Raw genomic sequence first — 57,671 nt, forward strand, 5'->3', positions numbered from 1 at the left:
TGTGAGGAAATATCACCATTGGTTCTAAATGACGTAGATGTAAGGGAACATAGAAGGAAATTGAACGAAAAAATGGATATTGAAGAGCGAGAAAAAGTTACAGATGCAGATTTAGAAGCAAGCGCTTCAACGCAGTATTCCGAAGAGGACGATGAGGCATCTATTGTTATGGAGCAAATCAATATTATAGATCAAGGTTTTAAAATGTTAGATATAATAGGACAAATATTAAAAAATTATTATGGTTCACTAAGCGGTGAAGATAAGTATAATTTGTGTGAAGAGTTGTTTAAATTGGGCTTAAGAATTAACTATAGTTTTATCAGAAGTCTAAGTGATAACAATCAGATACTAGTTGAGTATATCTCGGCAATCATAATTGAAAAAAATCTAGAGAATAACTATGAGCGAGCTGAGAAAATGTCAAAAAAAATCCTGTATTCAATGGGCGGATTTATAACATTTAATAGTATATCTAGGATAGTTTCATCAGTTGGAACTCCTGATTTAGATAGAACGTTTCATAGAGTCAGAGAGGCATTATCATGTAATGCCTCTGATATAACGTATTTGGCTATAAAACTTGAATACTATGATAAATTTCCTCATACGGAAGTGAAGAAGTTCTATCAAGACAACAAAAACAATAAATTTGTTACTCAGATATTACAGCAAATGGTGAGAAGATATCTATATATGTATGAAACAAATAGAGCAGAACGTCAGAAAATATGTGATCTTGTAGGAATGAGGATGAGTTTAAAACAAAAATACCAGCTTAATACAAAAAAATAAGTGACACAGCTTAAAAAAGAAATGAAACAAATTATCAAATAAGATCTTAACTCTAACAATCTTTTTGTGACAGAATATTGATTAGTGTGACGCGTATAGGGGATATGTAGATAATTGGCTCATGGCAGAATGTTTGTATGGTTATTACGATGACTATATTCTAAACTTGCTGTGAGTTTTTTTATTATCAGTTGGTTTTGCGCATTAAATTACCTCTCGTCATACCGATGGATAATAATATTCTTGATATGAATATATATTGTAATTGACCATTGTAAAAATAAGGATTAAAATTACATTTGTTATCAATTGCAAATGGTGAATTGGAGAGCGCTATGAGAATAACATATGAGTATCTCAGGCTTTTTGTAAAGATGATGTTAAGCAATAAAGTAGCCTTTGTATGGTATTTAATTTTTCCGCTCGTTGCTTTTCTTATCTATAATTATTCCTGGTTTGCCTCTAGACCCACCACAATTGATTTTTACATTCAAACGAGCTTTTTTATTTCATATATTACGTTGTTAATGTCCATTGAAGTGGCTACCCATTTAATTGCTTTGAGAGAGAACGGCTTCTATAAAATGTTCAAATTTATATCAGGAAGTAAATATCCTTTTATTTGGGGCAAGGCTCTGAATCAGGTTTTGTTCATAATCGCTACAATCTTTCTGGTGTCATTCGTAACAGGTGTGATGTTCTTAGAACCGGCACAACTCGTGACGTTTCTCATTACTGCCATTATGAGCTGTATACTGGGAGCTATTATTCTTATTTTGCTAACATTGGTTCTGATGCTTATCCCGATTAGACAAGAGTCGTTGAACGCAGTAATTAGTATGAGTTTGTTGGTGTTATTTTTTGTATCTGCCAAAGGATTTGCATATTCTACGGAGTATAGCTTCCTGTTCGTACTGTTCAATCCGCTTGAATATGTCAGAAATATTACGTTTATCTTTGCAGATTGGTTTACGGGTCATTCTTTTCCGCACGAGAGCATTGGGGTTGTTGGCATAATCTCGGCTTGTTATGTGATTTGTGGATTGATTGCCCTTAAACTTGTAAACGTCATATCAAGAACTCATCGGACATAGCAGGAGGATGCCATGATTACAATAGACAATGTAAGTTTTTCCTACCGCAAGTCGGCGCGTCAGAACTTAGATCGTTTGAGTGTAGAATTCCGGGCAGGAACCGTGAACATGATTGTTGGCAAGAATGGTTCAGGCAAAACAACACTATTCGATCTCATCACCAATGTCATTAAACGTCCTCCCGAAATTAGAGGTGTGCCTGAGGAGAAGGATATGATCTATCAGCTTCAAGGCTTAGTGTTCCCACCTACGTTGAAGTCGAAGGATGTATTTCGTTTCTTTCTATATTCCGATCATGCCAACCGTATTCGAGTTACGAATGAGCCTTATGTCGATGAAGATATGAGCAATTCTGAGATTGATATGGTGAGACGGATATGGAATATGGAGTTTGGGCAATTATCTGTTGGAGAACGAAGGTATCTCTGTATTATTGCCATTACCCTGATGGATAGGAAACTGTACATCTTTGATGAACCAATGGCTGGAATTGACCCCGAGATGAGGCAGTACATATTAAAAAGAATCGAAAAACTTGCACTACACAAGGAATGCACGGTGTTATTATCCAGTCATCATTTACATGATTTCCAAAGGGTTCAATGTACGCTCCATCTACTGCATCAGGGCAGAATATCCTTTAGTGGTTCATACGCTGAGTTTATTCAGAACGTAGAGGGAGAAAATCCGGACGATGCATTTCTACTGAAAGTTCAATGAGTGAATCGAAAACCTTTTCTTTATTATCCTCTTCATTAATCGGGTGGAATAAGTATAAGCGGTGACATCCAACTTATTAATCTTAGAGATGGAATGTTAGAACGACCTTGCGTGCAAACGGTCTATGGCAAATACGTCTCTACATGCTTGCCTGATGTAAGATATTCTTTCACTGATGCGATATATGGAAGGTAGAAGGATTCAAATATCTATATCTTGTAGGCTTATGCCAATACCGAAGTGTAGATGAAAAGGGCTTGATTGTGAAAGAATCGGGATGCAAATAAACATTTTGTTTTGCAAAGGATTTCATTGTAAATTTTTTAGCAATATATTCTATAATAGTACAAATAAAGGGGGTGCATGCTGTGAATGAGCGTAAGAATATCAGCGACCAAATTGAATGGAGCAGGCAAAAGTTATGTCGTATGGCGGAAAATCAGGGCATGCAAGACGGCCAAGTCCTGCAGCAGTCCATGATATTAGATGAACTAATTAATGAATATAATCGTTTTAAGTACAAGACACATATTCTAAACCGACAGCCAATTTCCTAGGTAATTGGCTGTTTTTTTATGCATACCTTTAATCCAACCATAACTACCTCTAAGCACATATTACCTTGCACGGCTATGGAGTGTTATTGGCTAGCTGCATATCGTTTATGATATCAATAGAGTTTATCTGCCAACGCAATAGATCGCGAGTTAACGAGAAGGATAACATGCCGGAGTGGATATTCTTGAGTTGACCATCTTCAGCATAGGTAAGCACCGCAAAGCTGGCTAGAACCTCTTTAGAGGAAAATGTTTTTTTGATTGTATTTAATGTCACGGTTGGTGTCGGTAGTTGATGATCTGTAACATACTGATTGAATTGAGCTACCGGATCAGTGGAAGAACCTGATGGATCAGTCGTTGCGAATTGTTCGGATATGTATGCCTGAATAACCCTATTCGGTGAATTCGCCATCGTGTAGATTGCGACGAATATGATTGCCACGACAAGCGCAAGTATAATCATAGCTGCTTTTCTAGTAAGCATAGTAGCCCCTCCATACGTAACTTGAGCAATAAAACAACATGAGCTGCCAAGGCAGTGTACTCAGCTCAAGCCATCTCAACTTCAATGTTAAACGATCTATACTAATAACAAACGTAACGGTGATAAAGTTGTTTCTTCAACTCAAATAAACATAACATGGATACCGTGAGGTACACATGTTATGTTTTTTTCTTAATTCATTCGAGCTTCAAGCCGCTTGGCCACAATGGACAAGGCATAATTGACGACAAAGTACAGCACGGCTGCCAGCAAGAGAGCCGGAATAATATAATCGAAGCTATGACCACCTAGAATCTGCACATGATGCATTAATTCAGGTAGAGAAATGATGATTGCCAGCGACGTGTCTTTGAGCAGCGAGATAAACTGGCTGACCATGGGTGGAGACATCCGTCGTAACGCCTGAGGCATAATAATTCCACCCAGTGTCTGCATGTAACTTAACCCTGAGGAACGAGCTGCTTCGATCTGTCCACGTTCAATGGATTTGAGACCGCTACGAACAATCTCCGCGATCATTGCTCCTTCAAACAAACTCAGACCCACAACAGTAGACCAGAACACGGACAGCTTGATCCCCATTTGAGGCAATACGATATGGATGAAGAAAATGATAAGTAATAACGGTAAATTACGAATGGTATCTACAATGACTGCGACAATCTGGGACAACACCGGGATGCGGGTGTACCGAATCGTCCCTAGAATCGTGCCCAGTGCGAAACTAAACACAATGGATAACCCCGCAACTTGCAGGGTAAGTAGAAATCCTTGTAATAGAAAACGAAGGTTGGGCCAGGCATAGGCCCCGCTGAAGTCCATAATTCATCGACCTCCTTTTCGAGATAAGACCTGATCACATGGTGACCTGACCTGTTGGCTTCGGCTTGTTCGATTTTCCCTTCGTGGGGGTTGATTCAGCGTCACTCTGTCCAAATCGCCGCTCCATATAGTGAACGAGCAAGCTGAGGGGTAACGTTAGAGCCAGATAGAAGAGAGCGACAATGGTATACACGCTTAGAGGTTGGAAGGTATCTGAGTTGATGAGATCGGCAAAATACATCAAATCCATACCTGCTACGACCGCAAGGATGGATGAATTTTTGACCAGATTAATGAATTGATTGCCAATGGACGGCAGTACAATTTTGATTGCTTGTGGCAGAATGACCAGATTCATCGCCTGTACGTAAGATAAACCGGAAGAGCGCGCTGCTTCTAGCTGACCACGTGGTACGGACTGAATTCCCGCTCGAATCGCCTCGGCGATAAATGCCGCAGTATAGATTGTTAGACCCAGCGTGCCGGAGATGAAACCATCGAGCGAGATGCCAATTGCAGGCAGTCCTAGATAGAAAAAAAATACGACAAGCAGCAAAGGAATGTTGCGAATAAACTCCACAAAAGCTGTGCCAATCCAGTTTAATGGCTTGATCGGAGAGATGCGGAAAATAGCAATAATCGCTCCAAGGATAAAGCTGCCGATCAACGCCATGATGCTTACTTGAATTGTGTTCCAGAATCCTTCCAGGAAACGATCCGAATGTCGGATCAGAACGTTAAAGTCCAAATTGCCCATTCAGGGAAAGCCTCCGTTCCTCAGATGTGAGCGGCGATGCTGATTCACCCTGACAGGGAGGATCACAACATACCATCGCCGCTGAACCATCAGTTAATCGAAGTTACTCAGGCTTGGCGCCCAGCCATTTCTCATGCAAAGTGTCGTACTCTCCACTATCCTGCATGCTCTTGAGTAAGCTGTTTACTTCAGAAACAAAGGCAGAGTCGCCTTTGCGAATCGCCATACCATAAGGCTCGCTGGTGAAATTGCCACCGACCAGCTTATAGTTATTATCTGTTTGCTGCATACCAATTAGGATGATGTTATCTGTCGTTAATGCCTCACCTTTTCCTGCTTTCAGCGCCTTAAAGGCATCCTGATAGTTATCGAATTCCAGCACTTCGGCATCTGGCGCCTTTTCACGAATGTTCTGAGCAGAAGTGGAGCCCTTCACGGCTAACACCTTTACCCCTCCAAGGCTCTCTAGTCCGGTGATATCACTGTCGTTTTTCACAAGCAAAGATTGCCCTGCCTCGAAATAAACATCACTGAAATCAACCTGCTCCTTACGTTCATCCGTAATTGTCATTGTGGCAATAATGATGTCAATGTCGCCGTTTTGCAGCAACGGAATACGAGTTTTAGATGTTACTTCCTTCAGCTCGACCTTGGTTTCATCTCCAAGAATTTGTTTGGCGAGTGCCTTCGCGATATCGATATCGAAGCCCTCGACCTCGCCGCTTGCAGGGTCTTTGAGTCCAAACAGCTTGGTATCGTATTTCACGCCAGCAATGAGTTTGCCCCGTTCTTTAATCTGTTCAATGGTACCTTTGGCTTCCGAGGTGTTGTCACCAGATCCACCGGATCCAGATGATGAATCCCCACCGGTATTACAACCAGAGATGACAAGCGCCAAAATCAATACGAGCATGAGTGCCGGCCACTTCAATATGTTCTTCATTTGTTAAAGACCCCTTTTCCAATGGAATGATATTAGTGGTGAATCAGACGACTCAGGAATTGTTGGGCACGTTCCTCTCTAGGGTTGTCAAAGAACGAGGCAGCAGAAGCTTCCTCCACAATGCGACCTTCATCCATAAAAATAACGCGATCAGCCACTTCACGGGCGAAGCCCATCTCGTGGGTAACAACAACCATTGTCATCCCGTTGTGTGCGAGGGAACGCATGACATCAAGCACTTCCCCGATCATTTCGGGGTCCAATGCAGAGGTTGGTTCATCGAACAGCATGATTTTGGGCTCCATCGCCAGACCGCGAGCGATCGCTACACGCTGTTGTTGTCCACCAGACAACTGTGAGGGATAACTGTCTGCTTTCTCGGCAATACCTACTCGGGTCAGATATTTCATAGCCGTAGCAGCTGCCTGTTCCTTGGGTTGTTTGCGCACCTTCATCGGTGCCAGGGTGATGTTATCAATGACTTTTTTGTGGGGATAGAGATTGAAGTGTTGAAATACCATGCCTATGTCGCGGCGGAAGAGGTTAATGTCTATCTTTTTCTGATGTAAAGGAATCCCGCTAACGACGAGTTCACCTCCAGAAATGGTTTCTAGACGATTAATACAACGGAGCAAAGTGCTTTTGCCTGAGCCGGAAGGCCCGATAATGACGACAACCTCACCTTCTTCAATCCGAAGATGGATATCCTTAAGAACGTGGAAGTGACCGAAGTGCTTCTGAACCCCTTTGAATTCAATCAACAGTGCATCCCATCCTTTCTGCAACGTTAGTTTGAAAAGGAAGATTAAGGAAAACATTGGAAGTGGTTATTTCATCATACATAGTCATCCTGTGTGTGGCAATTAATTTGTTATAAAATGTGACATAAGTAATGGGTTGAGTAGGGCTAACACCTATATTGTGTTATATCTTTGTTATGTTAAAAGATTTGCTGTGACGAATTCTGACAGAAAAATGATCCGATTTTCCTAGTGAATTTACAGACATTGGAATAGATGGTTGTAGTATGATGAAAGAGATATTCTGTTAGACCATCCAGAATCCGAACAAATAACATCAAGTTCCATTCTTAGTTGGCAAAAAAGATCAACCTTTGATCCCACTGCTACTGATATGATGGAGCGAGAATATTCCGCATAAGCCTAATCTATATAAATTGAACGAAACATTTACACGAGAACGGAGAGGACAGAAATAACATGGAGAAGCAGAGCGTTCGCCTTTATCACCGGATTTTCTCTATGGAAAAGGGAATCAAAAAAATCTGGGGATAACAGCGATCGTAAGGTTATTCTGTCATCGGAGTGGCAAGTGTAAATATCCTTCTGTTCAATTTATATAATCCAATAAGAAGCAGAAAGGATGATAACTACGCGATGAATACATATAATTCCGCAATACGTGCTGGTGAGGAATTTACGTCTGATAAAGTATCATACGACGTTTCCTTACCTAACATTCCTGCTCAGGATTTTCTGATTACTGAATTTGGGGCTGTAGGAGATGGTGTAACCGATAATACAGAGGTATTCCGGCTTGCGATCGCGGCTTGTTCGGAGGCGGGTGGGGGACGAATTGTTATTCCTGCTGGTGTCTGGCTCACGGGTCCGATTATTTTGCGCAGTCGGATTGAACTGCATGTCCAGGCTGGAGCGCTAGTCACCTTCAGTCGAGACTTTGATCAATATCCTTTGATTGCATCGACCTTTGAAGGGTGGCAGGCTGTGCGCTGTCAATCTCCGATTGATGGAGATCAGTTAGAGGATATTGCCATTACGGGTGAAGGTGTATGGGACGGCAATGGTGAGGCATGGCGACCTGTCAAACGTTCTAAACTGACGGCTTCGCAGTGGAAAGCATTAGTATCCTCCGGTGGTGTAATCGAACACACAAGCAATGAGGAAGAGATCTGGTGGCCATCCCAAGCCGCGCTTGAGGGAAATGCAGTTGCTAATCGTATGCATGTAGAACAAGTGCGTGACCTGTCAGCTTACGAGGGGATCAGGGATTTTCTTAGACCGAATATGGTGAGTTTGCGTAGATGTAAACGAGTATTGTTGGACGGACCAACTTTTCAGAATTCTCCAGCCTGGAACTTACACCCTTGGGCTTCAGAGCATGTGACGATTCGTAACGTCAGCGTTCGTAATCCGTGGTTTTCTCAGAATGGGGATGGACTTGACATCGAATCCTGCCGTTATGTTCTGGTAGAGAATAGTGTCTTCGACGTTGGAGATGATGCGATCTGTATGAAGTCAGGCAAGGATGCCGAAGGTCGCGAACTAGGCTTACCATCGGAGTACGTTACCATACGAGGATGTACCGTGTACCACGGTCATGGCGGCTTCGTCATTGGTAGTGAAATGTCTGGTGGTGTGAGGCATGTACGTGTGTCGGATTGCACGTTTATTGGAACGGACATTGGGCTTCGTTTCAAGAGTGCACGTGGTCGCGGCGGTGTAGTGGAGGACATTGAGATTGAACGAATCTATATGAAAGACATTATTATGGAAGCGATCTCATTCTCATTTTTCTATGCGAATCAGGAAGGTTCGGCACGAGGAAGTGACATTGCACACGAAGTCACTGAAGAGACGCCGGTGTTCCGGGATATTCGAATTAAGGATGTAGTCTGCTCTGGGGCAGACACGGCGTTATTGGTGAGTGGTTTACCGGAAATGCCTCTGGATGGATTGGTGATTGAGGGATACCGTGTGTCTGCGCAGAAAGGTGTGCAATGTTCACATGCGAAACATGTGCGAATTGCCGATCTGCAGCTCACCGTAGCTGAAGGCTCGTTGATTGAACTTCATCAGTGCAAAGGGGCGGAGCTTGAAGGCATCGAAGGAACAGGTGCGGATGGTCGACTTTTGCGGATTACAGGACATGATACGACAGGTATTGTGTGCCGGGGAGAAATAGCAGATACCGAGGGAAGACAGATTTCTATTGGGCCAAATGTTAGAAGTGGTGCATTGATTCGTCAATAAATGGCCATTCAAATGGGATTCGATGTAGCCGAAGTGGTGTAGCGATGATCTCCGATGAAGGACTGAATGGTACATTCCTGTATGGAAATGGAGAATGTAGTTAGATCAATAAGGCTACCCACTCGGCTATCCTGGATGCCATACTAGCCTCACTATAGGTAGATCGCATGTTAATTATGCGGTCTATTTCTAATTTATTTTGATGCGTTAGATGTGTACAGAGATGTCGTGCATGTTCGGGTACAGGTACAGGTATCCTACGCTAACATCACTAAGATCTCTTACCGATGCTCTTTGCGATAACGAAGAGGTGTGGTGCCTGTGACCTGTTTAAAGGTTTTGTTAAAATGAGCCGTATGCTCAAACCCCACCTTCTCCGCAATGAACTGCACACGCTCCTGGGTCGACAATAATCTACGCTGGGCTTCCCGAACACGGACAACGCGCAGATATTCACTAAATCGAAAACCAGTTAACCGGCTGAACATGCGACTCAGATAGGATGGGCTTATATAGAAACGAGCGGCTGCTTCCTCCAATGTAAGTGGTTCGTCATAATGAGTGTTCACGTAACGGGCAACTTCCGTAATTTTGTCATGCATGGGGTGGATTGGCTCCGGCATCATTTGCCGTGTCATCTCTAAAGCACGATGAATGCTGATTAATAGCTGGGAGAGCAGGCTGCGTACAACAATTTCATAATAAGGACGACGATCTTTACACTCGCGTAGCATTTGCTCCAACAAGCGTTGTATCTCAGGCTGTTCAGATTCGGGAACATGCAGTAATCGTGAACGTTCGAACGGAAGCAGACCACAAATGCCAAGCTCCATTCCCGTGGCGAACGAGGGAGAGAATCCGACGAGGATACGTTCAAAACTAGGAATGCTTCCTTTAGACGTAATGTGTACGTCGTGTGGATTAATTAAGATCAGATCACCTTTGCTCGCGTTGAGCAGCTGACCGTTCATGGAATATACACGTTCTCCTTCAAGCAGATAGTATAGCTCGTAAAAAGGGTGAGCGTGGGGCTGTGGCATGGCGTTCCCGTCATGTCTTCTCATATGCTCTATGGTGAAGGAGTTATCTCCAATTCGATATTTCGGTCCGATTCGATCTTCGATGACACTCATAACACGGCTCCTCTCTGCTTCGGTGGTTAACGATGATATTTATATCATAACGGAAAATCCAGTTTATTGTAAACGCTATCAACCAAGACAGCGGCATGTTGTGCAGATAGAGACATACGAGAAGGCAATCCAATTGGGCAGTTGTGATGCAGCCTAAAGGTGACAAAAAGCTAACGATGTTTTACAGTAGGGAGAGCGAGGCAAAACTCTAGATGAAGAGTACCTCCAATTAGATGTGGAAGGAAGGAAACAAGATATGACGACACATGAATTATCGCCTCTGGTTGCGGCACTGGACATGCAGCCTCACGTTGAAGGCGGTTGGTATAAGGAAGTATGGAAGGCTTCTTATCAGATCCCACAATCCGTATTGCCGGAAGCATACTCCGGACCTCGATTCTCAGCAAGCTCGACATACTTTTTGCTGCACAAGCATGAAATCTCAGAGTGGCACACGGTGTTATCTGATGAACTGTGGTTGTGGCATAGCGGTAGCCCGGTTGAGTTGAAGCTGGGTGGTAATGGAGAGAATCCAGAGAACGAAGAGGTTCTCGTGCTCGGTATGGATCTCGCTGCTGGACAATCACCACAAGTGCTTGTTCCTGCCGGCGTATGGCAGACAGCACGCCCGCTTGGCGATGAACCTGTACTCGTGACATGCGTTGTAGCACCAGGTTTTCACTTTGATGACTTCAAGCTGGTATCCAAAGGCTAAGTCAAAAAGGTTAAGCTGAATAGGGTCATACATTGACCCAAAGATAATAAATCCCGACTCCAATGCAGTCATGCATAAGGTCGGGATTTTAATTTTAATATCATGTGTTACTGTATCATTTCGCTCTAGAAATTGAAGTTATCTGGATCAGAACCGAAGCGTTTATTCTCGTTCAGACTGTTGATCTGCTCGATATCTTCTGCTGTTAATTCAAAATCGTATACATCGGCATTCTCGCGAATACGCTCTGGTGTAACGGATTTGGGTATAGTAACGATGCCGTTTTGCAAATCCCAACGTAGAATTACTTGTGCAGCTGTTTTGTTATATTTGGCTGCAATCGTTTGCAATAATGGGTGTTCTACCAAATGACCTTGTCCCAGTGGTGACCAAGCTTCGATCTGAATCTGATGTTTGGCGCAGTACTCTCTTAGTTCCGACTGGATCAGCAAGGGGTGCAGCTCGACTTGATTGACCGCAGGTTTGATCTTAGCATCCGTCATCAGGTCTTCAAGGTGGTGGATCTGGAAGTTACTCACCCCAATGGCGCGGATGCGCCCTTCTTGATGTAGTTTCTCCAGTGCTCTCCATGTATCCTTGTACTTTCCTTTTACAGGCCAGTGGATAAGATAGAGATCGAGAACTTCGAGTTCAAGTCGTTCCATACTTGCTTCAAATGCGGCCAATGTGGATTCATATCCTTGATCGCCGTTCCATACTTTGGTCGTAATAAACAGATCTTCCCGGGCGATTCCGGATTCACGAATACCTTGGGCAACACCAGATTCATTGTTATAACCTTTGGCAGTATCGATGCTGCGGTATCCTGCCTGAATGGCCGTTTTCACCGTTTCAACAACTTCTTCTCCATCCTTCACCTTGAATACACCCAAACCTAACCAAGGCATTTTGACGCCGTTATACAGTGTAGTTGAATCTTGCAGATGTTTCATGATCCGAATTCCTCCCTTAAGATAGATGGATTAACTAACTCGCTCTCTGTATGTATTACCCTATCAAGCAATAGAGTACCTCATAATTATAGTCTTGTATTTTGGTGCAGAACAAGATGTTAGCACATGTCGATCTACTTATACTCATCGTGAAAATTTACGCTTTTTGCCCGGTAGAGGTTTGGATTTGATGCGTTCGGGTGATAAGATGAAGTATACGAAACGGCGATGGTCTATTTCGATTAGAAGAACGTGTTCAAAAAGGACGGTTTTAAGTACCTTCGTAATCAAAAGTGGACTTTTGAACAACCTCTAGAAGTGCGTACATAATGTAGATGCTATACACGACTAGCCCATAGCGGCTGGAACGGTGTGATTAATCATAAAGGAGCAAGGGTAATGGCTAAACCTAAACAAACTAAAAAAGCAGCAGCATGGTCACTCGTCATCATGGGGGCGGGATTTGCCGCATCGTTGCCATTCCAGGGAAGTCTAGTCGGTAAAATGCTGGTTGGATCATTTGAGGCTGGACTGGTAGGTGGACTCGCAGATTGGTTCGCTGTAACGGCATTATTCCGCCATCCGCTAGGCATTCCGATTCCACATACGGCATTGCTGCCGAAGAATAGAGATAAGATGACCGAAGGGCTGGTCTCTGCAGTTGAGAATAATCTGCTCAACAAAGACAGTATTACGGAGAAGATCGCAGGCTACAAAGCAGCGGAGACGGTACTTGATACATTCGCAAAAGAGCTTCATACGGATGGCGCCAAAACGATGATTGATACACTCTGCAAACGAATTCTTGCTGGACTGCCGGTGGAGCAGATTGCTCCACTGGTGGCGCGTGAGATTAAGTCGCAAGCGGATGCTTTTGATCTTGGGCCGATTCTAGAGCGGGCATCCATTCAGATGCGTGAGCGGGGATACGACGTTAAAGCGCTGGATTATGGACTGAAGCAGGCGGAAGAATGGCTTGTGAAACCAGAAACCATCATGTTCTTGGGTGAAGCGGGCATGAAAGCGGTCAGCGGTATTCAGCTGAATGGATTAATGCAGTTTGCGATGAATGCGTTCATGGGTTATTTGAATGAAGAGCGTCTTGGTAGTATTTTGCAAGGATATCTGTTTGACCGGGTAGAGGACATGAAACGGGAAGGCAGTGCGCTTCGTTACAAAGTGCTTGATCTGGTGCGGACACAGACGGTTCGCATAGCGATGAGTGAGAGTGTGCAGCAAGGGCTAAATGATTGGAAGAATAGTATGTTGGACGGCTGGAATGCAGAGGAAACGGTGCTGAATAAGCTCACTGAACTAAGAGACAAAGCACTTGCTGGCATGGAAGACGGGCAATATGTGGATACGTATGCGCTGCCTGCAATTGAGCGGGTGTTGGCTGATCTGCGAGCAGATGAGGCGCTGCTGACGAGCCTGAATGCGAAGATCGTGGAAGGCATAACCACACTACTGGAGAAAAACCATTCTAAAATCGGGAACCTCGTACGCGAAAATGTTGATAAAATGGACAATGCATCCTTAGTCTCTTTAATTGAGGATAAGGTTGGTCAGGATCTGCAATGGATTCGAATCAACGGAGCGGTTACAGGTTTTATTATTGGTATCGCACTGACCGCACTACGGATCGTATTGGAATAAATGTGTCTAAACAACTGATTTTAATAAGTGATGTAAGTAAAGTGTCCCAGAGCCGCTCGTTCGAGAGCAGGCTCTTTTTGTCGTACATTGGAAAAATAATCAAATTACCTTACGCAAATATGATGCAGGTATAGGGAAAAAGGGTAATATACACCGGGATGCACCTTTGAATCATTTAGGAATAAAGTTACATAAAAACGATTCTGCTAGCCGATGTGGTTAATGTTGATTTTGTACTATGATGCAGATAACAGAAGAAGAGTCATTATTATAAACCAAGGATATGTTCCTTTTTCATAGGATGGATGTAGGATCTGAAAACAATGCGAAGAAGGTGACCCATGTGAAACCAATGCAAAAATATGTGTGTCTATTCTGTTTAATTATAATATCTGCATTTATTTTAGGAGGCTGTCAGAGCATGAATAAAAATGAAGACGAGGCTTTGTTACAGGAAGCAGAGAACATTGCTATCCAGCATATGAAGGAAAAATATGATCTTGATGTTATCGTCACTAGCGAGAAGAAACTTCCAAGCATAGCGGTTGCTGAAATATCACTCAAAGGTCATGTTGTTGATCATGAAGAGCAACGATTCAATCTGTATGTGAATTACGAGAGAAAAGAAGTAACGAGTATGGGAATGAGTGAAGAGTTTAAGAAGCTGTTGTTAGATAAAGGCTATGACCCGTTCAAAAAGTGACATGAAAACGGAGAGGACAGAAATAACATGGAGAAGCGGAGCGTTCGCCTTTATCCCCGGATTTTCCCTTTGGAAAAGGGAATCAGAAAAATCTGGGGTAACAGCGATCGGAAGGTTATTCTGTCATCGGAGTGCAAGTGTAAATACTTTTTAGTCAATTTATATATAACGACTTCTTAAATTAGGAGGAGAGCGTAGTTGAGTAAAATAGATGATGAAACGTACAAAGAGATGTCGAGGCTTGCTTATGAAGATCTAGAAGCCGGGGATGAATATGATACACTCCCTGGATGGAAGGTTCTTGAGGACACACATGGCAACGGTTATTCTGGCTTTGATGCGGTAACCTTCTATAATCCCGAGACAAGTGAGGCGGTCATTGCGTACCGCGGTACAGAGGGAAGTGCTGGATGGGGTCGCAAAGGGCCTGACTTATTTGCCGATGCACAGATCGGTCTGCCAGAGCTCGGGAGAAAATGGGAGCAGAAGACAGACTTTACACCGGATTGGGTAACGGGAACCGTGCAGAAAGTGAAGGATGTTACCGGAGTAACCTATTTAGAGAATGCCAAGGGCAATGTTGATAAATTTGTAGATAAACATTTGAGTGTTCAGCCCAATCAAATGTATGAAGCAGAAGATTATGCGAAGGATATGCAAAATAAGCATAAGGATCTGAATTTCTCATTAACAGGACACTCCCTCGGAGGCGGCAATGCCCAGTATGCGGCCGCCTACACGGGATTACCAGCTGTCACTTTTAGCGCACCGTCCGTCATCTCCAGCCTCACACCAGAGATGAAACGTAAAGCTGAAGAGGGTGGGTTTGATGGGCAGGTTACGAACTACGCTCATCCCGGTGATTTTGTGGCGAGTGGTTTCTTCGATGGATATGATCGCCATGTTGGTTCAACGTACTATATCGATTCCAACTATAAAGACATGAATAAGGGTAGTTTTTTTGGATTTGGAGACATAAAGGAGAAGATCGACAATACGTTTGGCGGAGAAAATTATCACGAGCTTGATCGATACAAATTCGATGGGAACGGATATATTGCTAACGATCTATATGATCCTGTTACTGGAGAAAAAATTAATTACTCCCCGCGCCAGCCTTCCAACGTGTTGACTGATCTCGCCGGATTTATGCGTAATTTAGGTGTTCAGGCAAGCGGTCTCGCCAAAGGTATGGCAGGAGCGGTAGCCGCTTCCGGGTTGATTCAGGTCACGCCGGAAGAACTAAAAAGCGTAGCAAGCCGTTGGAAGCAGAACGCGCAGCAGTGCAATTCGGAGCTGAATCAGATCAGACATCGCATGGCACAGTATCTGCATTCCAGCCGTAGTCGTAGGCTCGAACCGATTGTTACGCAGCTCGATGCTTCGATCAATGAGCTCAGCACATGGCATATGAAGCATACGAGCCAGTTCCTGAACTTTATTGATGAGAAGGCAGATGCCTTCAGGCAAGCGGATCAAACACAGGTAAGTTTTAATTAGGACAGGCGAATCCGCCAAACCTTGAAATTTACATAGGAGAGGTGAACATAAGTGAGCGGACAATTGCTGGTGGAATTGAATGACCTGCGGATTGCGGAAAAAGAACTGTCGCAGCTGCTTGTCCGTCTGCAAGCCGACGAGCAAGAGGCGAGAGCGCTGTACGCGCGTCTTAACGATTGGAAAGGGCAATCGGCAGACTATACACGAGAGCAGATTGAGGCGTTCTTTGCAGGTCTATCCTCACGGATTCATTCGATTGAGCAACAGAAGAGAACCCTGATTCAATACATCGAGATTATGATTCAGACGGATCAGGAACGCTAAGGTGTGTAAAAAAAAAGAAACCGTTGGCATGTGGAGAATATCCCCAAGTCAACGGTTCCTTTGCGTTTATCTTCGTATGCTCCGCTTAATTGTGCTACTCTCAGCGTGCATAGTACTATGTGAAGCGGACTGTTTGAACGATCTAAATTAGCGTTTTTTGCGGCGTGTTGCGAGAGCGATTCCCAGGAATGACATGATCAATGCCAGAATGGATACAATCAATGTCGCCTGTTGCAGCTTGAGTGTGCCTGGGTCTGAATCTGTATTGTTAGGTTCGCCTGTCACTGTGTCTGTCAGAGCATCTCCTAATGTTGTATCGTCGTCAGCTTGGGTATCACCAGTAGCGTTAGTGTCACCAGCACCCGCCTCAGTAGAAGTATCATCGTGTCCCTCGTTACCAGTCGCTGCGCTGCTATGGTGATCTCCACCCGCTGCGGCATTACCTGCTGCTGCCGGGTCTTCACTGATAGTTGTAATGCTGTGCGGCGTGCTGTCGCTCGGTTCACCTGTCCATTCTACGATGCTACCATCGCTATAGTACTGGAAAGCATCCCAAGCTACTTCAGTTTCGGCTTGCGGATTTTGAGCGACAAAGTTGAACTGTTGGAATTGTCCAGCCAGAATTCCTTCGTTATCTCCATCGACTTCCCATGTAATAGAAGTAACTTCATTGGAGTCGTTCTTCTCAGTGGAGATCTTCCAGCCTGCGAGTGGTTGGTATTGTTTGAAAGCCACGCCTTCCGGAACTTTAAGCGTGATTTTGGTTGTTGGCAGTTCTTTTTCAGATGGAATCTTAATCGTATACGTCTGCCATGCACTTGTCTGTGCTACCGTTGGATTCACAGTAACGTGTGCGCTAGCGAACCCGGCAAACACCAGAAGTGCTACAGCACTTGCGGATACAGTAGATATAAGCTTGGAAGTCCATGATGTTTTCTTCAAAATAAATTACCCCTCTCAGTTCTTATCATATATGCTTCAGTCTCATTTCAAAAAATAAGTGCTGGTGTTGTGCTAAGAGGCCGTTCCGCGTACGAATCGTTCTTACGATCGCTGTTATTCCCGGATTTTTTGGATTCCAATTTATAAGTGAAAATCCGGGAATAAAGGCGAGCGCTTTGCTTCTCCAGAATCGATTTCGTCCTCTTCACTACTTTTTGCATTACACCCAAACTTAATTTTAAGAGTGAGCTACGAATCAATGTGATTTCGTTAATATACTATGGACTAGCGGTGTCGATTTCAAACTCTACATCCAGCGCATCCAGGCTGCGTGTAAGCAGATGCACCTTGATATTCCAACGTCCTGGCATAGAGATATAATCTTCAGCCTTGTAGACGCCAGTGTCATTTTTCGGAATGGTAATTTCATATATACCCATGTCCATATCCAGGTGCGTCAGTGATAAAGTGACTTGCTCCAGGTCATTAACGACACTGCCATCTGCACGCTTAACACCAATCTCGAAGACGTTCTCCCCAGTCACATTCGGACTCACCTGAAGTGAAATGGTTGTGCCATCATCGGTGGTCTGCACTTCGTTGAATGGACCAACCGGTGCAGGTTGTCCAGGAGATAGGTGAGTTAACACAGCAGCCAGGGCAAGAACAATTGCTCCTGCTGCAAGTTCGGCTTTGAGACTGCCGGCGAGTCTATCGCCACTACCTGAACGAGCGAGTCGAGCATGACGCCAAGCGAAGGCGAGCATGACAATGAGCAATACAACTTTGGCAATCAGAACCAGACCATATGCTGTAGTGAACAACGACGTAAGTATAGGTGCAGGCAGAATAACAAGGCTGCCATATATCCCCGTAGCGACCAGGAGTGCAACGGCACCAATGCCCCAAGCAGTGAAGCGGCGTATGGCCGTCCAGTAGATATCTCCTCGTAGTTTCCGAGGCAGCTGATCCGTGAGTGGCGGCAGGCAGATCGCCATGGCGGTCAAGGCGCCAATCCAGAACGCAGCCCCAATCAGGTGTACATAATCCATGGTAATCGCAAGTACCCGTTGTTCCGCAGCTGCAGGATGACCCGTCATTGCGTGCGTAAACAACCAGCCAAGCACAAGAAGCAGGGAGCCGTACGAAGACCAGATGCGGGTTCGCATGGATCGGTCTCGATCATAGCCAGAGAGAATGGTCACTGCCAGCAACATGATGATAAGCATCTGTACGATCCAGATCAAGCCAAAGGATGTAAGCTTAAGTGCACTTCCGATTAGTGCCCAGCTCAATTCACTCAGGGATACACCGGATTCGTATAATGTACTTAGTGGCAGGCTAAGCATTGCCGCAAGTGAAGCTGCGCCGTAACTGATCCACAGAAGTTTGTGACTTCCCGGAACATCCAGTGGTTCCCTTGCCATAGATGTTGGCATGATGCGGAACAGTAGAAAGGCGAGTGTGCCAAGAATCACAGACAAGCCAAGATATTGAATCCAATCCGTTAGGGATAAAATCCACTTGATCGGCCCGCTACCTTCACCCGCACCAGAAGTAAGGTCTGCCAGTCCTGCAGGTGCTCCGGAAGGTTCTCCGATGTGGAACACATAGGCACCCTGGATGGGGTGACCATCCGCAGAGACGGCTTTCCAGTTGACGGCATACGTGCCATTCCCTAATCCACTGCGCAGACCTGTCTCCATAATATGTGGACGTGCAGCATCGATCTGTACATTTCCGTCATCGGCTCTCGTCCCGTCAGGCGCGGTTATTTTGATATCAAAAAAGGCAGTTTGCAAGGATTCGTTAAACTCCAAAGACAGAAGCTCTGGAGCAGTAACTAACAGTTCATTCTCTGCCGGGGAAGCCTTAACAATATAGGCATGAGCAGACGCCCATTGCGGCATAACAAGACAGCAGATCAACATCAGGGCAACCATGATGGCCCAATGCCGTTTGCTTCGTTTCAGGGTAAAGCTTACTAAACTCAAAAAATCATCACCCTCAGGTTATAGAATTGTAGTCCCTATTGTAGTTCTTTTAGAGGTTGTTCAAAAAGTCCGCTTTTGATTACGAAGGATGCGCGAGTGGCATCTCAGCGTCGAATCTGGGATTCAGCCGAAATAAGTCGAGGCTTACGAAGTTTGTTTCCTTCGGAAACAATGTAGTTGCTCACGTAGTTTTGCCTACGCTCCGCTACTCCATTTTCTATCTTCATCCCACCTTCTTGGTACTGAAAACCGCTCTTTTTGAACACGCACTTTTATCGATCCGACAACAATCTATACCATTATAACTTTGTCCAAAATGATGGCGTATGACTACATAGGGCTATAAAAAAATGATTTTATCCGCATAATTGTGACAAAAGCATGAATGCACCTTCGTTCTTGTTTGCAGATTATTTGCGAGGTTTTCTTCCTGCAATCCCGCTCTCTAACGCATAACGGGTCAATTGAACACGATTTTCCAATTGGAGCTTCTGTAAAATGTTCTTCAGATGATTCTTCACGGTCTGTTCCGAAATGCCAAGCTGATCAGCAATCTCCCGATTCGTGTATCCAGCAGACACCCATTGCAGAATCTCAAGTTCCCTTGCGGTAAGAGGGTTATCCGGAACATCTTCGCTACGAGGAGCAGGGAATTCCTGAAGGATACGGTAGGCGAGTTCTCTGCTCAGTGGTGCATCATCGGAGACGATGGCGCACAAGTATTCAAGCCAGGTAGAAGGAGATAGATTCTTCAGCAAATACCCTTGAGCCCCTTGTTTGAGCGCTTCGAATAGATAGGTTACATCATCCGACACGGTAACCATAACGATAATGACATAAGGGTAACGCATCTTAATCAGACGTGTGGCTTCCAGCCCATCCATATCAGGCATCTGTACATCCATGAGAATTAAATCAGGCATCCACTGCTCCGTCAGTGCTAAGGCTTCCTGTCCATTCGATGCCGTGCCGATGACTTCGAATAATGTATCTTCCGCCAATATACTGCAGATCGCTTCACGCGCATGGGCATGATCATCAACCACCAACACACGTACATGTTCCATGTTAGATATGCTCCTTTCCAATCGATATCCGAGTACACCCCGGCTCCGAATCCAGCGTCAGGAACCAGCCCATCTGAACGGCACGTTCCTTCGTAATGCGCAGACCATATCGATCCTTGAGATGTAACGGGTCTCCACCAAAGCCCTTGCCATTATCCTGAATCTGTACATGCCACTGCCTCGAATCTCCGGTTGCCTGAACCTCAACCTTAGTAGCTTGAGCATGTTTGCGTACATTCATAAGTGCCTCCCGGATGCAGGCGATCAACTCCACTTGTTCTTTCGGTGTAAAAAAAGAATCATCCAGCTCCCACCTAACCTGAGCTGTCGGTACAGTATCTCGAACGAGTGTTTCGACCTGTCCTCGTAGAGCGATACCTTCCGGAGCGGCATCTCGGGCAGGCACATGTCGTAGCTGAGCAATCGCTTGTCTGACGTAGGCGTTGACCTCATGTACCGTTTTGCGAATCTCCTGAATGTCTTGTTCATGACCGCTGCCTGCAAGACTTCGTTCGGCTTTGTCTGTCTTCACAGATAGAAGGAAGAGAGATTGCGCAATCCCATCATGGAGCTCGCGAGCCAGCTGATCTCGTGCTTCCAGCGCGGCCTTAGAGGCGCGTTCCTGCTCCAGAGCAGCTCTGGCACTTTCAAGCATGAGAAACAATCGACTGAGCAAGGTCACACTGACGAGATAGACAATAAGGGGCGTAAGCCAGTTCCCTGCATCCATCGAAAGATAGGGCATGAGAAACTGATGGCGTATGTATTCCCAGATCCCGACGGTGATTGTAGGAATCAACAGGATCATCCATTTAATTTGTTTATAGGACATGAAATTAGTTAACTCCTTTATCATAACTGGAACATCGTCTGACTACAGTATAACGCAAGCTTGTCTTAAGACCATAGTTTCCAAGGTTCAGAGGATTTTGGGGTGGATGTGGGAGGATATAGAAGGATATCTAAGAACAACATGTGTTGAAATACTGTCAAGGGATGTGAGCATGGATGTGAAGGGGTGAGCAGGTCTGTGTCTGTTTTCCCTAATGGCGAAGGTCCTCTATACTTAATAAAGAACGTTAATTCATGACAAACCATGTTAAGGAGTGGAAGCATCAACATGAATCAAGAGGTATTGGAACGTCGCAGTGAGTTGCTCAAGAAGAACATTCACCAAATGCTCGTTCAAGACAATCAGCACGGGATCAGTCGCCAGGATAACATGTTTTTGCAGCAGATGATCAAAGAGCTGCATCAGACTTCACATGAGCTGAATAACGCCCGTACGGAGTAGTTTCCGTACAATTCTATTCAATTCAATTTCGGTAACGTGATCCGTAGAATTCGTACAACGTAGCGTCTGCAATTGCATTCCTATCAAGCAGACTAAGATGCGATTCATCCCCTGACGAAAATGAAAATGGCGCTATCTCCGATTAGATCGGGGATAGCGCTTTGGCGTTGTAGGGACAAGTCTGCTCTTGTCCTCAGCATGTTAGAACAGCGGTTGTTGCTTGTTACGCTTCTCAATATAACGGATGAATAACTCCGCAAGGTCCGGATCGAATTGTGAGCCTGAGCAGCGACGCAGTTCGTTGATCGCTTCAAGTAAGTTTTTCGTTTTTTGATATGGCCGCTCTGTAGTCATCGCGTCGAATGAATCAATAACAGTGAGCATACGGCATAATCGAGGAATCTCTTTCCCTTTTAACCCATACGGATATCCTTGTCCATCATAGCGCTCGTGATGCAATTCGATATAAGGGATGAGATCGTTGAAGCGTTCGTTCGTCATCACCATTTTTTTACCCCAAGTGACATGTCCCTTGATGGTTTCCCATTCTTCACACGTGAGCGTGTCCTTCTTGTTCAGAATAGACCATGGAATCTCCAGCTTACCAATATCGTGAATCAGTGCTCCCAGCACAAAAAGACGTTTCTCCGCATTGTCCAGCTCCAGTACTTCACTCATGTCCAAAGCGTATTTGTACACTCTCTTCGAATGCTTGAAAGTATCGATATCCTTGTATCTGAAAAGATTAAGCTGTTGCTCAATATCACGTACATCCTGTACGAGATCGATCTCATGCTCCATACCTTCGTTAATACCATGGCGATGCACATTGTTTTTCCCTTGCTTTTTGGCATAATAGAGCGCTTTGTCCGCTTGGTCGACAAGTTGGGACTTGTTATACATATCAACCTGATAAGGAGCAACACCTGCTGAGAACGAAAGGCAACCATGAGGGAATACCTCGACCCCTTCAAATGGTGTATCGTTTAGCTGTTTGCGGAGCTTATTCATAAACGTATACGCCTCGTCCAGCTCCATACCTGGCATGAGCAAAGTGAATTCTTCGCCACCGTACCGAAAAGCAGTAACGGTTGTGTTCTCCGTCCGTTGAATTAGAAATTCACCGAAAAAAGCGAGCAGGCTGTCGCCTTGTAAGTGACCGAAACGGTCATTATATTTTTTGAAATCATCAATATCGATCAGACCTAGCGACAGCGGAGTTCCTTGTCTGCGAGCTTCGCTCAGTTCATTTTCTAGCATCGTCTCAAAATAACTGTGATTAAACAGCTTGGTGCGTTGATCCGTATTGGCTTTCTCCTCGATGCTCTGATACATCACAAACAGTTGCTTGAATGCGTGTGATAGCAGAATGCTCAGACTCAGGTACAGAATTAATCCCAGTACGCCATTGTGAACAACGAGAATGGTCAGAACGAGCGCTAGAATCAGCGTACAGAGGTAAACCAGAAGCGATTCAGTCACGAATGCACGCTTCATCTGTTGTAATGCATTTTTCGTGGAAAAATGAAAGAACAGTCCCAGTGTCATCGTATTGATGATGAAGTAGGCGGCAAGTGCTGCAAAATAAGGCAATAGATTATACCCATTGATCTGTCCGGGCTGTCCACCTGTCCATTGGAATATGGAGGAGGCTCCAGCGATCATTAAGGTATATATGCTGAAATTGACGATGTGTTTCCACCAGGTTAAGTTGCGCTCCTTGATCAAGAGGATGAGGGAAACGGGCAGCAACACGGATAGGCTGAACGCCCCGCCAAACATGAAGATGCAGGCAAGATACACAGAAGAGTCCATCGATTGCTGATTGCCCTTGGGGGAATCTGAAACGTGAAATAATCCAGAATCAATGCTGCTCCCAACATGGTATATACCATGACCCATCCATCGGTGGACAAGCTAAGATAAGACCACTTATTCATGTAGAGAAAAACTCCGATGCCTGTGCAACTTAGCAAAATTACATAGATAAGGCTTCGGTCTGCTTTATGGATAAGGTTACGAATAAAGTTCATAAATAATCTCCTGGTTAGGACTTGTCCTGAATCTCACTTAAGGAGTTCTAAGACACATCCTGGTTTAGTCTGCTCTTGGTGTGAAAGATTAATATCATCTTATACTATATCGATGTATAACATAACAAGTTGCTTGCCAAAAATCCAGAAAGAAAAAACAGGCCGCAGGCAGCCTGTTTCGTCAACGCTGGTGGGGGACTAGCCTCCCAACTTGTATCCCGAAGTCAGTGCAACAACGACCGAAGCAACGATAATGGCGTTGATGACAAGGCGGGAATATTTAATGCCTTCGAATTTTTTCATGGAAAAGACCTCCCTTCCTTGGAGTCTAACTTCAGATCATCAGTCTTCACTGATGCTGAAATAGATGCAGACTTGCGATTGCGTGGAACCATCATGCTCTGGATAAACAGGAATATGCCGATGTTCATAACCACATCCCCGATGCTAATGACCTGCGTACGTGGATAAGGGCTGGAGAGTGGAATGATATCGCCTAGGAAGGCCAGATGTGTTGAGGCATCCATCATATGATGTTTCGAAATGGCTCCACCTTGAAGCAGCATATCGACATAATAAGGGCCAAGCACACTAGACGCCTCCACCGATACCGGCATGCGCCCGCCATTGACTGCCATAACGACAAAATTGAGAAATACACCAATCCAGATCAGGGTAAAACCGGTATGATCTCGGTTCAACCATAGAAAGGCAAGGCCTGTGATGTAAATTAGCGCAAATAGGTAACCGTTAATGGACGCAACCCAATCCCACTTCTCCTGTACAAAGAAGATCGCGAATTGAGCAAGTAGTAGCATTGGGAAAATCCAACCACCTCGCAGCTTGAGTGCTGAGAACTGGTGGAGGCCATTGCGAATCCCACCACGAAATAGTCCAATGATCAGGCCGATTATAATGCCGTCATATACCATGATTAACTCCTGTTCATGCAGAAATATGTAAGATCAATGCGTATTTGTGTACCTAAGATATTCGACCTTATATTGGTAATTCCTGCAAGAAAATCAGACTCCACAAAGGAAATTTTTCGAGGTGGATCGAAGTGGCCAAATCCCTTCAAGATCGCTGTCCCAGCGGGTCTGAGTTAAGTTAAGTTTCACAATATATTTGTAGAAATAAAGAAAAAACCGTCTTTACAAACCGAAGGGTCAAGTGCCATAAGGTTTCGTAAAAACGGTTATTTTGTAAGTCAAAAGATGACGTTTATTGCATGAGTGCGTATATCAAAAATTACTCGGATTCGCCGTTCAAGTAGTTAAGGAATGGTTGATCCACCCAGAACGTATAACTTGTGATATCTGCGTCTGGAGCAAGCTTGCGGAAGCCGTCTTGAATATCTTTTGCTTTCTCTTTAAGAGAGAAGGACTGTGCATAGTAATGACCGAGCGAGATTTTGGTATTGGCAATCACCGGATACCCATCAATAGCAGTAGCGGAGTAGTAAAGCGGCTGCCACCATGAAGCGTGAATCAGGTTCGACGTATTGCCCGTGCTCTTCTTCGCATACTTCAGAATAATATCATTGAAGCGTGCTTTGTCCGCCGTAGTATTGAACTCGAACTGAATATCGTACTCTTTGGAATAGGCGATATAATTGCCATTTTCGATCTGTGTAACTTTGTAATCCGGTGTCTCTGTAGGCTCGCCCCACTCTTTGAGGTAGATGAAGGCAGAAGTCTTCGGTTGGAACTGCACATCGGCCTCGATACCTTCACTGCGCAGAAGACCAATCAACTGTACGGCATGTTGAATATCAGAATGACCATAAGTTAGCGTCAGTTCATCAATAAAGTTGGAATCAAAACGAGTGTCTTTCAGGTTATAACCTGTCACGAGATCATTACGCAATGCCTGATCCACAATCTCTCTCAGCGCAGGTGCTTCAATGAGATCAGCTGTGCGATAAGCTGCGTACAATTTGGAATAGATGTCTGCATCGCCTGAACGACCAATTTCGTTCTTGTAATTTCCTTGGCTAGACAAGACGCGACCAAGTAGGATGTTAGCAAAATCAGAAGTCGCTACGCCACCCTTGCGGAGGGCAGGATATAGACTCTCTGGAATCAAGCCGGTATCAACGGCAGCAGCCAACTCTTGTGCAGCAAGACCTTGAACACGTCCAGCGCCGATTCCAAGCTTAGCCAGCGCTTTCGCTGTTTTTGCTTCAGAATACGTGTAAGCCAGCTCTTTGAAGCCTGCTGCTTTTACTGCGATAAATACGGCAGCATAGGTGCTGAGCTTGTCGTTGGCACGAACTTCTGTACCTGTAATAACGCCGCTATTGTATAAGGAAACGGCTGCATCATAAGCAGAATCACCCGATTTCAGATCGGTGAAGGCAGGAGCCTTAACTTCACTTGCTTCATCTGTGCTCGCGCTAGCTGCATCAGCTTCAATAATGGCTGCAATAGCCTGGATGAAGTCGCCTTTGGTAGGCTGCTGCGGCAATTTCACATTGTATTTCGCTTGCAGGAACTGTGCATAGTCTGCTGCGCTCTCTGTATAAACTGTTGGTGCTTGAGCTACTGGTCCTTTAACGGACACCGATGGAGCAGAAGCAGGAGCTGCAGATGCTGCAGAAGCGTAAGAAGGCAAGCTAAGGCTGCCAAGTGTGACCGGAGCAGCAAGCAAAGCCGCAAGTGTGATCTGGGTGATTTTCTTCAAATGAATAGCCTCCTTAAAAATGGGTGGTAAGTAGAGTAGATAAGTAAATAAATCCGACAAAACCTATGTGAATAAATAAAACAAATAAGTTGGATTGACTCTAGCATGGGGCATCTCTGATTGTCAATAATAAAAATGTTTATTATTTCTTGAAAGTCACGTGAGACAGTTTATCCAGCACATAATAAGTACTGCGTATTGCCCTGAAAAAGTAACTGATCTCCAAATTTTCGTTAGGGCCGTGGTTGTTTTGGTCGTAATTTGCATAGGGAACAATAATGGAAGGCACATTCAAAATCTGGGTCCATACATAGTCTGGCAGCGTACCTCCCAGGCTGGGTTGAATAACAGGGCGTTGTCCTGAGGATTGCTCAATAGCCTCAGCAATGGCAAGTACAGCCGGATGATCTGCGGGTGTTCTTGAGGCCGGGACTGCACCTTTACGCGTCAGCGTAATGCTCGCGTCGTGTTTTTGTACATGGTTGGCGAGTGCTTCGAATACCTGATCTGGGTCTTGTCCAGCAACAAGTCGAATATCCAATCGGGCTGTGGCACGTGCTGGAATGATAGACCTCCCCCTTTACCTGTATGACCGCTAAACAATCCAGACACATTAAGCGTTGGTTCAAACATCAGCTTACGATGATACGTATCGCTATCGATCTCAAGCGCATCGTAACCACTCTTGCGTCGAACCCCTTCCAGATCAAAAGGGATGTCACGCAGGATTTGCTCTTCATGTGGTGTTGGTGGTTTCACGCCATCGTAAAATCCTTCAATCGTCACCTGATCTCCCTTGCGCATCGTGTGCAGTAACTCGGTTAAACGCCATACGGGATTGGGCACAATGTTGCCGAGATTGCCAGAATGATTGTCCCATCTCGCTTCTTGAGCCACCAGTTCTACGCCCAAGGCACCTCGAACGCCGAGCAGGATCGACTGAGCTCCCGACTCATGGGAAGAACCATCTGTTGTATAGACCAGATCTGTCTGCAAAAGCTCACGCTGCTGCTCCACAAAAGCCGCCAGGTGACGGCTTCCGGCTTCTTCCTCACCTTCAATGATCCATTTGACGTTCACGGGCAGTCGTCCATGGATATCCAGATAAGCCTTGGCCCCTAGTATGCTCGCAACAAATTGCCCCTTGTTATCGCCGGCTCCTCTTGCATAGATACGGCCGTTTCTAATTTCTGGATCAAAAGGGTCACTCTGCCATTCCTCCAGCGGATCAGGAGGCTGAACATCATAATGACCATAGATGAGCACAGTTGTTTCATTATCCGGATGCAGCCACTCTCCATAAATAATGGGGTGGCCTTCAGTTTCATAAAGACGATTCTTGATACCGTAATCGGAGAACAGTTCTTGTACCAGAGAAGCACATTCCGCCATACCGATATTTTGCGTGCTGATGCTAGGCTGCCGCAACAGCCTGAACAATCGTTCCAGGTACAGTTCTTCATTCTGGGAAATAAATGAATCCACATTGTTGACCAAACTTCTCATCCTTTCTGTGTATGGCGAATTGCGCCTCGTTCATGTCGGTAGATTCATATAACGGTCGCTGTATTCTTCAGACCAAGAATGCTTTACTGGACATAGACATCATTGAAAATTGGGTATGCCAAATAATCAAATTTTAATCCTTTTAATGTATCGCTGGCTCCAACAACGTATGGGAAAATATATATCGGAATGATAATTGCGTTGTCCTGGATGTATCTCAACACCTTGCCATATATCTCAGCACGCTTCGTATCGTCAAATTCAATGGCACCTTGTTCCAACCATTCATCGACCTCAGGACTGGAAAGATTGGACAGTGTTGCTCTAGCCCCTGGAGCAGCTGTGTGGTAGAAGGGAAGTAAGGCATGTGGATCATCCTTAACCTGACTGTTACCGTAGATGTCATAGTCCCCATTCGTAAACACAATGGTACCGACGTCCTGCGTAATTTCCACGTTAACTTGTACACCTATTTTTTTGAGTTGTTGTTGGATCATTGCAGCAATGTCATTTCGCTTTTCCCGATTAGGAGATCCGTCTACATAATGCAGAGTAAGCTTCTGCCCATTTTTTTCTCGAATGCCGTCCGTTCCAACTTCCCAACCAAGTTCATCGAGTAATTGCGCTGCTTTTGCCTGATTCATCTGGATTACGTTCTCCAGAGAAGCATCATATCCCAGTATGGAAGGTGTTAAAGCTGACCATGCTTGCTCGTACGTGCCCAGATAGAGTGTTTTGACGATTGAACTAACATCAATACCGTATTGCAACGCTTGTCTGGCCTTCAATTCATTCCACGGTTCTTTGTTCTGGTTGATGAACAACGTATACGGAAGACCAGGTGTGTTAACTTTTAGCAGTTGGAAGCCAGGCTGCTTCTCCAGCGCCAGCACATTTTGTGGTGGTACTGTTTCAATGGCAGTCACTTGCCCACTTTGCAAACTACCTACGCGAGTAGCCTCTTCAGGCAAAATTTTAAACGTGAGCGTGTTTAAATAAGGGGCGCCTTTATTTTCGACTGTTTCGGGAGCCCAAGCATAGTCGGTATTACGTTCCACCTGAACCTGTGCATTCTCGTCCCATTTCACGAACTTGAACGGTCCTGTACCGACAGGATGCTGCCCGAACTGGTCGCCGTACTTTTCCACCGCTGTTGGTGAAACTATACTCAGCGCTGCTTGGCTTAAATTGCCGAGGAAAGCGCGCGAAGGTTGCGACAGATTTAATTGGATCGTGTACTCATCAATTATTTCAGAGCTTTCATAAGGCACGATTAATGCTGCTGAATTTCCAGCCTTAGTGTTGGGATCGAGTATTCGATCGAGGCTGAATTTTACCGCTTCGGCATTGAAGGGTGTGCCATCATGGAACTTCACACCCTCGCGTAGTTTAAACGTATATGTTTTATGATCCTCCGATTCCTCCCATTCTGTTGCTAACCAAGGCTTGATCGTCCCATCTTCCGTTTTTACCACCAGATTGTCGAAGAGGGTTCGGTAAACGCGGATAGCAACAGCAAGTCCGCTTCGTGCAGGATCTAACGTATCAGGAGAGGTAGCGAGTGCGTATGTAGCATCCCCTCCTTTTCCTGTCGTGCTGCTTGATGCCGCGGTTGTCTCTGTTGAACTGTCCGCTGGGGTTGCCTGCTTTGTGCTCGAACCGTTCGAGCAGGCTGACAGAACAAAAACCGATGTTAGAATTATTGAAATCCACCATTTCCTTGTACGCATAAGATCCACACTCTCCTTTTAGATGTCAACATGCCGTTTATCCGTTACCTTGGCTCATGATGTCATTGTAATAATATAATTAATTCAATCGATATACTTGGTATTAAATACTACTGTACTCCTCACCTGTTGTTTAATTGAAACAATCTATATCGTTATTGAAAATTCATATAGTTACATCCATCTTCTATGTTTTCGTGTAATTGCATGATTCAATCTCAGCTTATTAATGGGTAGAGAAAATGGTTGGCATATAAATAGGATTGCGATATAATTCTGACAAAACCTATATGAAATATAAAATTTAAATCACTCTTTGAATAATACGTCTCAAAGATTTATTGACAAGGATCGACACTTTCCGCTAGGATAATAAAAAAAGAATTTTGAAAAGGGGAATTTTCGAAATGAAAAGAGGTTTATCGTTCGTCTTATCGATCATTATGTTGGCTATTTTGTTGGCAGCTTGTGGAACTTCGGCTTCCAAAGACGAACAATCCGCTCAAGGTGGCGATTCTGAGAAATCCCTTCGGATGGCTCTGGTACTTCCCGAAAAAATAGGGGTTAACCCTTTCTTTGTACAGATGGATGAAGGCTTCAAAAAAGCAGGCGAAGAGTTCAAAGTAGATACGAAGACAATCGAATCAACAGATCCGGCTGCATTCGAGCAAAATCTGCGTGCTGCTGTTGCTGAAAATTACGATCTGATTATTACTGCGACGTTCCAAGCTGAGGATGCACTGAAAAAGGTTGCTGCTGAGAACCCAGACAAATCCTTCGCAATTGTTGACACAACTGTTGATCTGCCTAACGTTCGTAGCGTTGGTTTCCGTGAATATGAAGGAGCGTACCTGCTTGGTGCAGCTGCTGGATTGTCCACGAAGACAGATAAAGTCGGCATGATCGCTGCAATGGACGTTCCACTGATTAAGAAATATACAGAAGGTTTCAAAGCAGGTCTGGAGTCCGTTAACCCGGATGCAGAATTCCTTGTAAACTATGTTGGTGGATTCAATGACCCGGCAAAAGCAAAAGAATTGGCATTGGTGCAATTCGGCAAAGGCGCTGACTTCATCGCTGGTGCATCTGCTGTAGGTGACCTTGGCGTGTTCGAGGCTGCTAAGGAAAAAGGCTTCTATACTTCTGGACAAGATACGGACCGCACAGTTGAAGATCCAGAGCACATCGTATTGTCCCAGTTGAAATCAACGGATACGGTTGCTTACGAGACAGTGAAGGATTATGTAGAAGGTAACTTCAAGGCAGGCGCTGTAAACTACGGTCTGAAAGAAGACGGTGTAGGTCTGACATTCGTTACACGTGATAGCGAATCTCCATTAAGTGATTTTGTTGGACAAGAGGTCATTGACAAAGTTACAGCAATTAAGGATGATATCGTATCCGGTAAAATCGTTGTAAAAGATCCATTGCAACAATAGTCTACAGTGTTTGATGTGAATGTGTTGATTAGCCGGCTGCCCGTTCAGGCAGCCGGTTTTGCTGCTATTATAATGAAGCGTATATGTTCAACTAAACGTTTACTCGATAACGGAGAGGACAGAAATAGCTTGAAGAAGCGAAGCGGTCGCCTTTATCCTCGGATTTCCCCATAGGGAAAGGGATCAAAAAAATCTGGGGATAACAGCGATCGGAAAGCTATTCTGTCATCGTAGTGGCAAGAGTAACAGGTTCTTGTTGAACTTATATTAACTGAGAGGAGAGAACGCGCGATATGCTGCTGGAGATGGATCAGATTACGAAAAAGTACAGCGAATTCACGGCGAATCGGGATATCCGTTTTAATTTGCGTGAAGGGGAAATCCATGCCCTCGTGGGTGAGAATGGTGCAGGTAAAACAACCTTAATGCGCATGTTGTACGGGATGGAGCAGCCTACATCAGGCACAATCAAGGTTCGTGGACGTGAGGTAAGCTTCGCAACCCCGTCTCAAGCCATGGCCAGCGGTATTGGCATGGTACATCAGCATTTCATGCTGTTTCCTTCCTTTACGGTTGCCGAGAATATCGTCATTGGTCGTGAGCCAGCGTCTGCAGGGGTGTTCGACCGTAAACAGGCCGCGGCACAAGTGAATGAGCTGGGTAGGAAGTATGGAATGCCCGTGGATCCATGGAAAAAAGTAGCCGAGTGCCCGCTTGGTTTGCAGCAGCGTGTAGAGATTTTGAAGGTGCTGCATCAGGGTGCAGATATCATTATATTGGATGAGCCTTCGGCGGTACTGACACCGCTCGAAGTGAAGGAACTGCTGGCGAATATGAAATCACTCGCCAAGTTAGGCAAAACATTTGTTTTAATCACACACAAACTACAAGAAGTTATGGATGTGGCAGATCGGATTACCGTTCTTCGCGATGGTCAGGTTACAGGCACGCTCGACGCCAAAGACACAAACATCGAAGAATTGTCACGGTTAATGGTAGGACGTGAGCTTGTGCGGATGAATAAACAGCCGGCGGCTCCGACTGAAACGGTGCTTCAGGTGGAGGATGTTAATCTGTCAGGAGGCAAGGATCGTTCTGCGCTTCATCAGATTCACATGAACATTCGAAAAGGTGAGATTGTCGGGATTGCTGGAATTTCCGGCAACGGGCAATCTGAGCTAATCCAGGTTATTGCTGGACTGCGAAAAGCGGATCGTGGTCGTGTCTTGTTGTCAGGACAGGATACAACGAACTGGCCTGTGCGACGCATTCGTGAACACGGACTAGCCCACATCCCTGAGGATCGTTATATGTGGGGAGCGGCTAAGGATGCTAGTGTACGTGAAAATGGATTGATGGGACACCACCATAAGCTACAATCACGCGGCATTATCAAAGCAAAGGCAGCCCGAACCATGGTGGAGAACTGGATTAAGCAGTTCAGCATCAAGACCGGTTCTGCGGAGACGAAAGCACAGTTCTTATCCGGGGGTAACCTCCAGAAGCTGATTGCTGCACGTGAGTTTGCTCAAGATACTCCGTTCCTCATTGCTGCTGAGCCTACACGGGGCGTAGATATCGGAGCAATGGAGACAATTCATGCTGAATTGCTGCGTAAGCGCAATGAGGGTGCGGGGATCCTATTAGTATCTTCTGAGTTATCTGAGATTTTGCAATTATCCGACCGTATTCTGGTGATGTATGAAGGCGAGATTGCTGGAGAGCTGCAGGCAGATGAAGCGACGGAAGAACAGATCAGCTTGTTAATGGCAGGAGGGAAAGAGCGGGTATGAATCGGGTAAAGGAAAGTCTTCGTGGGCTCGTACAGCCGCTGCTTGCTGTATTGATTGGTCTGCTGGCAGGCGCTATAGCCATTATGGTTGTTGGCGGGTCTGTGGTCGATACGTATGCGGAGATGTGGAAAGGAGCCTTCGGCAACTTCTACTTCTTCACTAATACATTGGCTCGTTCTACGCCGATTATCTTAGCAGGACTTGGCGTGGCGCTAGCGTTCCGTGCTGGATTTTTCAATATGGGCGCAGAAGGCCAGATGATTCTAGGTGGACTTAGTGCGGCGCTAACGGCGCTCTATCTGCCAGGACCGGGTTGGTTCGTATGTATAGCAGCCATTGTGGCAGGCATTATTGCCGGAGGCATCTGGTCTTTATTTGCAGGCTGGCTTGATGCACGGTTTGGCATGAATCTATTAATCACGACATTACTATTAAACTATATTGCCATTAACTTCGGCGGGTATATGGTATCCTATCCGTTTAAAGATACGACGGGTTCTGCGGCTATGGCGCAGACACCCATGATTGATCAGACCGTATGGCTACCGAAGCTATTTCAAGGAATGAGCCTACATGCTGGTTTTATTATCGCGATCGTAGCTGCCATTCTAATCTATTGGTTCACTCACAAAACGGTCACTGGTTACGAGATTCGTATGTTAGGTAGCAATCCTTCATTTGCTACGTATGGTGGTGTTCGCCGCATTCGGATGATGATGTTATCCATGATTATTAGTGGTGGACTTGCAGGGCTTGCTGGAGCAGGGGAAGTGCTCGGCACTCAATATCGTTTCCTTGATGGTTCATTGTCGTCAGCTAGTTATGCTTGGAGCGGCATTATGGCTACATTGCTGGCTCGCTCTCATCCACTCGGTACAGCGGTAGCAGCCGTATTGCTCGCTGCACTACAGACTGGAGCGATGGGCATGGAGCGGAATACAGATGTTCCACTGGAAGTGGGCAGTGTAATCCAGGCTGTATTAACGTTATTTGTATCGGCTCAGATTGGATATTCATTCCTGAAGCGGAGAAAGGAGAAAAAGTCCAATGCAACAACTGTTTGATGCCGCCTTGTTCGGCTCTACCTTACGGATTATGACTCCGATCCTGCTCGCGGCGCTCGGCGGTGCTTTATGCTCCCGGGTTGGTCTGTTCAATGTGGGTTTGGAAGGGCTTGTACTCATTGGAGCCTTCTCAGCGATCGTGGGTAATTACCTGTTTGGCAATGTATTGCTTGCCGTGATCTTTTCTATCATTATTGTTATGCTGTTCTCAGCGTTATTTGCCTTTATTAGTATTAATCTAAAAGCAAACGCCATCGTCGTCGGTATCTCGCTTAATTTCTTGGCCGCAGGGCTAACGACCTTTGCACTACGTGCGATTTTCGACGTGAAAGGCGCATACTACGATAAAGACATGCAAGGTCTACCGAAATGGGACATTCCTTTGATTAAGGATATCCCGTGGGTGGGTGATGTATTTTCAGGTCATAGTCCGTTGATCTATCTGGGCATTCTCATTGTGATTGGACTCCAATTCTATCTATTTAAAAGCGTCTCCGGATTCCGCCTACGCTCGGTTGGTGAAAATCCAGTAGCGGCACAGAGTATTGGCATCAAGGTTCGTGGTATCCAGTATGGGGCTGTCCTTATGTGTGGTGTCTTGTGTGCGCTCGCTGGGGCGCAATTGTCGCTTGGACAAGTGACCATGTTTACCGAAGGTATGACGGCTGGCCGTGGATTCATTGCACTCGTGGCTACGATGCTGGGACAGGCGAATCCGCTTGGGGTAATGGGTTCTAGTGTGCTGTTTGGTTTCATGGAGGCATTCAGTATTCGTCTACAGGGCTTCACGTTGCCAACACACTTTACGCAAATGTTGCCGTATATCGTAACACTGGTAGCGATGTTCTTCTTCAAAGACCGTACCTATCAACAGGATGCATTGAAAGCGGGCGGAAGCTCGCGTTAATTCGTTAAGTTCCACCACGGAGAGTTTATGAAAAGGGAGGGAGCACGTTGCTAAATAAGGCTGAACGGTTGAAAAAGACGAAATCACCCGCACCCAAAGTAGGTGCTGAGCATGGAGATCGCCTGCCGCCGGGGCAGATGTTGACCGAGAAATTCCCGATCCTGCATGAAGGAGAAGTGCCCGAGTACGACCTATCTACATGGGATCTGAAGGTGTTCGGTGAAGTTGAGGAGGAGAAAGTATTCTCCTTCGCAGAGCTTCAGGCGATGCCTCAGGTGAATACGGTGAGTGATATCCACTGTGTAACCCGTTGGTCCAAGTTTGATACGCCGTGGGAAGGCATTCGCTTTTCCGAATTCGTGAAGCTTCTTGGCGTTAAGCCAGAGGCGAAATATGTGATGGTTCATGCAGATCATGATTATGAAACGAATGTTCCACTCGAAGAGCTTATGCATGACGATGTATTACTGGCCTTCAAATATAATGGCGAGCCACTTACGCCGAAGCATGGGTATCCATTACGGCTGGTTGTGCCGCAGTTATACTTTTGGAAGAGTGCGAAATGGGTACGTGGGCTTGAGTTCATGACCGAAGACCGCAATGGATTCTGGGAGAATAACGGGTTCCACCATTTTGCCGATCCGTTCAAGGAGCAACGCTTCTCGGGTGAGGATCTACCGATCCCAGAAGACGAATGGACGAAGAAGGAGTTTGATTAAGATGTTGATGCCGATTTTGCAAATTCACTCTGAGGACATGCCGGCATATGCCATCGTCTGTGGTGACCCGGCGCGTGCGGAGAAGATTTCTCGTAAGTTAGAACAGGTGAAAGAACTGGCGTTCAGCCGCGAGTATCGCACATTTGTGGGTCAATACGAAGGTGTACAGATGGCTGTGGTTAGTCATGGTGTAGGTTCGCCGGGAGCGGCTGTATGTTTCGAAGAACTGATTCGTGCAGGTGTGACCACGCTAATTCGTGTAGGAACAGCAGGCTCGTATACCGCTGATTATCCAGCTGGTAGCGTTATTGTCAGCACGGCAGCGGTTCGCACGGATGGATTGACACGCCAGCTCGTGCCAGATGGTTTCCCAGCTGTAGCAGATATCGGTGTTACACAAGCGCTGATTGAAGCTGCACGGGGCACGGGAACCGGGACGGATGGAGCCTCTGTAGCTTCCGATGCATCAACAGCAGGTGCAACTAAGGTGGGAGTAGGCATTACTGTTACGCTGGATGCTTTCTTCACCGGAGTAGAAGAAATTCCACATCGCAAGTACAAGCAGGCAGGTGCGCTTGCTGCAGAGATGGAAATTGCTGCGCTCTACATCATCAGCACCTTGCGAGGTGCTCGTGCTGGTGCAATCGTAGCGATTGATGGTTTCGCAGACAGTGACCTGGCTGCCGAGTATGATCCGCATACGGATGCGGTAGCGAACGCGGTGGAGCACGAGATCAATTCGGCGCTACAAGCGCTGGCTACATTGGCGCGTCAGGATCAGGTTTAATTAGCAAGGAGCATTGCTAGAGATAGATCATGCAAAATCCAATACAGATATGCAAAGTGGGATAATCCCTTTTTGCATGGATTTCAAAAGGCCGGACTCCTTCAATGGAGATCCGGCCTTTGTTTGAGATTACATACTTTTTTTGCTGTATTTATCAGAGTGTTTTTTCCATAGATAGCAGTTTTTTATAATACCTGATATCGAAGTCAGAATACACAGTGTGATCAAAATAATAACTCCAGGTGAACTCCATTGTATCTGGAAAGCATTCAACGTATTGTTGAAACCGTAACTAAACATGTGCATAGCTACAATTAAAACGATACAAAATCCAAATGTATAAATTCCGACTAGAAAAGGTTTTAGAAAGCAAAATTTAAAAACGCCAGCTGTCAGCATCTTATTCCAATTGTTCTGAGTGATATCCATGTTTCACCCCTTAGTAAACATTTGCAGATAAGCTAGTATCTCTAATAAATATACCATTAATGCTTAGTCTAAACCTTTGTTTCCTGAACAACGTACACTTTCTCAAATGAATGATCCTGCCAATAGTTGGTACATTAAATAAAGGAACATCATCACGAATACAGCGAATAAGGAGGATTCCGACATGACACAGAATAATCAACCTCAAGATGAGGCTGCAATTCGTAACAAACTGGATGAAGATGGGGATTCTTTGATGGAGAAAAAGAAGATCCTCAGTGGTGTAGACATTGAGCCACAAGCAGATGAATGGGCAGCTAAGCCATCCCCTGTAGCCTTTAACAGTGTAAAATCCTCTTCCAAAGAGTAAAACGAGCTATGGCTGAATTGTGGCGGATACCTTCAGGGTATCTGCCTTTTGATGTATAAGGATGTACAGTGGTTGTACGGGAGATGTATAATACTGGAAACATGTGGGGTGAGGAGTGGATAAAGTAAGGCCGGCCTCCATTCAGAGGAGAGCCGGCTTTTAAGTTTTATTGTTCATCGTTGTATTTTTTAATTTTTGTTTTCCAAATATAACAATTGCTAATTATATTTATTACTGCAATTAATCCAAAAGCAGACATAACTAAGTAAATGTCTTTAGATATGAATGAATATAGGAAATTATTTAAAGCTGTCGTGAATCCCAAATTCCAGCCGTATAATATTAAACCAATACCTATAATGAAAATAAACCCACAAAGAGATAAAAAAATCGGTTTCAAAAAACAGAATTTCAGGAAACCTGTTGACTGAATTTTTTTCCACCTTTCGTTTTTTGATACCATTGATATCAACTCCTTGTTGGCTCTTATCGGTTAGTATATCTAGTAATCGTGGTCTGTAAAAAGTCCGTAAAATCAAAAGTGTATCCTAATTTGGCAAGATTAGTTGGTTTAGTAATGACTGATCCAGAGTAATCAGATATTACTCGTAAATACCTTGTTCCTTGTTTTGAGTCAAACTCCCAGGAATTCACAACACCTTTCCAAAGTGTCCAACGGTCTTCATAGTGAACTGTGGGTATTACGTTTTTAGTGAATATCCCATCTAATATAACACCAGCATATGCTCCAACTATTGCTGAAGTAACGACTGCAACTGTTATAGGTCCAGTCAACGCAGCAATAGCTATTGATACAGCAGCTCCAATTGCTGTACCTCTAGTAATACTTACTTTTTTTTCAGACGTACGAGTAATGCCACCATCCTTAGTATAACCTTTTGCTGTTAATTGTGTTACAAAAGTATCTGTATACGAGGCTTTATACGTATAACCTGCAGTGGAGAATGGTGTTACTACATCGGATGCAGGGTTTTCTATAGTTATGCTTGATCCTGTATCTTCTGTGATGTAATCACTTGGTTTCAAGATCGTTGTAGTGTAGGGCTCACTAGTAGATGAGAGGCTGTTTTGAGCTTCATTGTTATACTTTGTATAAACCAGTATGTCAGCGTCTAAATCTGTCTTTGCAGAATGATCGAGCACGCCATTAAGATAAACTTTAATCGTGCCATCCTCTTCTTGGACTATTTTAGTTGTAGTATTATTTTCATCAATAAATGTGTACTCATTATCATTTGCTAATGATGGTTGTGGAGAGGCAGCGACAGTTAATACAGGTGTTAGCAGCAGGACGATAGATAACATAAATGATAGCAATGTTTTTTTTGTCCATATTTACCTCCAATTTCTATTTTATGTTTATATTATCCATTAAATAAATATAAATGTAAACGTTTTCTGGATTATATAGGAATAAAGTTACATACGATCTCGATTGAAGATTAATCAGTTAACTCAGTGGTAGGATTGGTTTGTGGGTGGTTTATTAAGTTGAAATTAGGTGCTTAAGACCTACATTGAATTCAACCTAAACGTTGTTAAATGAATGATCCTGCCAATAGTGGGTACGTTATATAAAGGAACATCATCACGAATACAGAGATTAGGGAGGATTCCGACATGACACAGAACAATCAACCTCAAGATGAGGCTGCAATTCGTAACAAACTGGATGAAGATGGGGATTCTTTAATGGAGAAAAAGAAGATTCTGAGTGGTGTAGACATTGAGCCACAAGCAGATGAATGGGCGGCTAAGCCATCTCCTGTAGCCTTTAACAGTGTAAAATCCTCTTCCAAAGAGTAAAACGAGCTATGGCTGAATTGTGGCGGATACCTTCAGGGGTATCTGCCTTTTGATGTACAAGGATGTACAGTGGTTGCACGGAAGATGTATAATACTGGGAACATCTGGGGTGAGGAGAGGTTATATAATGAATGAAGTGAACATCCGTAGAGCCGAAAGTAGGGATTATCCAAGAGTGTCCGCACTGATGGATGAGCTGCACCGTATGCATGTCGAGGCACGTCCTGACATATATAGACCGCTACAGCCTAGAATGAGTCAGCAGGAATTTGAGGACTTGTTGAATGCGGAAGATCGTTACCTGTATGTAGCTGAAGCAACAGAGGGGGAGATCTGTGGGTATGGGAGCGCCCAACTCAATAAAATTCAGAATGTAGAGCTGCTAATGGATCGAGATGTGCTCTTCATTAATGAGATTATTATTGATCAGATGCATCGCGGGCGTCATATTGGACAGAAGATGATGGCGGTGCTTGTCGAGCTGGGTAACGAACTTCAAGCCGATCATCTAGAGCTAACCGTTGCTTCGTTTAACCAAGGGGCACAAGAGTTTTATGAAAAGTTAGGTCTGGTCGTCCGTAGCAGCAGAATGGAATACATACTTAGTTGATTGAATTAAACATCTGGGGATAACAGCGATCGGAATGTTGTTCTGTCATCGAAGTGGTCAGTGTAAATATTTATAGTTTCTCTTGAATACCCCATGGGGTATGTTATCCTTAGGTCAGAATGATGAAGAGGGGTGTTTATGATGGATCATCAGAGCCATCCCAAGGACTTAATGGAACCATCCGGAACCGATGTACCTGAAGTTTTGGAGACGGAATCTGCACAAACGGCGAATTCATGTCATGCTCATGCTGATAACGATGACGGGAAGCAAGTCCGTAAGAGTCATCACTCACAAGAGATGAAGGGCAATCTGATTTCACGGTTGAATCGTGTTGAAGGACAGATTCGTGGAATTAAAGGGCTCATTGAGAAGGATACGTATTGTGATGATGTCCTGACACAGATCGCCGCAGCCCAGTCAGCGCTTAATTCAGTAGGAAAACTTCTGCTTGAAGGGCATATGAAGAGCTGTATCGTTGAGCGAATTCAGGCAGGGGAACATGAAGTAGTCGATGAACTGCTGGTTACGGTAAGGAAATTAATGAAGTGAATATTGTTACTTAATCTAAATAAGTTCAACTAAACTTTTTACACGAGAACGTAGAGGACAGAAATAACATGAAGAAGCGGAGCGTTCGCCTATAAGCTTTCTGAAAGAAAGCTACATCGGAAGCATAAGCTATCCCTGGATTTTCCCCGTTGACAAAGGGAATCAAAAAAATCTGGGGATAACAGCGATCGGAAGGTTATTCTGTCATCGGAGTGGTAAGTGTAACATTCTTTAATTGAACTTATACATTGCCCATAAGGAGGAATATATGATGTCTAATGTTACATTGAACGTATCAGGAATGTCCTGCAATCACTGCGTGAAGGCTGTTGAAGAAGCTGTGAAGAATGCTGGTGCAAGTGGTCAGGTCGATCTGCAAGCTGGAACGGTAGCAGTAGAGTATGATGAGCAGAAGGTTAACGTGGATCAGATCAAGGCAGCAATTGAAGACCAAGGATACGATGTAGCTTAATTATTTTCTCTCAATTTTCATCTGATTCATATGAATGATTTATGATGATCTGGCTTGAACAGAACTTCCTTGTTTAACTCAAGGGACGAGAAGAATCGGTAGATTTTTTTCGAATAAGTTCATCGTTTAAGCCTTATTTTTTCTAATGAATATACCCCCATAGGGTATTGGGGAACAAATTGAACGGAGATGACGACATGGATAAGCCAGCAACAGAAAATACTGCAACTGGCTCAGCATTACCACCCGTAGAGGGAGCATCTGGTTTACTCACCACACTCCAAATTACAGGTATGACCTGTGCAGCGTGCTCTACCCGAATCGAGAAGGGGTTATCCCGCATGGAAGGGGTCAATCAGGCTAACGTTAATCTCGCAATAGAGCAGGCGACCGTTAGGTACGATCCCAAAGTCATTAATATCAATCAACTGCGAGATAAGGTTGAAGCGTTGGGTTATGGCACAGTTACGGAATCGGTAGATCTGGATATAACGGGCATGACCTGTGCGGCTTGTTCGGCTCGGATCGAGAAAGGGCTATCCCGCTTACCGGGTGTATCTCGTGCAAATGTAAATTTAGCGCTGGAGACAGGGCATGTCGAATTCACAGCAGGCGCTCTGAAAGCATCCGACATTACGGCTAAGATTAGACAGCTTGGTTATGGCGCAGAATTACAACAGACGGGAGAGGAAACTTCATCTGCCAGAGAGCGGGAATTGCAACGTAAGAAGTGGAAATGGATGATATCCGCAGCACTTTCGATTCCTTTGTTATGGGCGATGGTGGGTCACTTCTCCTTCACATCGTGGATTTGGGTGCCTGATCTGTTCATGAACCCATGGTTCCAATTGCTTCTCGCAACGCCAGTTCAGTTTGTGATTGGATGGCAGTTCTATGTGGGAGCCTACAAAGCATTGCGTAGTGGTAGCGCCAATATGGATGTGCTGGTCGCTTTGGGTACAAGTGCGGCATTTTTCTACAGTCTTTATCTAACGTTATCCAGTGGTTATCTACCTGCGACTACGATGGATCATGGTGCAATGGAAACAAGCACAGCCGTTATGCCGATGGTGGAGCTTTATTATGAGACGAGTGCAATTCTGATTACCTTAATATTACTCGGCAAATGGTTCGAGGCTGTAGCAAAAGGACGCTCATCCCAGGCGATCAAGAGCTTGATTGAATTGGCTCCGCGTGAAGCCCGCGTCATTCGAGATGGGCAGGAGGTCGTTATCCCTGCGAGTTATGTTGCTGTGGGTGATCTCGTTCTTGTGAAACCAGGGGACAGTATCCCGGTGGACGGCATCGTGGAGGAAGGACAGTCTTCTGTAGACGAATCGATGCTCAGTGGAGAGAGTTTACCTGTAGATAAAAAGCCTGGCGATGCTGTTACAGGGGCTACTTTGAACAAAAACGGCATGTTACGCCTAAGAGCGACCCGAGTGGGTGCAGATACCGCTCTCTCCCAAATTATCAAAGTCGTTGAGCAAGCGCAGGGCTCCAAAGCTCCAATTCAACGGATTGCAGATGTGATCTCAGGTATTTTTGTCCCGATTGTTGTGGGCATTGCCGCCGTTACCTTCCTTGTCTGGTACTTCTTCGCAAGTCCCGGTGACTTCGCTGGGTCATTGGAAAAAGCAATTGCTGTATTGGTTATCGCCTGTCCATGTGCCTTAGGTTTGGCTACGCCAACCTCGGTTATGGCTGGATCGGGGCGAGCTGCTGAATATGGCATTTTGTTCAAAGGCGGCGAGCATCTAGAATCGGCCCAGCAGATTCAGACTGTTGTGCTGGACAAAACAGGTACGGTAACTCAGGGCAAACCTGTGCTTACAGACGTTGTAACAGCTTCAGACTGGACAGAAACGGAGCTGTTAGAACGGGTTGGCGCAGCAGAGCAGAATTCGGAGCACCCACTTGCTGAAGCTATCGTGGAAGGGATTCAAGGTAAAGGCATCGCTCTAAGCCAATCCGATCAATTCGAGAACATACCTGGCTACGGTGTTCGAGCTCGTGTTCAGGGACAAGAGATTCTGGTTGGAACCCGGCGTTTGCTTGCTGATGCCAAGGTTAATGTTCCAGATGGTACGGTGGCTCAGATGAACCAACTGGAGGAACAAGGGCGTACAGCGATGTTGGTTGCGATTGATGGTGTGTGGGCAGGGATTGTTGCTGTTGCAGATACCATTAAAGAAACGTCACGCGAAGCAGTAGCCCGTCTACAAACGATGGGAATCGACGTTATTATGATTACCGGTGACAATGAGCGAACAGCACGCGCTGTGGCAGAACAAGCGGGAATCCGTAACGTTCTAGCAGAAGTGCTCCCAGAGGGCAAAGCTGCGGAAGTGAAGAAGCTGCAGGCTAATGGTCGTAAGGTGGCTATGGTTGGAGATGGAATTAACGATGCGCCAGCTCTGGCGACAGCCGATATTGGGATGGCCATTGGGACAGGGACGGATGTAGCGATGGAAGCGGCGGATATTACGTTGATGCGTGGGGATTTGAATAGCATTGCTGACGCAATCGAGATGAGCCGGCGAACAATGGGTAACATCAAGCAAAATCTGTTCTGGGCACTTGGATATAATGTGATCGGTATTCCAATTGCTGCTGTTGGCTTTCTTGCTCCATGGTTAGCTGGTGCTGCGATGGCGTTCAGCTCGGTGTCTGTTGTGTTAAACGCCTTACGTTTGCAACGAATGAAGCTGCAACATAAAGCATGAATTTAATCATGCTCACAGGGATAGGATATCGTTTAGATTAGGTGAGGCTTGTACAAAGCAGATATGTCCTGAGTTATTTCTCTGAAAGAGGTTGTTCAAAAAGTCCGATTTTGATTACGAAGGATGCGCGAGTGGCATCTCAGCATCGAATATGGGATTCAGCCGAAATGTCCGTTGCTCACGTAGGTTTGCCTACGCTCTGCTACTCCATTTCTATCTTCATCCCATCTTCTCGGTACTGAAAACCGCCCTTTTTGAAAACGTACTTAAAGATATGAAAAGAGAACAGTGATTTTTTTTCAAAAAGAGACTGTTTTGTTTCATTAATTTTCAGAAATTCCATTGACAATAATGACATATACACTTAAAATTTAAACATTCGTTTGATTCAAACAAATGTTTATATCAAATTCGAACTACTTTGCAATGGAGGATAAGATCTATGGTACAGGCTTTACGCGTTTTGTTTAAAAAACCACCAGTGATTGTTGGAATCGTGACGGCACTTATGTTCCAAGTGATTTTTAGCATCATCTGGATGACTGCATATTCAGGAGTTAATGATCGCACGAACGAGCTTACCGTTGCGATTGTGAACGAGGATGGAGAACTATCTCAAGGAATTGCCGATCGATTGGCAGAGACGTTACCGTTTCATACCGTATCTAATCTAAGTTCGGAAGAAGCAATGGATCAGCTTAATCACCACCAAGTTCATATGGTACTCGGCATTCCGGCTGGCTTTAATGAATTGCTTCAAACGGCTGGATCAACAGCCGAGATTAAGTACACAATTAATGAAGCTAATCCAGTGACGATCAAAAGCATGATGCAAGGTGTATCACAGTCCGTAACCAACACAATTAACAAGCAGGCTACTGCTCAAGGTGTGCAAACTGTGTTAACCGCAACAGGGACACCAGCAGATCAAGCTGCTAATGTGGCGACTAACCTGACTTCCCGTGTGGAAGGCGTAACAACGTCCATCAACCCGGTGAACGGAATGAATAATCAGATGGTACCGATGATGATGGTGCTGGCATCTTATGTTGGAGCTATGATCATGGGGATGAATCTGCAAACGGCTATGGGGATGTTGTCCGCAACGTTCTCTCGCTGGACGCTATTCGGTGCAAGAATTGTCATTAACGTAGGTTCAGCCTTGGTTGTATCCTTACTCGGATCTTCACTTATCGTTGCGCTTGGCGGACAGATTGAACAAGGATTTGTTGCATTCTGGTTATTCCAAGCCTTGTTCCTCTGCACGTTCATGTTCTTCTCGCAGTTCTTCTTGATTTGCTTCGGACCTGCAGGAAGCTTGTTCAATGTTATCTCGCTATCCTTGCAGCTTGTATCTTCCGGAGCGATGGTACCACGTGAATTGCTGAATGGATTCTATAGTGGTGTGGGTCAATTTTTACCAGCTACTTATGCGGTTCAAGGTATCTTGAGTGCTCAACTGGGTGGCCCAGGAATTCAGTCTGCTGCAGGTTCAATCGTTCTTATTCTGGCGATTGTCGTTGCACTCTCGCTGCTGGTTACCTTTGTGAAGAAACAGCGTGTACCCGCAGGTGCACCAAGCCCAGCACCATCTAACGCTTAATACCTAAGGCTATACAGATGGAGCTACACTGTATACTTACGTCAAGCCCCCATTGATTGCCGATGGGGGGCTTGGTGTAATAGTAGATGGAGGATACAACTTCACATATGCCATCCTAATGGCTATGCCTTGCGCTTTGTTGCACAAACTTTCATAATAGATAATTATGTATAATTTCATTAAACATTTACAAGAGAACGGATTAGAGGAGCGAACGGAATGACGGAACCGGAATTGGACATTAAAACGAGGATATTGCTTGCAGCCAAGAAGCTTTTTGCCGGTCAGGGGTATGATGGGACAAGTGTTCGTCAAATCTGTGATGAAGCGGGAGCGAATGTGTCCCTGGTCTCTTATCACTTTGGCGGCAAGGAGAAGGTGTTTGAGGCATTATTTGAACACTTTTTCCCTGGTCAGATGCTGAATGAGCTGGCTGCAGAATCCATGTCCCCCGTGGAAGGTGTCCGCCGAATTGTTGGTCAAGTTGTGAAGTTTACGATGACAGATACCGAGATGAGCGACATTGTGCAGCTTGAAATCACGCTGAGGACACATCGCACGCCGACGGTCTTTCGTTTCCTGGATCCGATCTGGACGAAGGTAAGAGATCTACTGCAAGAAGGTAAAGATCAGGGTATTTTTCGTATTGAATCCGTGTCATATGCCACATTACAGGTGATGGGTGCAACTTTGGCGCATAAACGAGCCAAAAATTCACGTTTTCTGGCCGATTATCAGGGAATAACTACAGAGGAACTTGCTGAGCAAACGATTGAATTTGTACTTCGAGGATTAGGAGTGACTAACCATGAATGAAACGATTGAATTAATGATGAAGCACCGCTCTGTACGGAAATTCAAGGCAGATCCCGTAAGTGAGGAACAGTTGGCAACGATCATTGCAGCTGGACAGATGGCTTCTTCCTCCAGCAGTGTGCAGGCGTATAGCGTAATTGCGGTAACGGATTCGGACATAAAATCGAAGCTTGCTGAGCTGGCAGGAAACCAGGCTTACGTGAACGAATGTCCTGTTTTCCTGGTATGGTGCGCAGACCTCTTCCGACTGAAGGATGCGGCGAAGCAGCATACGCCAGACAAGGAAAGCTATGCGGATTCGACAGAAAACTTTATGGTCGCTACCATTGATGTGGCGCTAGCATCACAGAACGCAGCCCTTGCAGCCGAATCACTCGGCTATGGCATTGTCTATATCGGTGGAATTCGCACACGGATTGAGGAAGTTTCTGAGCTGCTAGGACTACCCGAAGGCGTATATCCGGTCTATGGCATGTGTATTGGTGTTGCCGATCAGGAGACAGGCATTCGTCCGCGCTTACCACTAGAGGCTGTTCTTCATCAGAATGAGTATAATGCCGAGCAGACACTTGAAGGCATGGCGCAGTATGATGAGACCACGATAGCCTACATGAATGAACGGACGCAGGGCGCAAACAAGACACCTTGGTCTGTATCGATGGCCAAACGTCTCACAGAGCCAGTGCGCTTGCAGATGAAGCCTTTCTTGGAGGGCAAAGGGTTCATGAAGCGTTAATGTGTGCGGGCAAATTGTATAGTTGATCGTTGATGATTCAAAAGGTCAGTTAGGCTTCATGCCTGACTGACCTTTTCCTGTATAAGCTTATTGTGATGATAGTGGCAAACCGTAGAACCGTTTGGCATTCTGGTAGAAAAGACGTGCAGCGCGTTCGAGGCTCATGCCCATGACCTCGCACCAACTCTGAATGACTTGCTTTGTCATCGCGGGATGAGTCATCTGCCCTTGCAAAGGACCTTCGAAAGGCCAAGGGCCATCGGTCTCAGCCATGACCTGCTCCGATGGATACTGTCTTGCTAGTTCACGGATCTCTTCCTCATACATAATATCAGGGGTGAAGGAGACGAAATAACCGTTGTCTGCCATCCGTGCAATCGTTTGGCGTGAGCCTTTGAACCAGTGGAAATGGGCACGACGGAACTGATACTTTTCAAGCAGATTACAGGCGATATCAGCATCTTCATAGACGGCATGAAGCACGAGAGGTTTGTTGTACTGCTTCGCGAGCTGAATGAACTGTTCCAGCAATTCAATATAACCGCTCTGATCCCATGTTTTCCCTGCTTGTTCCGCTTCTTGTCTGCTGTAATAGGGTAAGCCCACCTCTCCAATGGCTACGGCTTGTCCTATATGCTGCTTGATCCAGCCAAGGAGCAGATGGAGATCGCCTGCAGAAGGGAGCGGTTGCTCTGGGTGGTAGCCAAAGGCAGGAAATACCGTACGTGGGTTATGCTTGGCAAGTTCCAGATTGGCCTGGCAGGAATCCATATTCATGGAGACCGCAATGAGGGCTTCAACTTGCTGGGAGGAGAGAGATTGCAGTATAGACTGTTGTTGCGTTGTTGTATATTGATCCAAGTGGATATGGGCATCAATTAACGGTGCTATAGCACGAGTATTCATAGTTCCCTCCTTATGATTAATGGTTTAACTATTCATGGTACGCAGTATATTCTATGTCGGATCACCCATATTAGGCGAAAAAATACATTTTTACACGGCTCGCTTACCGCTCTGATGAACTCACTACAATAGCTCTAAAAACCCGCGCTATATAGATAGGCGGGCTTTGTGCTGTTCTTCTCTCATCCACTGTGAAATTTGGCGTTTGCGTTCAAGAAAGGCAGAATCCTCCGTCACCGATTCACGTCGTGGACGATCAAATGGAACAATAACCTCTTGCAGCACGGTTGCTGGGCGATTGGATAGAACATACACCCGATCCGCTAGCAGAAGAGCTTCCTCAATGTTGTGTGTAATGAATAACACTGAGCGGCGGTTCTGTTCCCAGATCTCCAGCAGCCAGCGCTGCATATCACTGCGGGTCAAGGCATCAAGCGCACTGAAAGGCTCATCAAGCAGCATAAGCTCTTGTGGACTGAGTAACGCACGTAGGAAAGCAACACGCTGCTGCATCCCTCCTGAGAGCATATGTGGATAAGCACGCTCGAAGCCAGCTAGACCAACACTCGCCAACCATTTGCGTGCTTCAGCAATCGCTTCTGTTAGGGGTGGAGCTGTCTTCGATACTTCGCCTGCTAACACCACATTATCTTCAATGGTTCGCCAAGGCAGGAGAGCGGGTTGTTGCGGCATGTAACTGATTTTGCCACGTTGTCCGGTAACGTCATGCCCTTGCATGAGAATTCGTCCAGCCTGCGGCTTGAGCAAACCGCCGATGATATGAAAAAGGGTGCTTTTGCCACAGCCGGATGGGCCAACAATGGCTACAAATTCGCCTTGTCCCACCGTTAGGGACAGATTATCCAATACAGATAATGTTTTGCGCCGCTCGCGATATGAAGCATGAACCTGCGTAACCTCAAGTGCTGGAGAGACTTGAGTAGTCCCTTTTGTTACTGATGTAGAATCGGGCGGTTGCAGGGTTGTCTGTGTCGTTATATTTTCATTGGTTACGTGTTTATTCGTTGGGTTATCGGAAAGGTAATCGTGTTTGTTCCGTTCGTCTCTCATCCCGGTTTCACATCCTTGCCACATGGTTTTCCAGTGTCAGTATTAACGTTTTTGTGGTCGCCAGCGCACGAGCAGCTTCTCTAGTAGCGCGATCAGCAGGAAGAGCAGTAGACTGAGCGCCACAATAATCATGATGGCTACAAATAGTCGATCTGTTCGATATGCAGACTTCTGTAACATCATATAGTATCCGATGCCCTTATCTGCTCCGATCCATTCTGCAATAATGGCACCCATCACACTATATGTAGCGGCTATTTTGATTCCAGAGAAGACTGAGGGCAGCGCGTGCGGAAGCTCCAGTTTCCAGAACAGCTGTCCACGTTTGGCGCCAGCCATACGCATATAGTTCATCATCATGGCATCTGTACGGGTTAATCCATCCATGGCGGCTACGGCAACAGGGAAGAAGCAGACCAGAATGATGGTAATTAATTTGGGCAGTAATCCGAATCCGAACCAGATCAGCAAAAGCGGTGCTAGCGCGATGGTCGGGATGTTCTGGCTTAGGATAAGCAACGGATAGAGCGCGGACTTTAGAAATGGGATCAAGTGAAGCACCATGGCAATCAGCAGTCCCACCAACGTTCCTGCGGCGAATCCGATGAGTGTTAACTGGATCGTCGCCCATGCATGCATACCAAGCCGATCCGCCTGTGAAGCTGCTTCACGAGCGATGTCCGAAGGGGCAGGCAGCATCCATTTTTCAATGTGAAATAGCGAGACCGCTCCTTGCCATATCGCAATAAAGAGAATAACCGCCACAAGGGGCGGCCATACGCTTTTGAAATAGGAGTGCATCAGCGATATTTCTCCGTAAGTTTATCCATGCTGAAGCCGGCACCGCCGCTATGGGCGATTTTGATCTGGGAGATGATGCTAGGGCTACCGGCGTCCACAAGTGCTTCATGCATTTTGCGAACGACGTCTAGCAGCTCCTCCAGCTCACCTTCCATCGTTGTTTCTAGAGGATTGACCTGATATTTCACACCCGATTGTTGAATGACTTCAATAGCGCGATCCACATACGGATATGAATCCTCACCATTTGGCGTCTTCGGGATGACTTGAATACTGAGTAACGTGCTTGCCATGGAGTTCACGGCTCCTTTCGAAATATATAAAATGAACGAACAACTGTTACACTTGCCACTTCGATGACAGAATAACCTTCCAATCGCTGTTATCCCCAGATTTTTTTGATTCCCTTTCTCTAAAGGGAAAATCCGGTGATAAAGGCGACCGCTTCGCTTTTTCACGTTATTTCTGTCCTCTCCGTTCTCGTGTAAATATTATGTTCATTTTATATGAGAGATTTTATTGGGGTAAAAAGTCGTTCGTATATGCCTTGCTCACATCGATCTGTTCATCCAGCAGTTTCTTGCTGAACATCCAGTCCGTATAGTTCTGCCATACTTCCTGTTTCTGTTCGCCCCAGCGTGGTGCATCATCTGTGTATTTCGGGCTTAACCACTTCTGGCTTGCTATTACAAGATCCTTATCCAGATCCGGTACGGCTTTGATCAGAATATTAGCGGCGTCTTCGGGATGATCAATCGCATACTGATACCCTTCGGATGTAGCTTTCATGAACGCTTTAACCAGTTCAGGATCGTTCTGAATCGTGGTTTCATTCGTTACCAATACAGGCGTGTAATAATCGAGTGCTTCGGAGTAGTCTTTGACATACAACATGTCGATCGGCTCTCCGCGAAGCTCAGCCTCAATCCCAGTCCACGCATAGAAGATCCAGGCAAAATCAATATCTCGTTTCACGGCAGTGAAGAAGTCCGCGTCGCCCATGTTAATGTTTTTCACTTTGGACACGTCAGCGCCTTCGCCCTCCATAATGGATTGCATGACTGCTTCCTCCACTGGGGAGCCCCAGCCTCCATAGGTTTTACCTTCGAAGTCTTTCGGGGATTTAATGTTCCGATCCGTCGGTGCTGCAAATCCAGATGTATTATGCTGAATAACCGCAGCAATGGAGACGAGCGGTACACCTTGGGTACGCGCCTGAGTTACACTTTCCTGATAACTTACACCAAAAGGTACTTCATTCGAAGCGACCATCGTGTCAGCGCCGCCCGCACCAGGCTGCACAATCTCCACGTTTAAACCCTCGGCTTCGTAGAATCCTTGATCTACTGCTGCATATAAGCCGGTATGGTTCGTATTCGGTGTCCAGTCCAGTACAACTTTAACGTCTCGGAGTGCTACGTTATCACCTTCACTGCTGTTCTCGGTGTTGGTACCTCCGTTAGATTGGGCAGGGCCAGCTTCCTTGCTTCCGCAAGCCGTGATTGCAATCAAGGTTACGCATAGGAGCAACAAGCCGATCATTTTACGCCATCTCATCTTCATTCTCTCCTTCATGTGGTCCGCCTAAATGGCGAGGGTTCTCCTTGGCTTCATATCCAAGCATCGTGCATAAATCAGCAGAATTATACCGGCTATGATCTGGATGTCTTTTTTATGTAATGAGATATGCAAAAGAACATAAAAAAAGCGCCCCGGATTCCGGGACGCGTGCAGGCGTTAGAGAAGTAGCGCGCAGCGATATAGCTGGGCCTATTCGATATACTCCGATTCCTACGCTGGCATGATCCAGATCAGGTCTAAGGGTTAGTATCTTGTGGGATACACTCTCAGCCGGCCAATTCCGACTCCCCTGGGAAACTATGAAGTTAAGGGTATTACTAGGTGTAATTATAGGGCAGTGGGCAGAACGTGTCCAGTCATGAACTGGAATATCGGATGATGGATCTCACGAAGTGGATGTAAAGCAATCATAGATGCTGTCTGTGCGCCAATCGGGATCATGGATAGATCGGTTTACCTTTAACGCTGAAAGAATTCAATCCATTCCTTCTCTGGGCCATAGATGAAGAAGTAACGATAACCGTTCGGTAATGTGATAATCTCCCCATCGATAAATTCGGCGTCCGTCGCTTGTATACGCTGATATTCAGCATCAAGATCCTCCACGTGAATCGCAAAATGATGCACAGTTCCTTCGGAGGGAAGTTTGTCGCTATATCCCTGAATCAGTTCAATTTCAGTTTCATCACTGCCATTGAATCCGAGGAAAGCAAGTTGGATCACACCATTGGTATGGGTAACGCGGTCTTTCAGCTCAAGCCCAACGATCTCGGTATAGAAGCAAAGCGTCGTCTCTAGATCACGGACAGCGATACCGATGTGGTCGATACGTTTTTGAAAGCTCATTGTATAGTAATCCTCCTAACTGATTCGTGAATATGGTTTACATTTTAAGGAGTATGATAGGGGTATAAATCCGGGTTGTCAAATAGGAAAAAAGAGTTTATCTAGATGAAATGTTCTATATTTCAACATAAACATATAGGTATCTTATTAATGTTCACAAAGTGTTCACTTATGTGACCCTATTCCTCATCTCTATAATTGTCCAAGTAGAAGAAAGGATGAGAGAATTGCCAACAACCAAGAAAGAACATACGTATTTTGGATTGATGATGTGCACAGGAATGGTCGTTGTTATGATGACTTTCAATTTACTGTACAACGGACTAATGGGGAGCATGTCTCTACTTGAAATCCTATTTCAATTCGTCCTGTGTTTTATTGTAGCTTTTGTGGTGGAAAGCTTTATCGTTGGGCCGGTGGCTCAGAAAATTGCCTTTGCGTTGCTATTCAACAAATCGAATAAGGTGATCGGCGTTTTGATGATTTCAGTGTGCATGGTCGTGGGCATGGTGTTGATGATGTCGATGTATGGGATGCTTACGGCGTATCTTGCCAATCAATTGAACGGAAAGCCTCTCGTAGAAACGTATCTTCACACCATACTCCGGAACTTTAGCCTGGCGCTACCGTTACAGTTGCTCATCATTGGGCCGCTTGTTCGATATGTATTCGGTAAATTCATAAAAGCTAAAGGGAACGTAACCCCTTAGTTAATACAGAAGCCTAATTGACTTTGTGATTCCATATGTTCATTGAGTGTAGAGACAGAATGAATCCTGTATTAATTGGAAAATAGAGGAGAAAAGTGTTAATATTTTTGCCATCAAGAATTTTAACAGGTGGTGAAGAAACTGAAGCAAATATTACTGATTATTGTAGCCCTGTTGTTGATTACTGGGTGTAGAGATCAACAGGATGGAGAAGAATACGTTAACACTTCTTCTGATTCTAGTACCAGTTTTACTCAACTGGATAGCGAATCAGAAATCAAAGCTGAAAATTTGCAAGAGCTAGTGGCTGTGGGTCTGGAGAAGAGATTAAACAGGGAAGAAAATTCTGAAAATATCACTATTGATGTCCCTTACGATGAAGGAAGTTCTATCTTTGCAACATACTATCTCAACCAAGAGCCGGTAACAGAGGTGGGGATGATACAAGCTGTAAAGCATGAGAACGAATATATATTGCAAAATATAGATCTTAGCCCTATAGATAAACAGGCACCCTTTTGGTTAGCTAAATTTGTAGGCACGACGATGGATGGAAAGAGTAATTTTAGGGTCAACTACGGTTACATTAATGATCCTTCGATAAACGAAATTCGAATTCAATACTCCAACGTCACAATGCACGGCATGTCAATGGATGATCGCAAGACATTTCTGGATGTAACAACAGATGAGAAGATGATCGAGACATCCGTTCAGGGAATAGATGGGGATAACAACCTGGTTTATAAGTATGATTAAAAATGTAAACATTAAGCCAGTATCGCTTGCATTTAAACGTAGCTTTTGTATATACTGTTAATCAACAATTACAGATCGGAACATGCCGTTGAAGAGCATCCAACTCGGAGGCGTTTTCGCCAGGGGAGCGATATTTCCCCAAGTTAACCGGAACCGCCCGTTATCGCGGACCAAGCGGCTGGAGCAGTGAATGAACTGCTTCGGCAAGTTGGGTGGCACCGCGAGCAGAGCGCTCCTCGTCCCAAGGGATGAGGGCGCTCTTTGTATTTTTACAGCCAAAGGAGACGGTGACCATGCTTGAAATGAAGTGGATCAGAGCGCATGCAGAAGAGGTGCAGGCGGCGGCAGATGGAAAGAAAATCAATATTAACATTCAAGAACTGTTAGAGCGAGACGAGGAACGCAGAGCGTTATTGCAGGAAATTGAAGAAGGACGCAGAGTGCGTAACGCGTTGTCGGCAGATATTGGCAGGATGATGCAAGCAGGTCAGCGTGAGCAGGCAGAGGGGCTGCGAAGCGAGGTAAAACAACGGAATGAGCAGTTGGAACAGCTCAAAGTTAAGCTTGAAGCGATTCAAGAGGAATTTACGCGTATGCAGTGGCTCGTGCCCAATGTTGTATCGCCAGACACACCTGTAGGTACTTCGGATGCGGACAATGTAGAGCTACGCCGTGTGGGTGAAATCCCGACTTTTGAGTATAGCATGAAGGATCATGTGGAATTGGGCGAGATGCATGACCTAATTGACATTGTGCGTGGGGTGAAAATCGGTGGAACACGCAGCTATGTGCTAAAGGGAGCAGGGGCACTACTTCACCGCGCCGTGCAACAGCTTGCGCTCGATCTGCTCTTGAAGCAGGGATTCACACCGCTAGAGGTGCCGCTCATGGTAAGGGAAGATGCTCTACTCAACACAGGGTTTTTCCCAACAGGACGAGATCAAGTGTATGAGCTTACCGGTGAGAACAAGTGGCTGGTCGGTACTTCGGAGGTTCCGCTCGTGTCCTATTATGCAGATGAAGTTGTGAATGTGGAACAACCTGTGAAGCTGGCTGCTGTATCGACGTGCTTCCGCAGTGAGGTGGGATCGGGAGGACGGGACGTGCGCGGATTGTATCGTGTACACCAATTTGCCAAGGTGGAGCAGGTGATTCTCTGCGCTCCAGATGCGGCAGAGTCGGAACGGATGTTACAGGAGATTACAGGACACGCTGAGCAATTGCTGCAACTGTTAGAGCTTCCTTATCGTGTTGTAGCGGTATGTACCGGGGATATGGGGCAGAAGACGTATAAGCAGTATGATATTGAGACATGGATGCCTAGCCGGGAAGCGTACGGTGAGACACATTCTTCGTCGAATCTGCATGACTTCCAAGCACGTCGTTCGAATATTCGTTGTCGTGATGCAGAAGGGAAGCTGGTATATTGCCATACCCTAAACAATACAGCTGTGGCTTCGCCTCGTATTCTCATTCCGTTGCTGGAGAATCATCAGCAGGCTGATGGAAGCATTCGAATTCCGGATGCGCTCCAGCCATATATGGGCGGGGCTGAGTTTATTGCACTGCCACATCTAGCGGAAGAAGAGTAAGACGTGAATTTTAATGTTGGTATGCATATGAAAGAGTCGGATTAGAAATGCAATGCAATAACTCCTATATCGCAATGTCCTTAAGGTAATAAACTTAATGACATTGCTTATCGTAGGGGTTCTTTTTTATATAACTAGATATCCATGAAGGAGCATCAGTATATTTCTGGAATATATTATTAATCGAAATTACTGAGATAGGGAGTGTATAGGATGGACAAGCATTACGACAACCTGCTGTTAGCTTTTGAAGAAGCAGTAGGAGGTTTTGTTCATGCGATATCGTAAGCTAGGGAATACAGGGATAGACATTCCGGTGATTGGTCAAGGGACGTGGAAGTTTGGTGAAGATCCGAGGAAAGAAAGAGATGAAGTGAAGGCATTGCGTCATGGCATCCAACATGGACTTACCCTAATTGATACTGCAGAAGAGTACGGAGATGGGGGTGCCGAGAAAGTGGTTGGTCGTGCCATTCATGATGTCAGAAGTAAGGTATTCCTAGTCACTAAAGTATCAGCCAAGCATTGTTCTTATCAAGGTGTGCTTAGAGCGGCAGAGGAAAGTTTAGATCGTTTGAGAACGGATTACATAGATCTTTATTTGCAGCATTGGCCAAGCCCACACTACAAAGTTGCTGAGACGATGGAGGCTATGTCGGAACTCGTGAGTAGAGGAATAGTCAAACATGTAGGTGTTAGTAATTTTACGCTCGATTTGATGAAAGAGGCACAGTACCATTTAGGCGAAATACCGTTGGTATGTAATCAATTAGCTTATCATTTACATGATCGAAGAATTGAGAAGGAAATACTACCTTTTTCTATAGAGAACAGTGTAACCATTATGGGATATTCACCTTTTGGTTTTGCTCCATCTAAATTTGGTAATAAAGGATTCCCACAAGTGGGTTCCGCAGAGAGAAAGATACTCGATACCATCGGAGATAACTATGGCGTAACCGCATATCAGGTTGCAATGAACTGGATTTTAAGGCAGGAAGGTATAGTTACCATCCCCAAAGCGGCGAGTATACAGCATATAAATGATAATTTGAGAGCTCTAGATTGGGAGTTAGAGGAGGCGGACTTAGCAAAAATCGAGAAATCCTTTCCGCTGATGGGCTAGGCTATAGCTAACTACCTGTAATACATATGATAGGAGTGGAATGGAATTGATGACAGCATCATTCTCACATAGACCCGAAGGATACGAATGTCCATTTTGTTGTATATGGGGTATCGCTGGGTCTAATCAGGGAACGAAACAAAGGGATATCATCTATCAGAACGAAAAGGTAACGGCATTTATAGCGAGTAAATGGTGGCCCAACAATAAGGGGCATGTGCTTATCATTCCTAATCAACACTTTGAAAATATCTTTGACCTTACTGCCGTTTATGCTGCTGCAATCCACCGCGTGGCTCAGCTTACAGCACTTGCCATGAAGAATACATATGGATGTGATGGGATTTCTACGCGGCAACATAATGAACCTGCTGGCAATCAAGACGTATGGCATTATCACCTGCATGTCTACCCTAGATATGCGGACGATCAATTGTATCTATCACAAGGTGCTAATTCTGATCCAGAAGAACGTGCTCTTTATGCTGACAAGCTGCGTTCTTGGATCGATGAAAACTCGTAGAATCTAAGGAGAATACATCAACACATCATTTAATGGGTATCCAGATTTGAGGTGGTTGATTAGGACCGGGGTAGACCTCGAATTCGGGAATACCAGCATGTTCATAAGGGTTGGAGGGGAACCATTCTGTGATGATCTGTTTCCACAGAGCCTGCATACTTGCCGGCATCGGTCCTTGCACTTCAAATACGCACCATTTGGAAGCGGGAATTAGAAGCGTCGATAATCCTTCGGGTACTTCTCCATCGTATGAGGTAGCAATCCAGTATTCCATTTGTTTCTCATGAATCTCGTTCTGATCCACACAGACACCAAGAATGCCTTGAATCAATCCGTTATTTAATTGAAACAAGCGATCCTCAGCTCCACTGTGATATGCATCTTGCCACATCGTAGAGATTCCAGACAGGTGTTCCCCGTTTATATACGAAAAGGATTGTTGGATTCCTACCACCGAAAATTCATCATGTTCTACCATCTTATAATTCATGGGTTCTGCTCCTTTTAAGCTAAGCTGAATAACCAAGCGGTTATACGCCTTGATTGAAATCTTATTTCGACGGGCTTCACTAGGGGGAAGCCATGTTGTCTGCGAAAAGCTTTGGAAAATGACTCCGGCGTGTCATAACCGTACTTGAACGCTAAATCAATGATTTTGCCATCGCTTTGTAGAAGCTCATATGCTGCTAATATTAATCGTCTCCGCCTAATATATTCTGCAATCGTAACATCAGCTAATAAGGAAAATGTACGTTGAAAATGAAAGAGAGACAGGTTGGTTTCAGCCGCAATTTGTTCTATGGTCATGTCCTCAAGCAGATGATCTTCAATATATTGAATAGCTGTTTGTAAGGGCTGAATCCATTTCATGTTGTGATCACTCCTTGATGCATATCATACAGGATTGTTGCTTCAGCAGCCTGTCTTTTTCTGCTTTCATTTGTCCGTTTGTATGTATGGTTTCTTCAATAAGACAAGTTTAATGAAAATCGGAGAGGTTGTTACCCTGCTCATTATGCTTAAGAAAACTGCCAAAAACCTGCAATGGGATGTTCAATCTCCGTTCCTGCTTTGGCGAAAATATATAGTGAACCAAAATAAAAAGGATAACTGCCATCCGCTTGAATCAATGTTTCAGGATAACCATCTTCATCTACTTGGACAAAGAATGAAAGTGACTCTTCCTTAAGTTTGGCAAAATAATAGTCTTCATTTTGAATCAGTCTTGGGTTGCCTCCCACTTTAATTAAAAAGGGTCGATCCATTGATTTTTCATCATTGCATAGTTGGCCATCTGAGATGATGTGTTTGATAAGATTTGAATTAGCAAAGGTATTATTCGTGCTTTCCGCTGAAATGGGATGCTCAATCACCTTGACCGCGCAGTTTGGATAAATGTTGTTCTCCAAATGCTTATCACGATCTTCTGGGATAAAAATTGAAATCATGCTATCTGGTTTAAAG

57 protein-coding genes, 1 pseudogene and 1 riboswitch (2 of these 59 cut by a window edge) are annotated in these 57,671 nt (G+C 45.1%); of the genes and pseudogenes, 31 read left to right on the plus strand and 27 right to left on the minus strand.

Annotated features, from left to right (window positions below; all coding sequences use genetic code 11):
* From DMB88_RS01895 to DMB88_RS01910, 4 genes are all read left to right on the plus strand, one after another.
* On the plus strand, window positions 1-795 hold the final stretch of the coding sequence (locus DMB88_RS01895; RefSeq protein WP_128099980.1) for an STAND family AAA ATPase. Its footprint begins 906 nt before the window's first position; the window shows 795 of its 1,701 coding nt (coding positions 907-1,701); the start codon falls outside the window, past its left edge; it ends in the stop codon at window positions 793-795.
* A 335-nt stretch (window positions 796-1,130) separates the two neighbouring features.
* On the plus strand, window positions 1,131-1,889 hold the full coding sequence (locus DMB88_RS01900) for a hypothetical protein (RefSeq protein WP_128099981.1): 759 nt from the start codon (window positions 1,131-1,133) through the stop codon (window positions 1,887-1,889).
* 12 nt (window positions 1,890-1,901) lie between these two features.
* A complete protein-coding gene (locus tag DMB88_RS01905; RefSeq protein ID WP_128099982.1) occupies window positions 1,902-2,609 on the plus strand; it encodes an ATP-binding cassette domain-containing protein in 708 nt (235 codons plus the stop codon).
* A gap of 368 nt (window positions 2,610-2,977) precedes the next feature.
* On the plus strand, window positions 2,978-3,166 hold the full coding sequence (locus DMB88_RS01910) for an aspartyl-phosphate phosphatase Spo0E family protein (RefSeq protein WP_251383926.1): 189 nt from the start codon (window positions 2,978-2,980) through the stop codon (window positions 3,164-3,166).
* Between the two features lie 73 nt (window positions 3,167-3,239).
* Here the strand turns inward: DMB88_RS01910 and DMB88_RS01915 are convergent, their stop codons facing one another.
* From DMB88_RS01915 to DMB88_RS01935, 5 genes are all read right to left on the minus strand, one after another.
* Window positions 3,240-3,653, minus strand: a complete 414-nt coding sequence (locus DMB88_RS01915; protein WP_128099983.1) for a hypothetical protein — start codon at window positions 3,651-3,653, stop codon at window positions 3,240-3,242.
* Between the two features lie 192 nt (window positions 3,654-3,845).
* Complete coding sequence (locus DMB88_RS01920; RefSeq protein WP_128099984.1) at window positions 3,846-4,496, minus strand: amino acid ABC transporter permease; 651 nt, start codon at window positions 4,494-4,496, stop codon at window positions 3,846-3,848.
* Between the two features lie 34 nt (window positions 4,497-4,530).
* The gene (locus DMB88_RS01925; protein WP_128099985.1) at window positions 4,531-5,253 is read right to left on the minus strand and encodes an amino acid ABC transporter permease; all 723 of its coding nucleotides are present in this window, start codon (window positions 5,251-5,253) and stop codon (window positions 4,531-4,533) included.
* Window positions 5,254-5,356: 103 nt separating this feature from the next.
* On the minus strand, window positions 5,357-6,196 hold the full coding sequence (locus tag DMB88_RS01930) for a transporter substrate-binding domain-containing protein (protein ID WP_128099986.1): 840 nt from the start codon (window positions 6,194-6,196) through the stop codon (window positions 5,357-5,359).
* Between the two features lie 32 nt (window positions 6,197-6,228).
* Window positions 6,229-7,014: an amino acid ABC transporter ATP-binding protein gene (locus DMB88_RS01935; protein ID WP_128099987.1), complete on the minus strand. Its 786-nt coding sequence runs from the start codon at window positions 7,012-7,014 to the stop codon at window positions 6,229-6,231.
* A 579-nt stretch (window positions 7,015-7,593) separates the two neighbouring features.
* On the opposite strand from DMB88_RS01935, the gene DMB88_RS01940 reads away from it, so the two are divergent.
* Window positions 7,594-9,207 carry a glycoside hydrolase family 28 protein gene (locus DMB88_RS01940; protein WP_128099988.1) on the plus strand — a complete coding sequence of 538 codons (1,614 nt, stop codon included), beginning with the start codon at window positions 7,594-7,596 and terminating at the stop codon, window positions 9,205-9,207.
* A gap of 281 nt (window positions 9,208-9,488) precedes the next feature.
* Here DMB88_RS01940 and DMB88_RS01945 read toward each other — a convergent pair whose 3' ends face one another.
* Entirely contained in the window at window positions 9,489-10,340 is an 852-nt protein-coding gene (locus tag DMB88_RS01945) for a helix-turn-helix transcriptional regulator (RefSeq protein ID WP_128099989.1), read from the minus strand.
* A 256-nt stretch (window positions 10,341-10,596) separates the two neighbouring features.
* Between DMB88_RS01945 and DMB88_RS01950 the strand changes: the two genes are divergently transcribed.
* Window positions 10,597-11,055, plus strand: a complete 459-nt coding sequence (locus DMB88_RS01950) for a cupin domain-containing protein (RefSeq protein WP_056703735.1) — start codon at window positions 10,597-10,599, stop codon at window positions 11,053-11,055.
* A gap of 125 nt (window positions 11,056-11,180) precedes the next feature.
* Here the strand turns inward: DMB88_RS01950 and DMB88_RS01955 are convergent, their stop codons facing one another.
* Window positions 11,181-12,008, minus strand: coding sequence for an aldo/keto reductase (locus DMB88_RS01955; protein WP_128099990.1), 828 nt, complete (start codon window positions 12,006-12,008; stop codon window positions 11,181-11,183).
* A 399-nt stretch (window positions 12,009-12,407) separates the two neighbouring features.
* Here DMB88_RS01955 and DMB88_RS01960 point away from each other — a divergent pair, with 399 nt between their 5' ends.
* The 4 genes from DMB88_RS01960 to DMB88_RS01975 all read left to right on the plus strand — a co-directional run bounded on the left by DMB88_RS01960 (window position 12,408) and on the right by DMB88_RS01975 (window position 16,191).
* Entirely contained in the window at window positions 12,408-13,664 is a 1,257-nt protein-coding gene (locus DMB88_RS01960; RefSeq protein ID WP_128099991.1) for a DUF445 domain-containing protein, read from the plus strand.
* A gap of 421 nt (window positions 13,665-14,085) precedes the next feature.
* Window positions 14,086-14,367 (plus strand): hypothetical protein, encoded by a 282-nt coding sequence (locus DMB88_RS01965; protein WP_128099992.1) that lies wholly within the window; start codon window positions 14,086-14,088, stop codon window positions 14,365-14,367.
* Between the two features lie 198 nt (window positions 14,368-14,565).
* On the plus strand, window positions 14,566-15,867 hold the full coding sequence (locus DMB88_RS01970) for a Tle-like phospholipase domain-containing protein (RefSeq protein ID WP_128099993.1): 1,302 nt from the start codon (window positions 14,566-14,568) through the stop codon (window positions 15,865-15,867).
* A 51-nt stretch (window positions 15,868-15,918) separates the two neighbouring features.
* Window positions 15,919-16,191 carry a hypothetical protein gene (locus DMB88_RS01975; RefSeq protein WP_056703751.1) on the plus strand — a complete coding sequence of 91 codons (273 nt, stop codon included), beginning with the start codon at window positions 15,919-15,921 and terminating at the stop codon, window positions 16,189-16,191.
* A gap of 147 nt (window positions 16,192-16,338) precedes the next feature.
* Here DMB88_RS01975 and DMB88_RS01980 read toward each other — a convergent pair whose 3' ends face one another.
* From DMB88_RS01980 to DMB88_RS01995, 4 genes are all read right to left on the minus strand, one after another.
* Window positions 16,339-17,133 (minus strand): YcnI family copper-binding membrane protein, encoded by a 795-nt coding sequence (locus DMB88_RS01980; protein ID WP_254438416.1) that lies wholly within the window; start codon window positions 17,131-17,133, stop codon window positions 16,339-16,341.
* Window positions 17,134-17,411: 278 nt separating this feature from the next.
* Window positions 17,412-19,127 carry a copper resistance CopC/CopD family protein gene (locus DMB88_RS01985; RefSeq protein ID WP_128099995.1) on the minus strand — a complete coding sequence of 572 codons (1,716 nt, stop codon included), beginning with the start codon at window positions 19,125-19,127 and terminating at the stop codon, window positions 17,412-17,414.
* Window positions 19,128-19,537: 410 nt separating this feature from the next.
* Window positions 19,538-20,194 (minus strand): response regulator, encoded by a 657-nt coding sequence (locus DMB88_RS01990; protein ID WP_128099996.1) that lies wholly within the window; start codon window positions 20,192-20,194, stop codon window positions 19,538-19,540.
* A gap of 1 nt (window position 20,195) precedes the next feature.
* Window positions 20,196-21,026 carry a sensor histidine kinase gene (locus tag DMB88_RS01995; RefSeq protein WP_128099997.1) on the minus strand — a complete coding sequence of 277 codons (831 nt, stop codon included), beginning with the start codon at window positions 21,024-21,026 and terminating at the stop codon, window positions 20,196-20,198.
* 288 nt (window positions 21,027-21,314) lie between these two features.
* Here DMB88_RS01995 and DMB88_RS30095 point away from each other — a divergent pair, with 288 nt between their 5' ends.
* Complete coding sequence (locus tag DMB88_RS30095) at window positions 21,315-21,488, plus strand: hypothetical protein (protein ID WP_164848580.1); 174 nt, start codon at window positions 21,315-21,317, stop codon at window positions 21,486-21,488.
* Between the two features lie 201 nt (window positions 21,489-21,689).
* Here the strand turns inward: DMB88_RS30095 and DMB88_RS02000 are convergent.
* From DMB88_RS02000 to DMB88_RS02020, 6 genes and pseudogenes are all read right to left on the minus strand, one after another.
* A pseudogene (locus DMB88_RS02000) lies at window positions 21,690-23,521 on the minus strand (diguanylate cyclase).
* A gap of 299 nt (window positions 23,522-23,820) precedes the next feature.
* The gene (locus tag DMB88_RS02005) at window positions 23,821-24,453 is read right to left on the minus strand and encodes a DUF5317 domain-containing protein (RefSeq protein ID WP_128099998.1); all 633 of its coding nucleotides are present in this window, start codon (window positions 24,451-24,453) and stop codon (window positions 23,821-23,823) included.
* Window positions 24,454-24,772: 319 nt separating this feature from the next.
* Window positions 24,773-26,206, minus strand: coding sequence for a hypothetical protein (locus tag DMB88_RS02010; RefSeq protein ID WP_128099999.1), 1,434 nt, complete (start codon window positions 26,204-26,206; stop codon window positions 24,773-24,775).
* Window positions 26,207-26,348: 142 nt separating this feature from the next.
* Window positions 26,349-26,747 carry a zinc-binding metallopeptidase family protein gene (locus DMB88_RS30655; RefSeq protein ID WP_254438417.1) on the minus strand — a complete coding sequence of 133 codons (399 nt, stop codon included), beginning with the start codon at window positions 26,745-26,747 and terminating at the stop codon, window positions 26,349-26,351.
* Complete coding sequence (locus DMB88_RS02015; protein ID WP_254438418.1) at window positions 26,654-27,703, minus strand: M20/M25/M40 family metallo-hydrolase; 1,050 nt, start codon at window positions 27,701-27,703, stop codon at window positions 26,654-26,656. The genes DMB88_RS30655 and DMB88_RS02015 overlap by 94 nt, the downstream gene beginning before the upstream one ends.
* A gap of 92 nt (window positions 27,704-27,795) precedes the next feature.
* Window positions 27,796-29,442: an ABC transporter substrate-binding protein gene (locus DMB88_RS02020; protein WP_128100000.1), complete on the minus strand. Its 1,647-nt coding sequence runs from the start codon at window positions 29,440-29,442 to the stop codon at window positions 27,796-27,798.
* A 407-nt stretch (window positions 29,443-29,849) separates the two neighbouring features.
* On the opposite strand from DMB88_RS02020, the gene DMB88_RS02025 reads away from it, so the two are divergent.
* The 7 genes from DMB88_RS02025 (at window position 29,850) to DMB88_RS02055 (ending at window position 36,950) form a co-directional block, all read left to right on the plus strand.
* Window positions 29,850-30,881, plus strand: coding sequence for a BMP family lipoprotein (locus tag DMB88_RS02025; RefSeq protein WP_128100001.1), 1,032 nt, complete (start codon window positions 29,850-29,852; stop codon window positions 30,879-30,881).
* Between the two features lie 293 nt (window positions 30,882-31,174).
* On the plus strand, window positions 31,175-32,674 hold the full coding sequence (locus DMB88_RS02030) for an ABC transporter ATP-binding protein (protein ID WP_128100002.1): 1,500 nt from the start codon (window positions 31,175-31,177) through the stop codon (window positions 32,672-32,674).
* Window positions 32,671-33,738: an ABC transporter permease gene (locus DMB88_RS02035; RefSeq protein ID WP_128100003.1), complete on the plus strand. Its 1,068-nt coding sequence runs from the start codon at window positions 32,671-32,673 to the stop codon at window positions 33,736-33,738. The genes DMB88_RS02030 and DMB88_RS02035 overlap by 4 nt, the downstream gene beginning before the upstream one ends.
* Window positions 33,722-34,645 (plus strand): ABC transporter permease, encoded by a 924-nt coding sequence (locus DMB88_RS02040; RefSeq protein ID WP_128100004.1) that lies wholly within the window; start codon window positions 33,722-33,724, stop codon window positions 34,643-34,645. The genes DMB88_RS02035 and DMB88_RS02040 overlap by 17 nt, the downstream gene beginning before the upstream one ends.
* A gap of 47 nt (window positions 34,646-34,692) precedes the next feature.
* Window positions 34,693-35,364 (plus strand): sulfite oxidase-like oxidoreductase, encoded by a 672-nt coding sequence (locus DMB88_RS02045; protein WP_056703787.1) that lies wholly within the window; start codon window positions 34,693-34,695, stop codon window positions 35,362-35,364.
* Window position 35,365: 1 nt separating this feature from the next.
* Window positions 35,366-36,151 carry a nucleoside phosphorylase gene (locus DMB88_RS02050; RefSeq protein ID WP_128100005.1) on the plus strand — a complete coding sequence of 262 codons (786 nt, stop codon included), beginning with the start codon at window positions 35,366-35,368 and terminating at the stop codon, window positions 36,149-36,151.
* A gap of 613 nt (window positions 36,152-36,764) precedes the next feature.
* Complete coding sequence (locus DMB88_RS02055) at window positions 36,765-36,950, plus strand: hypothetical protein (protein ID WP_056703799.1); 186 nt, start codon at window positions 36,765-36,767, stop codon at window positions 36,948-36,950.
* A gap of 486 nt (window positions 36,951-37,436) precedes the next feature.
* Here the strand turns inward: DMB88_RS02055 and DMB88_RS02060 are convergent, their stop codons facing one another.
* A complete protein-coding gene (locus DMB88_RS02060; RefSeq protein ID WP_128100006.1) occupies window positions 37,437-38,288 on the minus strand; it encodes a glycine zipper 2TM domain-containing protein in 852 nt (283 codons plus the stop codon).
* A gap of 303 nt (window positions 38,289-38,591) precedes the next feature.
* Between DMB88_RS02060 and DMB88_RS02065 the strand changes: the two genes are divergently transcribed.
* The 8 genes from DMB88_RS02065 (at window position 38,592) to nfsA (ending at window position 46,292) form a co-directional block, all read left to right on the plus strand.
* Entirely contained in the window at window positions 38,592-38,777 is a 186-nt protein-coding gene (locus DMB88_RS02065) for a hypothetical protein (protein ID WP_056703799.1), read from the plus strand.
* Between the two features lie 127 nt (window positions 38,778-38,904).
* A complete protein-coding gene (locus DMB88_RS02070) occupies window positions 38,905-39,387 on the plus strand; it encodes a GNAT family N-acetyltransferase (RefSeq protein WP_164848581.1) in 483 nt (160 codons plus the stop codon).
* A gap of 141 nt (window positions 39,388-39,528) precedes the next feature.
* Window positions 39,529-39,939 carry a metal-sensitive transcriptional regulator gene (locus DMB88_RS31685; RefSeq protein WP_174715325.1) on the plus strand — a complete coding sequence of 137 codons (411 nt, stop codon included), beginning with the start codon at window positions 39,529-39,531 and terminating at the stop codon, window positions 39,937-39,939.
* Between the two features lie 271 nt (window positions 39,940-40,210).
* On the plus strand, window positions 40,211-40,411 hold the full coding sequence (locus DMB88_RS02080) for a copper ion binding protein (RefSeq protein WP_128104266.1): 201 nt from the start codon (window positions 40,211-40,213) through the stop codon (window positions 40,409-40,411).
* A 197-nt stretch (window positions 40,412-40,608) separates the two neighbouring features.
* Window positions 40,609-43,137: a heavy metal translocating P-type ATPase gene (locus tag DMB88_RS02085; RefSeq protein WP_128100008.1), complete on the plus strand. Its 2,529-nt coding sequence runs from the start codon at window positions 40,609-40,611 to the stop codon at window positions 43,135-43,137.
* Between the two features lie 442 nt (window positions 43,138-43,579).
* On the plus strand, window positions 43,580-44,740 hold the full coding sequence (locus tag DMB88_RS02090; RefSeq protein ID WP_128100009.1) for a YhgE/Pip domain-containing protein: 1,161 nt from the start codon (window positions 43,580-43,582) through the stop codon (window positions 44,738-44,740).
* 219 nt (window positions 44,741-44,959) lie between these two features.
* Window positions 44,960-45,556, plus strand: a complete 597-nt coding sequence (locus DMB88_RS02095; protein WP_128100010.1) for a TetR family transcriptional regulator — start codon at window positions 44,960-44,962, stop codon at window positions 45,554-45,556.
* A complete protein-coding gene (gene nfsA / locus DMB88_RS02100) occupies window positions 45,549-46,292 on the plus strand; it encodes an oxygen-insensitive NADPH nitroreductase (protein ID WP_128100011.1) in 744 nt (247 codons plus the stop codon). Before DMB88_RS02095 ends, nfsA begins: the two co-directional genes overlap by 8 nt.
* Before the next feature lie 87 nt (window positions 46,293-46,379).
* Here the strand turns inward: nfsA and DMB88_RS02105 are convergent, their stop codons facing one another.
* From DMB88_RS02105 to DMB88_RS02130, 6 genes are all read right to left on the minus strand, one after another.
* A complete protein-coding gene (locus DMB88_RS02105) occupies window positions 46,380-47,198 on the minus strand; it encodes a TatD family hydrolase (RefSeq protein ID WP_128100012.1) in 819 nt (272 codons plus the stop codon).
* A 147-nt stretch (window positions 47,199-47,345) separates the two neighbouring features.
* Complete coding sequence (locus DMB88_RS02110) at window positions 47,346-48,269, minus strand: ABC transporter ATP-binding protein (protein ID WP_128100013.1); 924 nt, start codon at window positions 48,267-48,269, stop codon at window positions 47,346-47,348.
* Window positions 48,270-48,311: 42 nt separating this feature from the next.
* A complete protein-coding gene (locus tag DMB88_RS02115; protein ID WP_128100014.1) occupies window positions 48,312-49,070 on the minus strand; it encodes an ABC transporter permease in 759 nt (252 codons plus the stop codon).
* Window positions 49,070-49,363, minus strand: a complete 294-nt coding sequence (locus tag DMB88_RS02120; RefSeq protein ID WP_056703822.1) for a thiamine-binding protein — start codon at window positions 49,361-49,363, stop codon at window positions 49,070-49,072. Before DMB88_RS02120 ends, DMB88_RS02115 begins: the two co-directional genes overlap by 1 nt.
* Before the next feature lie 223 nt (window positions 49,364-49,586).
* Window positions 49,587-50,627: an ABC transporter substrate-binding protein gene (locus tag DMB88_RS02125; RefSeq protein ID WP_174715263.1), complete on the minus strand. Its 1,041-nt coding sequence runs from the start codon at window positions 50,625-50,627 to the stop codon at window positions 49,587-49,589.
* Window positions 50,628-50,840: 213 nt separating this feature from the next.
* Window positions 50,841-50,952, minus strand: a riboswitch (TPP riboswitch).
* Window positions 50,953-51,110: 158 nt separating this feature from the next.
* Window positions 51,111-51,497 (minus strand): VOC family protein, encoded by a 387-nt coding sequence (locus tag DMB88_RS02130; RefSeq protein ID WP_128100016.1) that lies wholly within the window; start codon window positions 51,495-51,497, stop codon window positions 51,111-51,113.
* Between the two features lie 227 nt (window positions 51,498-51,724).
* Between DMB88_RS02130 and DMB88_RS02135 the strand changes: the two genes are divergently transcribed.
* From DMB88_RS02135 to DMB88_RS02155, 5 genes are all read left to right on the plus strand, one after another.
* On the plus strand, window positions 51,725-52,207 hold the full coding sequence (locus tag DMB88_RS02135; protein ID WP_128100017.1) for a DUF2798 domain-containing protein: 483 nt from the start codon (window positions 51,725-51,727) through the stop codon (window positions 52,205-52,207).
* A gap of 129 nt (window positions 52,208-52,336) precedes the next feature.
* Window positions 52,337-52,966 (plus strand): hypothetical protein, encoded by a 630-nt coding sequence (locus DMB88_RS02140; protein ID WP_128100018.1) that lies wholly within the window; start codon window positions 52,337-52,339, stop codon window positions 52,964-52,966.
* A gap of 293 nt (window positions 52,967-53,259) precedes the next feature.
* Window positions 53,260-54,558, plus strand: coding sequence for a serine--tRNA ligase (serS, locus tag DMB88_RS02145; RefSeq protein ID WP_128100019.1), 1,299 nt, complete (start codon window positions 53,260-53,262; stop codon window positions 54,556-54,558).
* A gap of 274 nt (window positions 54,559-54,832) precedes the next feature.
* Window positions 54,833-55,684, plus strand: a complete 852-nt coding sequence (locus DMB88_RS02150) for an aldo/keto reductase (protein WP_128100020.1) — start codon at window positions 54,833-54,835, stop codon at window positions 55,682-55,684.
* A gap of 49 nt (window positions 55,685-55,733) precedes the next feature.
* Window positions 55,734-56,207: an HIT family protein gene (locus tag DMB88_RS02155; RefSeq protein ID WP_128104267.1), complete on the plus strand. Its 474-nt coding sequence runs from the start codon at window positions 55,734-55,736 to the stop codon at window positions 56,205-56,207.
* 25 nt (window positions 56,208-56,232) lie between these two features.
* Here DMB88_RS02155 and DMB88_RS31850 read toward each other — a convergent pair whose 3' ends face one another.
* The 3 genes from DMB88_RS31850 to DMB88_RS02165 form a co-directional block, all read right to left on the minus strand.
* Window positions 56,233-56,697 (minus strand): GyrI-like domain-containing protein, encoded by a 465-nt coding sequence (locus DMB88_RS31850; RefSeq protein ID WP_368028294.1) that lies wholly within the window; start codon window positions 56,695-56,697, stop codon window positions 56,233-56,235.
* Window positions 56,698-56,711: 14 nt separating this feature from the next.
* Window positions 56,712-57,077, minus strand: coding sequence for a helix-turn-helix domain-containing protein (locus DMB88_RS31855; protein ID WP_368028295.1), 366 nt, complete (start codon window positions 57,075-57,077; stop codon window positions 56,712-56,714).
* 149 nt (window positions 57,078-57,226) lie between these two features.
* Window positions 57,227-57,671, minus strand: the 3' portion of a protein-coding gene (locus DMB88_RS02165; protein ID WP_128100021.1) for a hypothetical protein. 188 nt of this gene lie beyond the right edge of the window; the window shows 445 of its 633 coding nt (coding positions 189-633); its start codon lies off the right edge, out of view; it ends in the stop codon at window positions 57,227-57,229.

Origin of the sequence: Paenibacillus sp. DCT19, from assembly GCF_003268635.1 — a bacterium.
GTDB lineage: Bacteria > Bacillota > Bacilli > Paenibacillales > Paenibacillaceae > Paenibacillus.

Coding starts and splice junctions, on each gene's coding strand:
- DMB88_RS01900 (WP_128099981.1), top strand. CDS start 1,131: ATGAGAATAACATATGAGTATCTCAGGCTTTTTGTAAAGATGATGTTA.
- DMB88_RS01905 (WP_128099982.1), top strand. CDS start 1,902: ATGATTACAATAGACAATGTAAGTTTTTCCTACCGCAAGTCGGCGCGT.
- DMB88_RS01915 (WP_128099983.1), bottom strand. CDS start 3,653: ATGCTTACTAGAAAAGCAGCTATGATTATACTTGCGCTTGTCGTGGCA.
- DMB88_RS01920 (WP_128099984.1), bottom strand. CDS start 4,496: ATGGACTTCAGCGGGGCCTATGCCTGGCCCAACCTTCGTTTTCTATTA.
- DMB88_RS01925 (WP_128099985.1), bottom strand. CDS start 5,253: ATGGGCAATTTGGACTTTAACGTTCTGATCCGACATTCGGATCGTTTC.
- DMB88_RS01930 (WP_128099986.1), bottom strand. CDS start 6,196: ATGAAGAACATATTGAAGTGGCCGGCACTCATGCTCGTATTGATTTTG.
- DMB88_RS01935 (WP_128099987.1), bottom strand. CDS start 7,014: ATGTTTTCCTTAATCTTCCTTTTCAAACTAACGTTGCAGAAAGGATGG.
- DMB88_RS01940 (WP_128099988.1), top strand. CDS start 7,594: ATGAATACATATAATTCCGCAATACGTGCTGGTGAGGAATTTACGTCT.
- DMB88_RS01945 (WP_128099989.1), bottom strand. CDS start 10,340: ATGAGTGTCATCGAAGATCGAATCGGACCGAAATATCGAATTGGAGAT.
- DMB88_RS01950 (WP_056703735.1), top strand. CDS start 10,597: ATGACGACACATGAATTATCGCCTCTGGTTGCGGCACTGGACATGCAG.
- DMB88_RS01955 (WP_128099990.1), bottom strand. CDS start 12,008: ATGAAACATCTGCAAGATTCAACTACACTGTATAACGGCGTCAAAATG.
- DMB88_RS01960 (WP_128099991.1), top strand. CDS start 12,408: ATGGCTAAACCTAAACAAACTAAAAAAGCAGCAGCATGGTCACTCGTC.
- DMB88_RS01965 (WP_128099992.1), top strand. CDS start 14,086: ATGAATAAAAATGAAGACGAGGCTTTGTTACAGGAAGCAGAGAACATT.
- DMB88_RS01990 (WP_128099996.1), bottom strand. CDS start 20,194: ATGGAACATGTACGTGTGTTGGTGGTTGATGATCATGCCCATGCGCGT.
- DMB88_RS01995 (WP_128099997.1), bottom strand. CDS start 21,026: ATGTCCTATAAACAAATTAAATGGATGATCCTGTTGATTCCTACAATC.
- DMB88_RS30095 (WP_164848580.1), top strand. CDS start 21,315: ATGAATCAAGAGGTATTGGAACGTCGCAGTGAGTTGCTCAAGAAGAAC.
- DMB88_RS02005 (WP_128099998.1), bottom strand. CDS start 24,453: ATGGTATATGACGGCATTATAATCGGCCTGATCATTGGACTATTTCGT.
- DMB88_RS02020 (WP_128100000.1), bottom strand. CDS start 29,442: ATGCGTACAAGGAAATGGTGGATTTCAATAATTCTAACATCGGTTTTT.
- DMB88_RS02025 (WP_128100001.1), top strand. CDS start 29,850: ATGAAAAGAGGTTTATCGTTCGTCTTATCGATCATTATGTTGGCTATT.
- DMB88_RS02030 (WP_128100002.1), top strand. CDS start 31,175: ATGCTGCTGGAGATGGATCAGATTACGAAAAAGTACAGCGAATTCACG.
- DMB88_RS02035 (WP_128100003.1), top strand. CDS start 32,671: ATGAATCGGGTAAAGGAAAGTCTTCGTGGGCTCGTACAGCCGCTGCTT.
- DMB88_RS02040 (WP_128100004.1), top strand. CDS start 33,722: ATGCAACAACTGTTTGATGCCGCCTTGTTCGGCTCTACCTTACGGATT.
- DMB88_RS02050 (WP_128100005.1), top strand. CDS start 35,366: ATGTTGATGCCGATTTTGCAAATTCACTCTGAGGACATGCCGGCATAT.
- DMB88_RS02055 (WP_056703799.1), top strand. CDS start 36,765: ATGACACAGAATAATCAACCTCAAGATGAGGCTGCAATTCGTAACAAA.
- DMB88_RS02065 (WP_056703799.1), top strand. CDS start 38,592: ATGACACAGAACAATCAACCTCAAGATGAGGCTGCAATTCGTAACAAA.
- DMB88_RS02070 (WP_164848581.1), top strand. CDS start 38,905: ATGAATGAAGTGAACATCCGTAGAGCCGAAAGTAGGGATTATCCAAGA.
- DMB88_RS31685 (WP_174715325.1), top strand. CDS start 39,529: ATGGATCATCAGAGCCATCCCAAGGACTTAATGGAACCATCCGGAACC.
- DMB88_RS02080 (WP_128104266.1), top strand. CDS start 40,211: ATGTCTAATGTTACATTGAACGTATCAGGAATGTCCTGCAATCACTGC.
- DMB88_RS02085 (WP_128100008.1), top strand. CDS start 40,609: ATGGATAAGCCAGCAACAGAAAATACTGCAACTGGCTCAGCATTACCA.
- DMB88_RS02090 (WP_128100009.1), top strand. CDS start 43,580: ATGGTACAGGCTTTACGCGTTTTGTTTAAAAAACCACCAGTGATTGTT.
- DMB88_RS02095 (WP_128100010.1), top strand. CDS start 44,960: ATGACGGAACCGGAATTGGACATTAAAACGAGGATATTGCTTGCAGCC.
- nfsA (WP_128100011.1), top strand. CDS start 45,549: ATGAATGAAACGATTGAATTAATGATGAAGCACCGCTCTGTACGGAAA.
- DMB88_RS02105 (WP_128100012.1), bottom strand. CDS start 47,198: ATGAATACTCGTGCTATAGCACCGTTAATTGATGCCCATATCCACTTG.
- DMB88_RS02110 (WP_128100013.1), bottom strand. CDS start 48,269: ATGAGAGACGAACGGAACAAACACGATTACCTTTCCGATAACCCAACG.
- DMB88_RS02115 (WP_128100014.1), bottom strand. CDS start 49,070: ATGCACTCCTATTTCAAAAGCGTATGGCCGCCCCTTGTGGCGGTTATT.
- DMB88_RS02120 (WP_056703822.1), bottom strand. CDS start 49,363: ATGGCAAGCACGTTACTCAGTATTCAAGTCATCCCGAAGACGCCAAAT.
- DMB88_RS02125 (WP_174715263.1), bottom strand. CDS start 50,627: ATGAGATGGCGTAAAATGATCGGCTTGTTGCTCCTATGCGTAACCTTG.
- DMB88_RS02130 (WP_128100016.1), bottom strand. CDS start 51,497: ATGAGCTTTCAAAAACGTATCGACCACATCGGTATCGCTGTCCGTGAT.
- serS (WP_128100019.1), top strand. CDS start 53,260: ATGCTTGAAATGAAGTGGATCAGAGCGCATGCAGAAGAGGTGCAGGCG.
- DMB88_RS02150 (WP_128100020.1), top strand. CDS start 54,833: ATGCGATATCGTAAGCTAGGGAATACAGGGATAGACATTCCGGTGATT.
- DMB88_RS02155 (WP_128104267.1), top strand. CDS start 55,734: ATGACAGCATCATTCTCACATAGACCCGAAGGATACGAATGTCCATTT.
- DMB88_RS31850 (WP_368028294.1), bottom strand. CDS start 56,697: ATGAATTATAAGATGGTAGAACATGATGAATTTTCGGTGGTAGGAATC.
- DMB88_RS31855 (WP_368028295.1), bottom strand. CDS start 57,077: ATGAAATGGATTCAGCCCTTACAAACAGCTATTCAATATATTGAAGAT.